The organism is Streptomyces sp. VNUA24, from assembly GCF_029167005.1.
Lineage (GTDB): Bacteria > Actinomycetota > Actinomycetes > Streptomycetales > Streptomycetaceae > Streptomyces > Streptomyces scabiei.
Genome location: NZ_CP119143.1, coordinates 1438603 through 1495993, shown reverse-complemented (window position 1 = coordinate 1495993; position 57391 = coordinate 1438603). Strand labels below are relative to the sequence as shown.

The following is a 57391-nucleotide window of genomic DNA, read 5'->3' as shown; positions in this document are numbered from 1 at the left end:
CGCCCCGGCCGTCGTACGTCAGGCGCCGAAGGCCGACCTGTCCCGCGTCCTGCTCGTCGGCCATTCGCGCGGTGGCGAGGGCGTCAACCGGGCGGCCATGGACAGCCTCTACCCGCCGCCGGCCGCCGAGGACGGGTACCACGGCCCGGTGCGCTGGAAGATACGCGGAACGGTGCTCATCGCACCGACGATCTTCGGTCAGAACCCGGTCGCCGACGTGCCGTCCGTGACGCTCCTGCCCGGCTGTGACGGCGACGTGTCCGACCTGCAGGGCGAGAACTTCGTCGACGGGACGCGCGGCACCGGCAAGGGCAAGGCCCTGCACAGCGCGGTCTACATGGTCGGCGCCAACCACAACTACTTCAACAGCGAGTGGACCCCGGGCGAGGCCGTCGCACCGGCCGACGACGACTTCCCGACCGACCCGGAGCACCCGGACCGGGTGTGCTCCCCGGGTGCCGCGACGCGGCTGAGCGCCGCCCAGCAGCACAGGGCGGGAGCCACCTACATCGCCGCCGCGGCCCGGCTCTTCGTCGCGGGGGACGACCGGGTGCGTCCGCTGCTCGACGGCTCGGGCAAGCGTGCTCCCTCCGCGGACCCGGCCCGGGTACTGACCCACGCGGTCGGCGGCCGGCGCGGCGGCGCGTTCCTGCCGGACGCCGGGGCGAAGGTCAAGGGCGCCCGGCTGTGCTCGGCGGTCCACCCCGACCCGGCCGTGGCCTGTCTGCACCCGAGGACGCACGGATCGTCACCGCACTTCGCGTCGTGGGAGACGGAACGGGAGACCGGCCGCGGCGCGGTCGCCCTGAAGTGGTCCGCGCCGGGCACCACCGCGCGGGTCACTCCGGCCGAGCCGGTCTCCCTCCGCGGCTCCCGGAAGCTCGCGCTGCGGGTCTTCGTACCACCGAACACGACCGGCACGAAGTTCGACGTGTCCGTCACCGACTCCTCCCACCGCCGTGCGACGCTGGGCCGGATCCGGGTGGACGGGCTCCCTGGCTCCGCGGACACCTCCTCCTACTGGGCGCAGGAACTGCGCGTCCCGCTGTCGGCGGCGAAGCGGGCCGGACTCGATCTCGCGCGCGTCACCTCGCTCGAACTGACGCCCCGTTCACGGTCCGGGCGGGCCTGGCTGATGGACGCCTGGGGCTGGGCGCCCGGCACGCCGGCGGTGAAGGCGACGGCGCTGCCGCGTGTCGACGTGGGCCGCACGCTGGTCGAGGAGGGCGACTCGGGCACCCGCACCTACCGGATCCCGGTCCAGATCTCCGGGCGCGGCAGCGGACAGGTCCGCGTGTACGTCCTCGACCCGGACGGCGGCCGGACCAGGACACGCCTCGTGACCGTACGGCCGGGCGGCGACGCGATCGACGTGCCGGTCAAGGTGAAGGGCGACAAGGTCTACAGCGACGACGTGGAGCACGACATCGCGGTCAAGGCCGTCCGAGGGGCCGTCGTCGGCAAGCACCGGGGCGGGCTCACCGTGCGGAACGACGACCCCGCGCCGGAGATCACCCTGTCGCCGGTCGCGGACCGGGTGACCGAGGGGAGGCCACTGACCTGGCGGCTGTCCGTGGACGTACCGGCGGCGTCGGACCTCTGGGAGGCGGTGCGGGTGCTGCCGGCCACTGAGGGCGCCGACCTGTCCACCAAGGACGTGGACCCGCGGTGGCTCATGGAGCAGTCCGGTGACGAGGCGGACCCCGAGCGGCCGCTGTCCGCCGCGGCCCTGTGGGTGTGGGTGCACATCCCGCCCGGCAGCCCCGGAGTGGACTTCGACGTCCCCACCGTCCGCGAGCAGGTGGCCGAGCCGACCGAGTCGATGCGGCTCGCGCTGACCGACCGGCACGGCGAACCCCTGTCCGGCAGGCCCGTCCTGACGGGGACGGTGCTCGACACACCGTAGGCACGCCCCTGTGAGGGGGCCTTGTGTGCGGGGTCCGGCTCTGCCGGACCCCGCACAGGCGCCCACGGCCTGAGTTCTCCCGGGCCAGGTGACGCAGGGACGGGCTCCACCGGGTGCCGTTCCCGTGCCCTGCCACGTCAGGGAGGATCGACCCATGTTCGACCACATCGCCGGGCTGCGGCCCGGACAAGCCGCTCGATGGACCGCGCTCGCCGAGGAGTGCGGGCCCGTGCTCGCCGACGACGGGATGGAGGCCGTACAGCATCTGCTGGCCGAGCGCGGCGCGGGCGTCATCGAGTCGATCGCCATCACCCGGGCACTGCTCGGCTGGGCGGAGACACCGCTGGGCACGGCCACCGAGATCGTGACCACGAGCGCCGCTCGGACGGTCGTCGGCGAGCGAACCGAGTCCTGAAGAGCACCACTGCGGACGGCCATGCGGGGAGCCCGCCGAACGGGCGGGTCCCGCGTGCTCAGCCGGCGGTGTCGACGAGGTCGAGGTCCCAGGTCTCGTCGACGAGATCCTGGCCGAAGGCGTGGTGGGGCGCTTCGTCGGTGAGGGTGAACCCGAAGTGCTCGTAGATCCTGCGGGCGGACACCTGCTGGTCGGTGGTCCACAGGGTCACGCGCCGGTAACCGGCCCCGCGGGCGAAGGCGAGGGACCGCTCGACCAGGCGGGTGCCGAGCCCCAGGCCCCGGGCGGCCGGCGTGACGAGCAGGACGCGCAGCTTCGCCACGCCCGGCTGGTCGGCGGCGACCAGGAACACGCACCCCGCGCGCTCGCCGTCGACCTCGGCGATCCAGGCCGCCTCCGTGGCCGAGGAGCCCTTGGCCGCGTAGTCGGCGACGATCTTCGCCACGATCGCCTCGAAGTCACCGGTGAAGCCGAACTGCCGGGCGTACAGCTCGCCGTGGGCCATCACCACCCAGCCCAGGTCGCCCGGCTGGTCGGCGCGGCGGATCACGACCTGCCGCCGACGATCTTCCTTCACCATCACGCACACTCCGTCACGCACGACATCTCACCGTTACTGACACGGTCGTGTCAGTGAAGGCCCTAGGCTAGGTCCATGCCTCCGAAGACCGCAATCCCGTCCGCCCGGCAGAGAGAACTGCTCGAAGCCGCTCACGAGTACGTCCTCGCTCATGGTCTGGCCGATCTGTCCTTGCGCCCGCTGGCCGAGGCGATCGGCTCCAGCACCCGGGTGCTGATGTTCCTGTTCGGCAACAAGGACGGGCTGGTGCGGGCGTTGCTGGAGCGGGCCCGTACCGAGGAACTGACCCTTCTGGCGCACCTGCGCCGGCACGACCGGCCGGTCGGCCTGGGCGCGGCGGCCGAACAGGTGTGGTCGTGGCTCGCCGCCGAAGAACACCGCCCGCTGCTGCGTCTGTGGGCCGAGGCGTACGCCCGCTCCCTCGTCGAACCGGACGGCCCCTGGGCCGGGTTCGCCAGGTCCACCGTGGAGGACTGGCTCGATGTGCTGGCCGCCTGTCAGGCGCGGCCGGACCGGGAGAGCGAGGCCGGCGCCGTCCTCCGCACGCTCACGCTGGCGGTGCTGCGAGGAGCGCTGCTCGACCTACTCGCCACCGACGACGAACGCCGGGTGACGGCCGCCGTCCACCGGCACCTGGCCCTGTTGCACCACGACGAGAGATCCGGCGTCTGATCACCGGGCTCGCGGCGCACGCCGTCCGGTGTCACTCCGCCGTCGGTCGGCGGTGGCGGTAGGAGAGCATCCCCTCGTGGTCCGGCGTGTGGTCGACGAGGGTGAAGCCCGCCGATGCGGCGCACCGGCGACTGGCGTGGTTGTCGGGCTCGATGCCGCAGAAGAACGTCCGGACGTCGTCGGCGTCGGGGTGGGAGAGAACGGCCCGGAGGACGGCGCGGCCGTAGCCGAGCCGCCACCGGTCGGGGGCGACCAGATGGGCCAGTCCCAGGGCGGGGCGGGGGTCGGTGTCGGACAGAACGGGGCCGTCGGGGCCCTCGCCGTGGTAGCGGACCCAGCGGTCGTAGAAGTCGCCGCTGAGGACGGCGACCGGTGCCCCGGCCTCGTCCAGGGCGATCCACCCGTGGGAGCGCAGCACGGTCGCGCCGCGGAACGTGGCGCCGGAGTCCTGGCCGATCAGCCGTGGTCGACCGTGGATCCAGGACCGGCCGCCGAGGCGCCGCCGGACCTCGGGGTGATCGAACCAGTGCTCGATCTGCTGCGCCCCGGCCTCGGTCAGGGGACGCGGTCTCGGAGTTCCGGCGTCCTTGAAGCCGCTCACGGGACCGACCTCGCCGCGATGGAGCGCGGGTCGACATGGATCTTGGGGCCGGGTCCCGCGTCCGCCGGGCGCCGGCCGGCGAGTACGGGGCCGACGTCGTCGAGGCCCACGGTGGCCGCGATGAGCGGTCTGGGGTCGACCGTCCCGTCGGCGTACGCGCGGATGGTGGCGCCGAGCCCGGGGGAGGCGGACAGGATGCCGACCGCGGTGACGTCCTTGAGGACCAGGGTCCGGGTGTCGATGCGACTGGGCTCGGCGGCCAGCCCGATGTACACGAGCCGCCCGCCCGGCTCGACGAGGTCCAGCGCGCGGGCGGGCAGCGGGGCGGCGTTGGTGGCGTCGACGATCGCGTCGAAGGGCAGGCCGGGGACCGATTCTGCCGTCCAGGCATGCTCGAAGCCCAGCCGCCGGGCGAAGGCGAGGGAGGTCTCGGTGGCGCCCATCAGATGGACCTCGGCGCCGGCGGCGCGCAGGAACAGGGCCACCAGCAGGCCGATCGTGCCCGGGCCCAGGACCAGGGCACGGTCGCCCGGGTGCAGCGCGGCCGCCCGCGCGGCGCGCAGCGCGTTGCCGCCGGGTTCCACGAGCGCGCCGAGGGCGTCGTCGACCGCGTCGGGCAGGGCGTGCAACGAGGAGGCCGGCACGGCGAGCCGCTCCGCCAGCGCACCGGCCCGGCCACCGCGGATGCCGACCTCCTGACGCTGTTCGCACACGTGCTGACGCCCGCGCAGGCAGCGGCGGCAGGCACCGCAGCCGAGCATGGTGTCGCCCATGACCCGGCGGCCGACCCAGCCGGGGTCGACGTGCTCGCCGACGGACACGACCCGGCCGGACCATTCGTGGCCCAGCCGCATCGGATAGGCGGCGTGCCCCTGACGCAGATAAGCCATCTCGCCGCTGAAGAACTCCAGGTCGGTGCCGCACACACCGACCCGCGCCACGTCGACCACGACCTCGCCGGGCCCGGCCACCGGTGCGGGCAGCTCCCGCACCTCGTACGTCCCGGGGCCGGTCAGGACGAAGGCGCGTACGAGGGCAGTGCTCACCGGGGGGCCAGCACGTGCTGGCGCTGGGTGCCGAGACGGTCGATGCCCAGCTCCATCACGTCGCCCGGCCGGAGGTAGACGGGCGGCGTGAGGCCCAGGCCGACGCCCGGCGGGGTGCCGGTGTTGATGAGGTCGCCGGGCTCCAGGACGAGGAACTGGCTGAGGTAGTGCACGATGACGTACGGATCGAAGATCATCGTCTTGGTGCTGCCGGTCTGCCGGCGCACGCCGTTGACGTCCAGCCACATGCCGAGGTCGAGGACGTCGTCGATCTCGTCGGCGGTGGCGAGCCAGGGGCCGGCCGGGTTGAAGGTCTCGGCGGACTTGCCCTTGGCCCACTGGCCGCCGCGCTCCAGCTGGAAGGCGCGCTCACTGACGTCGTTGACGACGACGTATCCGGCGATGGCGTCCCGCGCCGCGTCCACCGAGTCGAGGTAGGCGGTGCGACGGCCGATGACGATGCCCAGCTCGACCTCCCAGTCGGTCTTCGTGGAGCCGCGCGGGATACGCACGTCGTCGTGGGGGCCGATCAGGGTGTTGGGCGACTTGGTGAACAGGATCGGCTCGTCGGGTACGGGCATCCCGCTCTCGGCCGCGTGGTCACGGTAGTTGAGGCCGATGCACAGGATCTGGTGAGGGCGTGCGAACGGGGCGCCGACGCGCTCCCCGGCGAACCGTGCCACCTGGCCGGCGGCCGTCCGCTCGGCCACGACGGGACGGACGCGGTCGATGCCGCCCGATCCGAAGAACTGCTCGTCGAAGTCGGTGACCACGTCGGAGAGGTCGACGTAGGTCCGGTCGTCGATGCGGGCGACGGGCTTCTCTGCGCCAGGGGCGCCGATGCGCATGAGGTACACGGGGCTGTCTCCAGGGGTGGTGCGGGACGGGTGAGTGAAGGTGAGGGCGGAGGTTGTTGATGTGGCGGTGCGTCAGGTGTGGGGTGCCGCGAGCGGGCCGAGCAGGGCGCGGATCTCCTCGAACCCGTTCACCAGGTCGGACAGCGGGGTCCGGTAGGCGAGCGCGCTGACGCTCACCGCCCCGGAGGGGGTCGTGGGCGAGGTGAGGTACACGGGCACGGCGAGGCAGTTGACGCCGGTCTCGTTCTCCTGGTCGTCGCAGGCGTAGCCCTGGGCGGCCGCGGTCTCCAGTGCGCGGTGCAGTTCGGCGGCCGTGCACAGCGACCGGGGAGTGCGGCGCTCCAGCGGGAGGCCGCCGGCCCAGGTCTCGACCGCCTCCAGGGTCGTCAGCTCGCCGGACAGCAGCAGTTTGCCGACCGCCGTGGTGTGGGCCGCGTTGCGGCCGCCGATGGTCGAGGTCAGCTTCGCGGCGCCGGACGGCGGGTCGACCTTGGCCCGGTAGACGACCTCCCGGCCGTCCAGGACCGCGTAGTGCGCCGTCTCGCCGAACCGCTCCGCCAGCGCCTCCAGCGCCGGGCGGACCCGGACGTGGTCGGGGCGGGCCTCGTGGTGGGCGAACGCCATGCGCAGGAACTCGTCCCCGAGCACATAGCGGCTGCCGGCGTCCCGATCGGCGAGGCCCGCCCGGCGCAGGGCGCCGAGCGCGCGGTGCACGGTCGGCTTCGGGCTGCCGATCGCGCGGGTCAGCTCGTCCAGGCCCACCCCGTCGGGGTGGCGCGCGAGTTCCTTGAGGACGGCGAGTACCCGGTCCGAGCCGACGAGCCGGCCGCCGTCGGCGCCGACCGCGCCGTCCCCGCCGGGGTCTGCCGGCCTGCCGGGGTCCGTCGAGTCGCCGGGGTCTGTCGATCCCTCGGATGTCTGCATATGCTTCATGGCGTTCCAAAATTTAGATCGTCATACCGATTATTGGAAGCGGTGCCGGGATGCCTCTACGCAGCGCACAGTGGTACGCGGGCCAGGACCGCAACGCCTACATCCACCGGGCGTGGATGCGGCGGGGCGTGCCGGACGACGCCTTCACCGGCCGCCCCCAGATCGCCATCGCCAACACCGCTTCCGACCTGACCCCCTGCAACGCCCACCTCGACGAGGTCGCGGCCTCGGTCCGCAACGGCGTGTACGAGGCCGGCGGCATCCCCCTGGACCTGCCGGTGGTGTCGCTGGGGGAGACGAACGTGCGGCCCACGGCCATGCTGTGGCGGAACATGGCCGCGATGGCCACGGAGGAGATGCTGCGGGCGAACCCCATCGACGGCGTGGTGCTGCTGGGCGGCTGCGACAAGACCATCCCCTCGCTGCTGATGGCCGCCGCGTCGGTCGATCTGCCCGCGGTCGTCGTCCCCGGCGGACCGATGCTCAACGGCACCTTCCGCGGCGGCCTGCTGGGCTGCGGCACCGGGGTGTGGCAGCTGTCGGAGGAGGTCCGCGCGGGCACGCTCTCGCAGGAGCAGTTCGTACGCTCCGAGTCCTCGATGATCCGCAGCCGCGGCCACTGCAACACCATGGGCACCGCCTCGACGATGGCCCTGGTCGCGGAGGCGCTGGGCACGGTCGTCCCCGGCGTCGCCGGGACCCCCGCACCCGACAGTAGGCTGCTGGAGGCCGCGCACCACACCGGTCGGCTGGCCGTCGACATGGTCGCCCGTGACCGGCGGCCGGGCACCTTCCTGACCGAGGCGTCCTTCCACAACGCGATCGTCGCGCTCGCCGCCGTCGGCGGCTCCACCAACGCCGTCGTCCACCTCCTGGCCATCGCCGGCCGGCTCGGCATCCCGCTCACCCTGGACGACTTCGACCGCATCGGCTCCCGCGTGCCCGTCCTGGTGGACCTCCAGCCCGCCGGCCGCTTCCTCATGGAGGACTTCCACCGCGCCGGCGGCCTGCTCGCCGTCCTGCGCGAAGTACGCGACCTCCTCGACCCCGGCGCGCTGACCGTCACCGGCACCCCGCTGGTCGACTTCCTCGACGACGCCCCGATCTGGGACTCCGAGGTCATCCGCACCCGCGCCGAACCGCTGGTCGCCGAGGGCGGCATCGCCGTCCTGCGCGGCAACCTCGCCCCCGACGGCGCGGTGATCAAGCCGGCCGCCGCCTCCCCGCACCTGCTCCGGCACCGGGGGAGGGCCGTCGTGTTCGACTCCATCGAGGACTTCCACGCCCGCGTCGACGACCCGGACCTCGACGTGGACGCCGACTCCGTCCTGGTGCTGCGCGGCTGCGGCCCCAAGGGCTACCCGGGCATGCCCGAGGTCTCCAACATGCCCCTGCCGAAGAAACTCCTCGAACAGGGCGTCCGTGACATGGTCCGCGTCTGCGACGGCCGGATGAGCGGGACGGCGTACGGCACGGTCGTCCTGCACGTCGCCCCGGAAGCGGCCGCCGGCGGCCCGCTCGCGCTCGTCCGCACCGGCGACGTCATCACCCTCGACGTCGAGGCCCGCCGCATCGACGTCGACGTCCCCGCCGCCGAACTCGCCGCCCGCAAGCCCGACCCGGCCACCGTCGACGCCTTCGCCGCCCCCCGGCGAGGCTGGGAACGCCTCTACGTCGACCACGTCCTGCAGGCCGACACGGGGGCCGACCTGGACTTCCTGGTCGGCTCCAGCGGCTCGGAGGTGACCCGCGAGTCTCACTGACCGCACCGGTGAACTCCTCGCCGCCCGGGCCTTCTCCCTCTGGTCCGGAAAGATTCCGGCAAGGCGGAGCAGGCGGCGACGCGTCTCGTCGCCGCCGGTGACGTCCCACCCGACTCCGGCCGGCTCGGTCAGGGCGCTGAGCGAGCCGGCTTCGGGGGACGTCTCCAGCGCCCCGTCGAGCCCGTCCGGTTCACCGGTGACACGTGCGTAGGCACGGTGCGCAGCCTGGATGAAGTCCTCGTTCCCGATGAGCACGTCACCGCCGCTCCGCACCGCCGGGTGGCCGGCGAGGGAGTCCGGATCCGCGAGCGCGCGCTCGATCGCCGCGCGGGCCGGTCGCCGGAGTCCGGTTCCGGCGCGTCGACCTCGGCGCACGCCTCGCTCAACAGGGCCCGGAAATCCTCGACATCCCTCACGGCGCGAGTGTCCCAGGCGTGACCGGCCGCTTGCCTAGGGCTGCGCGTCGAGACGCACGAGCGCCCCGATCTCCACGAGTTGGTCCGGCAGGGCCAGGTCGGATACGCCCATCACCGTGCTGGCGGGCCGGTGCTCCCCGAAGTACTCGGCGTGCAGGCGTGCTGTCGTGTCGAAGTGCTTTCGCAGGTCGCGCACCAGCACCGTCGTCTCCACTATCTGGCCCCGCACGGCCCCGACCTGCTGGAGCACCAGGTCCAGATTCTCCAGTGTGGTCCGGACCTGCAGTTCGTAGTCGTCCGCACCGACGAAGTTGCCGTCTCGGTCATGGGACAGCTGACCCGACACGTACACCGTGTCACCGACCTGTGTGGCCTGGCTGTATCCGTACAACGACTCCCACGGCATTCCGAAGCCGAATACCTTCGTCCGGTGACCCATGCATCTCACTTCCCTGAAAGCGGCGCGCCGGGCCCCGCCGATCGCGGAAAGGCCCGTGCAAGCGGAAGTTACAGGTTCGTCCGCACGAGGCTTGTCCAGCAGTGAAGTCGCTGTGTTCTCCGCGTGCACGATGTGGCTGCGGCAGGCTCTTTCGGGGCGGCCGCCGCTTCGGTCGCTGGTGGCGTCGCACGCAATTGTCAAGCGGTGTCGTCGACTTCGGTCCGTCCGAGTGAACATCGACTAACTCCCCGTCGACTTCGGTGTGGTGACCATATTTTCTGAGCCGCGGAAGGCGGAGGTGAGGGCAACTCCTCCGTGTCCGTCCGGCATCGAGCGTGAGGAGTTCTCATGGACCCCGCAGTCATGGACATCACCCGGCAGGCTCTTCTGGCGTCCTGTCCCGAGGAGGCCGAGGATCTCGACGCGGCCCTGGAACGGTGGGAGCGCCAGGGCCGTTCCCGGGCGCGGCCACCGGTCGGCATGGGCGTCGACATGCTGCCGCTGGCCGACCACCTGCTTCCGGCGGTGGCGGCTCTCTTCGGTGCGGTGGGCGGCGCTCTGGCGGAGCAGACCGCCACGGTGCTGAGCGAGAAGACCAGGGCGGGCTTGGCGCGGCTGCGCGGCGAGGCGCACCACACCTTCGACCCCTTGGCCCCCGAGCAGGAGGAGGAGGTCCGCGCCGCGGTCGTCCTCATGCTCAAGGGGAAGGTCACCCCCGAGGAGGCCGACACGCTGGGGCTGGCCGTGGTCGGTGCGTTGCGCCTCCGGAACGGCGGCAACGGCGGCGACGGGGGCATCGGCGGCGACGGTGGCCGCCGTGACTGAGACGCCCTTGGCGGATGCGAGGGCGGTCGCCGTCCCGGCACGCCCGGCCCAGCTCACCTCACCGACCCGCGGGCACTACCTGCTGCTGATGGTCGTCCTCGCGGTCGCCGGAATCACCGCCGGTGCGCTGGTCTTCAACGAGGTGCACGGTGAGGCGTGGCTCCGGACGCAGCTCGCCTGCGCGGAGTCGGTCGGACCCTTGCCCGGCGATCCAAAGGAGTGGCTGCGGCTCCAGATCGAGATCCTGTCCTGTGTCGCCCCCGCGGAGCGGCAGCGGGCCGCGGCCGGGTTCGCGGGCGGCGCGGCCGTCGTCGCGCTCGGACTGACGCTGACCTGGTGGCTGCCTCGCCGGCTGATCCGCCGGATCGGACCACTGACCGCCCCTCCGCCACGCTGGCCCTCCCCAGGCCCGCCCGTGCTGCTCGGCGGACCCGACCTGGTCGAGCCGTTCACGGTGCAGCACCTCGGCACACCGCACATCGTGATGCCGCGCGGCGCGAGGCGTCTGCCCGCGGCCGAGGTCGCGGCGGCGTTGCGGCACGAGTGCGCGCACGTCGCGGCCGGTGACGTACGCCTGGCATGGCTGGTGCGCGGGCTGCGACGGGCCCTGCCGATCGTCGCCGTGCTTCCGGTTCTCGTGACCACGGTCGCGGCTCTCGCCGGACACGACCGTTCGGTCCTCGGCTCCTTGTTCAGCTGGGTCTGGCTGGACTACGGGGCCCGCGTCGGCCTGCTGGCGGTGGCCGCGTGGATCATCGGCGCCCGCATCGGCCGAGCCCGGGAACACGAGGCGGACGCCGTAGCCGCGGCCGACGGCGCGGGCCCCGGCCTGACCACCCTGCTGGAGCGGGCCGAGGCCGGCCCCCGCCGGCTGCGTGAGCGGCTGGCCGGCACGCACCCCACTCCCCGGCAACGACTGGCCCATCTGGGCAACCGGACACCACCGGCCGTACTCGGCCGGCTCGACGAGTGGGTCGCCGGAGTCCTCGCGGTGACCGTGCTCACGACCTCCTACCAGGTGACGACGCCGGCGTTCACCGCCACGCCGGTGGCCGGCTGGACCCTGGCGATCGACGCCCTCCTCGCCGGCGCGCTGCTGGCGGTGGCGTGCGGTCCTGCCTGGTGGCATCAGCCGCCCCCGGACGCGCGGGTGCCCTGGTGGCACCGTGCGGGCGCCTGTCTGACGGTCCCGTCGGCCGTTCCGGTCGGGCTGTACATCGGGGTCAATCGCACCGGCTCCACGGGCGACGGCCCGTACGGCAGCTGGTGGGTGCTGCTCACCCTGTCCCTGGCGACGGCCGGGGCGACCGTGATCTGTGTGTCCCTGGCCCGGGTGTGGCGGCGTGCCGATCGCGTGGGCGGCTGGATGGTGCCCCTTCTGGTGACCACGATCCTGTACGGCCTCGCGTTCTGGATCGGCACCACCTCGGTGGTCTCCGTGCGGGTGTTCCGACCGTCGGCCTATCCGATCCTCGCGACCGAGGCGCCCTGGGCCGGGCCTCTCGCGGTCTTCACCGCCCTGGGCTGTGCGTTCGCGTGGCGTCTCCGGAGGGCCGCGGCGACGGGCACCGCCATGTCCGTGACCGTGGTGCCGGGGCCCGTCGTACCGCGCGTCCCACCCCTGATCGTCCTGCTCTCCGCCGGCGCCGCGGCCGCGGCGGCCTGCACGGTGCGTCTGCGGACGGTGGCGCCCGTCGAGGCGGACGAGAAAGCCGCGGTCCAACTGCTCGACATGTGGTCGGCGTCCGCGGCCGGAGTGGCCGTGCTCCTGGCCCTTCTCGTCGCCGGAGCCGGATCCGTGCCCGACATCCTGCGCGCGGCGCCACCGGCCACCGCGCTCACCTTCGTGGCGATCTACCTCCGATGGGCGACCACGTGGAGCGACCCCGTCGAAACCGCCCGGCGCTTCCTGGTGACACCGCTCGCGGTGCTGGCCGTGTCCGTCCTCCTTCTCGCCGTGTTCATCCCCCTGCTGCCGTCCCGGGACCGGCCACCGCATCGAACGGTCCTGTATCTGCTTCCCCCGCTGTCGGCCGGGATCGCCGCGGCCCTGACCTCCCTGCTGATCGACCACGCGGGTCTGCTGGAGTACCGCGTCCTTCTTCCCCTCGGATGACCGGCGGCGACCGTCCCCCTTCCTCCTCGCGCGGCGATTGAGTGCGTCCGCCCCGTATCCACCCCGCACTCACGGGGCATGGGTCAACAAGTGGGTCCACAAGCGGGCACAGGAGCCCCAGGCGTGAGTGCCCGGGCACGAGAGCACCGAGGAACGGACGAGCACGCCAAGCGCCGGGCGGAGACGTCCGGCACCACGACGTCCACGGGAAGAGGGACAGAGGATGGTCCAAGCGGAACCCGAACCCCAGAGCATCGGCGTCCCGGCCGAGTCCACCCCGGGCGAGACCCGGGTGGCCGCGACGCCGGTCACCGTGCGCAGACTCGTCGCGCTCGGGTACGACGTGGTGGTCGAACCGGGGGCAGGGGCCTCGTCCCGCTTCTCCGACGCGGCCTACGAGGAGGCCGGCGCCCGGCTCGGCGACCCGTGGGCGGCGGAGATCGTGCTCAAGGTGAACGGCCCCTCCACCGAGGAGACCGGCAGGCTGCGCGACGGGGCGACCCTGATCGCGCTGATCGGTCCGGCCCACCACGCGGAGCTGGTCGACGAACTGGCCCGGCGGCCCGTCACCGTCCTCGCCATGGACGCCGTGCCCCGCATCTCGCGGGCCCAGTCGCTGGACGTCCTCAGCTCGATGGCGAACATCGCCGGGTACCGGGCCGTCGTCGAGGCCGCGCACGCCTTCGGACGCTTCTTCACCGGCCAGGTGACCGCCGCGGGCAAGGTGCCGCCCGCCAAGGTCCTGGTGGCCGGCGCCGGGGTCGCCGGACTCGCGGCGATCGGCGCGGCCCGCAGTCTCGGCGCCGTGGTCCGCGCCACCGACCCCCGGCCCGAGGTCGCCGAACAGGTCCGCTCCCTGGGCGGCGAGTTCCTCACCGTCTCCGCCGCGCGGGACGTCAGCACCGACGGCTACGCCAGGGCCACCTCGGACGACTACAACCGGCTCGCCGCACGGCTGTACGCCGAGCAGACGGCCGACGTCGACATCGTCATCACCACCGCGCTCGTCCCGGGCCGTCCGGCACCCCGGCTCATCACCGCCGAGGACGTCGCGCGCATGAAGCCCGGCAGTGTCATCGTCGACATGGCGGCCGCCCAGGGCGGCAACGTCGAGGGCACGGTCGCCGGCAGGGCCGTCGTCACCGACAACGACGTGACGATCATCGGCTACACCGACCTGCCCGGCCGGCTCCCCGCCCAGGCCTCCCAGCTCTACGGCACCAACCTCGTCCACCTGATGAAGCTGCTCACCCCCGGCAAGGACGGCCGCCTCGTCCTCGACCTCGACGACGTCGTGCAGCGCTCGATGACCGTGGTCCATGACGGCGAGAAGACCTGGCCCCCGCCCCCGGTGCAGGTGTCCGCCGCGCCCGCCCCCGACGCGCCCCCGGACCCCGCGACGCCCGACTCCTCCGGGACGGCGGCGGCGAAGCCCGCACGCCCGGCCCGGTCCGCCTACGCCCTCGTCGGCGCCGGAGCGCTCGCCCTGTTCCTGGTGACCGCCTTCTCGCCGAGCGAACTCATCGGCCACTTCACGGTGTTCGTGCTGGCCATCGTCATCGGCTTCTATGTGATCGGCCAGGTGCACCACGCGCTCCACACCCCGTTGATGTCGGTCACCAACGCCATCTCCGGGATCGTCGTGGTCGGCGCACTGCTGCAGATCGGGCACGGGAACACCGCCGTCACCGTGCTGTCGTTCGCCGCGATCCTGCTGGCGAGCATCAACGTCTTCGGCGGATTCGCCGTCACCCGCCGCATGCTCGGCATGTTCTCGAAGGGCTGATCAGCGTTGACCATTGTCACGGCCGCAGAAGCCGCCTACGTCGTCGCCGCCCTGCTGTTCATCCTCAGCCTCGCGGGGCTCTCCCAGCACCGGACGTCCCGCTCGGGAGTCGTCTGGGGCATCGCGGGCATGGTCATCGCCCTGGCCGCCACCGTCGGGCTCGCGTCCCGGAGCATCCCGGCCACCGGTCTCGTGCTGATCGCCGTCGCCATGGTCCTCGGCGCCGGCATCGGACTGTGGCGGGCCCGGGTCGTGGAGATGACCGGCATGCCCGAGCTGATCGCCATCATGCACAGCCTCGTCGGCCTCTCCGCCGCGTTCGTCGGCTGGAACGGCTACCTCGACGTGGACGCCGGCCTCACCGGGTCGCTGCTGGGCATCCACCACGCCGAGGTGTTCATCGGCGTGTTCATCGGCGCCGTCACCTTCACCGGCTCGGTCGTCGCCTACCTGAAGCTGTCGGCGCGCATCGACTCCCGGCCCCTCACCCTGCCCGGCAAACACGTCCTCAACGTGAGCGCCCTGGTCGCCTTCGTCGTGCTCACCGTCGCCTTCGTGGCCCGCCCCGGCATCGGCCTGCTCATCGCCGTCACCGTGATCGCGCTCGCCCTCGGGGCGCACCTGGTCGCCTCCATCGGCGGCGGTGACATGCCGGTGGTCGTCTCCATGCTCAACAGCTACTCCGGCTGGGCCGCCGCGGCCTCCGGTTTCCTCCTCGCCAACAACCTGCTCATCGTCACCGGCGCGCTCGTCGGCTCCTCCGGCGCCTACCTCTCGTACATCATGTGCAAGGCGATGAACCGCTCCTTCCTCTCCGTGATCGCGGGCGGCTTCGGCAGTCCGGCGGCGGTGGCCGACGGCGAGCAGGGCGAGCACCGCGAGATCGACGCCGAGGAGACCGCGCAGCTGCTGCACGACGCCTCGTCGGTGATCATCACGCCCGGCTACGGCATGGCGGTCGCCCAGGCCCAGTACCCGGTGGCCGAACTGGCGCGCCGACTGCGCGAGCGCGGTGTCGAGGTGCGCTTCGGCATCCACCCCGTCGCCGGCCGGCTGCCCGGACACATGAACGTGCTGCTCGCCGAGGCCCATGTGCCCTACGACATCGTCCTCGAGATGGACGAGATCAACGACGACTTCCCCGCCACCTCGGTCGTCCTCGTCATCGGCGCCAACGACACCGTCAACCCGGCCGCCGTCGACGACCCGGCCGGCCCCATCGCCGGGATGCCCGTGCTGCACGTCTGGGAGGCCGCGAACGTGGTGGTCTTCAAGCGGTCCATGGCCGTCGGCTACGCGGGCGTGCAGAACCCGCTGTTCTTCCGGGAGAACACCCAGATGCTCTTCGGTGACGCCAAGCAGCGGGTCGAGGACATCCTGCGCGCCCTCGACGCCCTCGACACCTCCGTCCCGGAGATGGCCGGGACATCACGCTGACTCACGAGTGCGATGCGTGTCCCGGACGGTATGCCGTCCGGGACACGCGGCTTCGCGCGGGTGAAGGGCGCGCCACCATCCGGACCTCGTCCGTGTGGCGTGCCGTCCGTCCAGGGCTGCGTGGTGTGCGCTGAGGTCCTCGGGGCGCCCATGCGAGAAGGAGACACACGGCATGTTCGGACAGGCACAGGCGTTCAGCGGCTTCGCGGTCGACGACCTCGACGCGGCCCGCAGGTTCTACGGGGAGACGCTGGGGCTGCGGGTGGAGGAGAGCGGACAGGGGGAGATGCGGATGCTGATCCTCACCCTCGGCAGCGGCGCACGCGTCTTCGTCTACCTGAAGCCGACGCACACCCCCGCGACGTTCACGATCCTCAACTTCCCCGTGGACGACATCGAGTCGGCGGTCGGCGAACTGGAGCGGCGCGGCGTGAGCCTTGAGCGCTACCCCGGGTTCGACCACGACGAGAAGGGCATCGTCCGGGCCGGCGGCGACGGCCCCGCGGGGATCGCGTGGTTCACCGACCCCGCCGGGAACGTCCTCTCGGTGCTCCAGGAGCGGTGACGCAGGAGGTGACGGCGGCACGGGGGCGGTCGGCCTACGGGCCGGCCGCGCCTGCATCGGCCGTACGGCCGAGGGAACGCGCCCGGCCGGACCGGAAGCCCGGCCGTTCGGCCGAGGCGCGGGCCCGTGCCGACGGGAGAGGTTGGGTACCGCAACCCACCCTCTGCACCAGGAGCACCTCATGGCACGCAAGCCCCTCGTCATCACCGCCGGCGCGGTGGCCGCGCTGGCCGTCGGCGGCGGAGCCCTCACCTACGCGATGAGCGGTACGGAGTCGACCACCGGGCTCGACGAGTTCACGACGGTGACCGTGGACGGCCAGAAGGCGCTCAGCGGGCGGATCGTCACCGGCCGCACCGCGTCCAAGTACAGTCCGCTGCCGTGGATCGGCGCCGGTACGGACATCGTGAAGTGCCCCGCCCTCAAAGCGGTGGCCGGCACCGAGGTGAGGTGTCTCGCGAAGGACGGCGACGGCAAGGACCTGTCCGTCCCGGTCACCGTCGTCGAGGCCGACGCCACCAGCATCACCTGGAAGTTCGAGCGGCCCTGACCACGATCGGCACATCAAGGCCGCCTCCGTATTGTTCAGTGCTGGTCAGGGCCTGCTGAACAACTCCCCGACCCTGCAGAGTCGGTGTCGGCCGATGGCACGCCCCCCGTGTCATCGGCTCCCTGACAGGCGGCCCGGGGTCCCCGTCCCTCCGTGCACGGCGCGGCGAGCGGCGAGCCTTACCCCACCTTTACCAACCCGGAGAGGCCCCGGACCGTCTCCCTGAGGACAGTCCCCGGCGCTGGTGCCCTGTGCCACCGCCTGACGCACCACCGCTCCCTCAGCTCCTCGCACATGAACGGAACCACCATGGCCGCACACGGTCGCCGGCGTCTCACCCGCCGCGATGTCCTGCTCAGAACCGCCGCCGGCGGACTCGTCCTCGGCGGTGGCGCCGCGGTCTGCGGCCCGTTGCTCTCCACCGCCGACGCGGCGGGAAACACCTTCGGACACCGCGACGACGGGCGGGCCCACGTCATCGACACCGGCGCCGGCCTCGTGTTCAAGGTCGACCACCGCACCGGCGACCTGACCTCCCTGGTGTACAGGGGCACCGAGTACCAGGGCTACGGCAATCGCGACTCGCACGTCGAAACCGGCCTGGGCGCCTCGTCGGTGAGCATCCGCGGGACCGCCGACACCGTCCTGGTCACCGTCGTCCACGGCACCATGCACCACTACTACGCCGCCCGCCGGGGCGAGAACAACGTCTACATGTGGACGAACAAGGCGGACGCCTCCATCACCGCCACCCGCTACATCGTCCGCGTGCGGCCCGGCCTGTTCCCCAACGACGACCCCGACTCCTGGGACGCCCGCACCGACACCCTGACGAGGCACAGGACATCCGCCGCCGGCCCAACGGCACCACCCGCTCCAAGCACTACTCCAACCAACGCGTCATCGACTACAGCCACGTCGGCTGGAGCGACGGCAAGGTCGGCATGTGGATGGTCCGCAGCAATCACGAGAAGGCGTCCGGCGGACCGTTCTACCGCTCGCTCATGCGTCACCACTACGAGGACGGCGCCGGCCTGTACGAGATCCTCTACTACGGCGAGAACCAGACCGAGCCGATGCGCTTCGGCCTCCAGGGCCCGTACGTCCTCGCCTTCACCGACGGCGGCGCGCCCGCCCGCGCCCTGTCCCACGACGCCATCGACACCTCGTGGGTGGATGGTCTGGGCCTGGTCGGCTGGGTCGGCCGCCGTGGCCGCGGGCGGGTCGCCGGTGTCGGCATCGGCGGCCGCGCCGAGGGCACCGCCTACACGGTCGGCTTCGCCAACCCCGACGCCCAGTACTGGGCGAAGGCCGACCCGGACACCGGCCGTTTCCAGTCGCCGTACATGCTGCCGGGCGCGTACGAGCTCACCGTCTACAAGGACGAACTCGCCGTGCACACGACGTCCGTGACCGTGACGGCCGGGCGGACGACGGCCCTGCACACCTTGAAGATCACCGCGGATCCGGGCCAGCGGCCCGCGATCTGGCGCATCGGCGACTGGTCCGGCACACCGCGCGGCTTCGCCAACGCCTCCCTGATGACGACGATGCACCCCTCCGACGCCCGGGCCCGACCATGGACGCAGGGTGTCCACACCGTGGGCTCCTCGTCCTCGGCGGACTTTCCCTGCTACCAGTGGGCGGCCGTCAACAACGGCCGGAAGATCCGTTTCCGGCTCACACGGGAGCAGCTGGCCTCCGGCCACACCCTCCACATCGGTATCACCACCGCGTTCGCCAAGGGCAGGCCCCGGATCAGGGTCAACGACTGGGTCTCGACCGTGCCCGTGCCCGCCGACGAGCCCACGACCCGCTCCCTCACCGTCGGCTCCTACCGCGGCAACAACCACACCTACAGCTACGCGATCCCCGCGAGCGCCTGGGTGAGGTCGGCGGACGCCCATCAGGAGCTGACGATCGACATCGTCAGCGGCTCCGGCGGCACCGCCTTCCTCAGCCCCGGAGTGTCGTACGACGTCGTCGAGCTGGTGCCCTGAGCCGTATGTGGCCCGGGACTCATCGGCCGGGCCGGGATTGCCGCCGGGTGGGCGAAAAACGTAGGTTGAGCGCCCGTTCTTGTGTTCGAGATTCGAAGGATGTCGGCTGGTGGGTCGTCGCGAGAAGCCGGTGGACCCCGACGCCGGTCCGGTGCAGCGGCTCGCGCACGAGCTGCGCCTGCTGAGGGAGAAGGCCGGGAAGCCGCCGTACCGGGAGATGGCCCAGCGGGCGGGCTACTCCACGACCGCGCTGTCGCAGGCCGCGGCCGGCGGTGACCAGCTGCCGACCCTGGCGGTGGTGCGCGCCTACGCGGAGGCACTCGACGCGGACCCCGACGAGTGGGAGGCACGCTGGCGGGAGGCCGACACCGAACTGCGTGCTCCCGCGGCCGACGAACGGGCGCCGTTCCGGGGCCTGGCCCGTTTCGAACCGGCCGACAGCGACCTCTTCTTCGGCCGGCAGGCTCTGATCGCAGACCTGCGGGACCTGGCCCGCGCGCACCGGTTCGCGGCGGTGTTCGGGCCTTCCGGCAGTGGCAAGTCCTCGCTGCTGCGCGCGGGGCTCGTCCCACTGCTGCGGGAGGGGGAGGGCGCGGGACGCCCGGCGGTGATCCGGGTGCTCACCCCGGGCGAACGTCCCGCCCACACGCACCGGGAGGCGCTCGTCCCGAAGGACGGCGAGCTGGACACCTGGGTGATCGTCGACCAGTTCGAGGAGCTGTTCACGCTCTGCCACGACCGGGAGGAACGGGACCGCTTCCTGGACGCGCTGCTCGTCGCGCGCCGGCCGGAGAGCCGGCTGCGGGTGGTCGTCGCGGTCCGCGGCGACTTCTACGGCCACTGCGCCGAGCACCGGGCGCTCGCCGAGGCGGTCGGACACGCGAGCCTGCTGGTGGGGCCGATGAACGCGGACGAGCTCCGCGAGGTCGTCACCGGCCCCGCCGCCACGGCCGGGCTCAATGTGGAACGGGTGCTGACGGCGCGGATCGTCGAGGAGGTCGGCGACCGGCCGGGGGCGCTGCCGATGCTCTCGCACGCGCTGCTGGAGACCTGGCGCCGTCGGCGGGGCCGCACGCTGACGCTGGCCGGTTACGAGGAGTCGGGCGGTGTCCGCGGAGCGATCGCCGCCACCGCCGAGCAGGTCCACGGCGGCCTGGACGAGGGGCAGGCCCGCAGGGCGCGGCGCATCCTGCTCCGGCTGATCGCCCCGGGAGACCGCACGGCCGACACGCGCCGCCCGGCGTCCCGCTCCGAGCTGGGTCCCGGCGCGCCGGACGTCCTGGAACGACTGGCCGCCGCCCGCCTGGTCACACTGGACGGCGACACCGTCGAACTCGCCCACGAGGCACTGATCACCGGCTGGCCCCGCCTCGCGGGCTGGATCGAGGAGAGCCGGGAGCGGCTGCGCGCCCAGCGGCTCCTCGGTGAGGCCGCCCGCGCCTGGGAGGAACTGGACCGTGACACCGGCGCGCTGTACCGGGGCGCACGGCTGGCCCGCGCCGAGGAGTTGTTCGGCGCCGGGCGGGAGACGGAGGACGACGACGACCTCACCGGGCCGGAGCGGGCCTTCCTGACCGCGTCCGCCGTGGCCCGTGACACCGAGCGGGACGCCGGCGCGCGCGCCGCCCGGCGCACCCGTGCCCTCGTCGTCGGTGTCTGCGTGTTCCTTGTCCTCGCGCTGACCGCGGGACTGGTCGCCTGGCAGCGCGACCGGCTCAGCGAGGAGGAGGCCGCCAAGGCCGCCGCCCGTCGCCTGGCCACCGTCGCCGAGAGCCTGCGCGCCACCGACCCCCGCACCGCGTCCCTGCTCGGCGCCGCCGCATGGCGGATCGCCCCGCTCACCGAGTCCCGCTCGGCCCTGCTGGGCGCGCTCGCGCAGCCGGAACGGGACGCCTTCACCGACCCGCGGACCGGACGCGACGTCCGACGCTTCCTCACCGACCGGGGCCGCACCCTGCTCACGGTCGACGGCGGCCAGGTCACCAGATGGAGCGTGGCGGAGCACCGCCGCACCGGCAGCTACCACCTGCCGGGCGGTACCGAGGCGTACGACGTCGGCCCCGACGCCCGGTTCCTGCTGCTGAACTCCGCCGACGGCGACAGCGACATGCTGTGGAACCTGTCCGGGGCGCGGTCCGCCGCCGATCTGGGAGACGCGGAGTTCGCGACCGCCGCGCCCGACGGCGACGCGTACCTCACCCGGCCGTTCGGCCGTCCCGGACGGCTGGAGGTCCGCCGGACGGACGACGGTCACGTCCTCTTCGGCACCGACGTCGCCCGTGCCCTCACCACGACCGCCCTCGGCCCCGGCGGACGCCTGGCCGCGTTCTGCCCCGCCGACGGCCCGCCGCAGGTGTGGGACGTCGTGCACGGCAGGCGACTGCCCGGCGACTGGGACAAGGCGGACGGGACCGTCTGCGGCACCGGCTCGGGAGCGGACGGCGGGGAGCGCCTGCTGCGCCTCAGCCCCGACGGCGGACGGCTGGCCGCGGTCCACGGCACCACGGTGACCGTCTGGGACGTCCGCAGCGGAAAGGGTGTCGCCGACTTCACCAGCGGCGGCGCCACCGGCTTCACCCAGGCCGACCTCTCCCCCGACGGGGAGTTCCTCGCCACGGTCGACGACCACGAGATCGCCGTATGGGGGCTCGCCTCGGGCGGCGGGCTGGCCTTCCACCGGCCGCTGGCCGGCGCGGAGGTCAGAGCCCTGTCATGGGTCCCGGACCACGGCCGGCGCACCCTGCGCTACCTGGACCGCGCCACCGTCCGCAGTCTCGACCTGACCGACCGCCTCACCACCGCCTGGCAGAACCCCCCGGCCGACGCCACGCTCCTCGGCCCGGACGGCACCACCCTCGCCACCGTCACCCGCGCCGGCCAGGGCTACCGTTTCGAACTGCGCTCCACCGGCACCCCCGCGGACCCCGTCCGGCGCACCCTCGGCCCCCTGCCGAGTGCCACCGGCGACGAGACGCCTCTGCTCGCGTTCAGCCCGGACGGCCGCGCCCTCGCCGTCGCCGACACCACGTCCTCGGGCGGCTCGCTGAGACAGCGCTTCACCCTGTGGAACGTCCTCGACCGCACGGTCCTCACGGTCCTCACCACCTCCGGAGCGGCCGACCGCCCCGTCTCCGCGATCGCTCTGGGACCCGCCGGGCGCACGCTGCTGGCCGCACGCTCCGCGGGCGACGGCGGCGGGGCGGAGGTCTGGGACACGCGGACGCACCGCACATCCGGCACCCTGCGCGGCCTGTCCGGTCCGGCGCTGGCCGTGCGACCGGACGGACGGCTGCTCGTCGACTCCGGCGACCGGTACGCCGGCCTCCCCGCCGGCAAGGTCACCGGGTGGGCACTCGCCGACGGCCGCCAGGTCACCGCCCTGGCCTTCACTCCCGACGGCACCCGACTCGCCGTCGGTGACAGCACCGGGCACGTGACCCTCTGGGACCGGGACCTGCGGCGCACCACAGGCGTCCTGACCGGCACCGCCGACACGGCCCCCAGCGGCCCGACCGAGGCCGTGGGCGCGGTGGCGTTCTCCTCCGACGGCCGCACCCTCGCCGTCGGAGGCTCGGAGGGCACCCTCCGGCTGTGGGACACCGGCGGCCAGCGGATCCTCGGCGGGGACCTGCCCACGCCGGGGGCCGAGATCCGCTCGCTCGCCTTCGGCCACGACGACGGCACGCTCTACGCCGCCGGCCCGGACATGCTGCTCCAACGCCACCGCATCGCCCCCGAGGCGGCCGTCCGCGCCATCTGCGCACGAGCGGGCGGCGGACTGACCCGGGCCCTGTGGCAGCGGTACGTCCCCGACGCGCCGTACCGGCAGATCTGCCCACCGGCGCACTGACCGACAAGGAGAGAGAGCGCCTGGGGAACCAGCCGCGGAATTGTTCACAGCGACCCCGGGTCTCGCTGAAAAACGTCCCTGACCAGCACGATCGGAGACCACAGCGGCCGTCCGCGTCCCCGTACGCGACGGCCGCCCGGCGTCCGGTCCGTGACGCGCGGGAGGTCCCCTCTCCTCAGGTTCTGGTCACATGCGCCCTCGCCCCCTCCTCCCCGTCCTCCTGCTGCTCGGCTCGCTCACCGCGGCCTGCGCGCACGGCACGTCCGACCCGCCGGCCGCGGCACCCGACGGCGCCCGGCCCGGCGCGTCGCCCGCCCCGGTCCGCACGGTCGACCCCTCGAAGATCAAGGGCCTGCGGATCGTCGGCGACAGCAGCGAGAACAGCTCCTGCCCCTTCGCGACCAGCTACCCCGACGTCCCGGGAGCGGAGGCGATGACGGCCGCGATGAAGAAGGACGTGGATCAGCGCCTGGCGAGCTTCCGCTCCGGGGCGTGCGCGTCGGGTGCCGACGGCGCGGAGAGCCGCGACCTCAACATCAGCCACCAGTTCCTGGTGGCCTCCGGGGACGTGCTCGGTGTCCGCCTCACCACCCAGGACCACAGCTCCGTCGGGGACGGACGGTCCGACACGGTCTACTGGTACGACGGCAGGGCCGGCGCCTACCGCACCCCGCTCGCACTCGTCGCCGAAGGCTCCCGGGACGCCTTGACCACCGCTCTGAAGGACCGGCTCGCAGGACGGGAGGGCGTGAACGCCACCACCCTGGACGACACGTTCTCCGACACGGCGTCCCGCGCCGCCGTCCTGAACGACATGGACTTCACGGCCGACGGCGGGCTACGGGTGACCTTCGACCGCGGCGAGGTGGGCGTCCCGGCCGCCGGCCGCCTGTCGGTGGTCCTGCCCAGCGAGACGGTCACCCCGTGGCTGTCCGGGTTCGGCGAGCGCGCCCAGCGGCAGACCGTGCGCCCCGGCCGCTCACTCGACCTTGGCGCGCCCCATGAACCCGCCCCGGCCGTCCCCACCCACACCGCCTCCGGTGACGACGACACCGACTGCAGGAAGGTCAAATGCATCGCCCTGACCTTCGACGACGGACCCGCCGCCCCCGAGACCGCGAACCTGCTGACCCACCTCGCCCGGTACCGGGCCCGCGTCACGTTCTTCACCGTCGGCCAGAACGTCGCCGCCCACCCCGACCTCGTCCGTGCCGAGGCCCGGGCCGGCCACGAGATCGGCAACCACTCCTGGAACCACCCCGACCTCACCAGGCTCAGCCCACGCCAGGTCGCCTCCCAGCTCAACCGCACCAGCGCCGCCATCAAGGCGGCCACCGGCAAGGCGCCCACCCTCTTCCGTCCGCCGTACGGCGCCGTCAACCACACGGTCAAGTCCGTGACGACCCTCTCGCCGGTCCTGTGGGACGTCGACACCGAGGACTGGAAGTACCGCGACCCCGCCCGGGTGGCCCGGACCGTCATCGACAAGGCCCAGCCCAACGACGTCGTCCTCCTGCACGACATCCATCCCACCTCGGTCGCGGCCGTCCCCGAGATCCTGCGGACGCTGAGCGCCCGCGGCTACCACTTCGTCACCGTCAGCCATCTGCGGGCCACCCTGTGATCCGTCGTGGCGTGGATCGCGGACGCCTATCGCTCCCGGACCATGCCCTGTTCCCAGGCCCAGGCGGCGATCTCGACGCGGTTGCGGGCGTCGATCTTCTGCTGGATGTTGGCCAGGTGTGTCTTGACGGTGGACAGGGACACCACCAGCCGGTCGCAGATCTCCTGGTTGGTGCGGCCCACCGCGACGAGCCGGGCGACGTCCTGTTCCCGTTCGGTGAGGACACTGCCGACGTCCGGGTCGGGGCGCGTGGGGGAGAGGTGCTTGAGGAGCCGGACGGTGACGGCGGGGGAGACCAGCGCGTCGCCCCGGGCGGCCGCGCGTACCGCTTCGATCAGCAGGCTGGGCGGGGCGTCCTTGAGGAGGAAGCCGCAGGCTCCGTTGCGCAGGGCGGTGTGGACGTAGTCGTCCTGGTCGAAGGTGGTGATCACGACGACGCGCAAGGGGGTGCGGACGCCGGGGCCCGCCAGTGCGCGGGTGACGTCCAGGCCGTCCAGCCTGGGCATGCGGATGTCGACCAGACAGACGTCGGGGCGGAGCCGGCGGGCCAGTTCCACACAGGTGGCGCCGTCGGCGGCCTCGCCGACGATCTCGATGTCGGGCTGGGCGCCGAGGATCAGGCGGAAGCCCATGCGGACCAGTTCCTGGTCGTCCGCGATCAGTACGCGGATCGCCGTGTCGCTCACGCCGGTGATCCTGCCACAGCGGCGAGTGTGGGGAAGGCGGCGGTGACCCGCCAGCCGCCGTCGTCGGTGGGGGCGGCGGTCAGCGTGCCCTCCACCGCCTCGACCCGTTCGCTCAGGCCGACGAGCCCCAGGCCGCCGCGACCGCCGACCGGGCCCGGCTGGTGCGCGTCCGGTGCGGTGTTGTGCACCTCGACCCGCAGTCGGTGCCCGTCCGTGTCGATCCGTACGGCGACCGCGGCGCCGGGGGCGTGCCGGCGCACATTGGTCAGCGCCTCCTGCACCACTCGGTGCACGGACGTCTCCACCTCGGGGGCGAGCCGCACGTCGCGCGCCGCCGCGGCGACGTGCAACCGGGTGTTCGCCTCGTCGTCGGAGTACGTGGAGACCAGCCGGCCGAGTTCCGACCACAGCCGGCCGGGCCGGATGCCCGCGCGGTCGTCCTCACGCAGGACCCGTACCAGGCGGCGCATGGAGTCCAGGGTCTCCGATCCGGAGCGGCTGATGTTCTCCAGCAGCGGTGTGATCTGTTCGGGTGCGGTGTGCTGGAGGGCCAGGGCGGCGTTGGCCTGCACGATGATGCCGGTGACGTGGTGGGCCACGAAGTCGTGCAGGTCGTGCGCGAGTTCCAGGCGCTGACGCTGGCGGACGGCGGCGACGTCGCGGGCCCGCTGCTCCTCCAGCAGTCGCGCGCGCAGTCCCCAGACGAGAGCCAGGCCGACGCCGAGCGTCATCGCCAGGGACCCGGTGACAGCGTTGTTGACGTCGTAGCGCAGGTCCGTCGGCAGCAGGCGCAGCGGGATCGCGACGGCGGCCACGGCCAGGGCCGCGGCCGCGGCCGCCGCGGTCCTCGGGCATGGCACGGTCCGCACGACGCGGGACAGCAGCACCAGCAGGGCGACACTCTCCAGCACCCCGAACGTACCGCCGCCGTTCGGGCCCGCCCACGTGACGATCACGGCCGTGATCGTCAGCGAGCCGCCCGCGGCGCACAGGGCACGTACCTGCGCGCTCGGCCGACGCGTGGGCCACAGCAGTGCCAGGCAGGCGAGCGGACCGGACACCGTCGTCAGCCAGCTCGTCCAGCGGTAGTCGGGCACCCCGTCGGCGAACACGTCCAGCAGCCACAGTGTGCCGAGGAAGATCCAGCCGACGGCGATCGTTGCCCGGCGCAACAGCGGAGTATCGGATTTCACGCCCCGCAGGATACGGAAGCGGTGCCTCCCGGCGGACTCGGCCGAACGGCCGATGTCCGGCCGTCACCACCGGCCGTCCGGCTGAGACGGTCTGACCGCTCACGCCCGAAAGGTGCACGGCACGCATCCGGTGAACATCGCCTCCGAATACCGCCTCCGAACACCGCCTCCGCTGTGCCGACGGGCTCCGGATCTGCCCGAGCCCTCCGGTCCCGGGCGCGGGGCGGTCCCGGCCGTCAGATCGGTCCGCCCTGTCGTTCTCCCGCGCGCACCAGACCGGTCTCGTACGCGATGACGACCAGCTGCGCCCGGTCGCGGGCGCCGAGTTTCGTCATGGCCCGGTTGGCATGCGTCTTGACCGTGACCGGGGTGACGAAGAGGCGTTCGGCGATCTCGTCGTTGGACAGACCGGATCCCACCAGCGTCAGCACCTCCCGCTCCCGCGGGGTCAGCGTGGCCAGCCTCCGGGGGTCGACCAGGTCGCCGGGGGACGGAGCGGCCAGGACACGGGCGATGAGACCCTTGGTGGCGGCCGGGGACAGCAACGCCTCGCCGGCCGCCACGAGCCGGACGGCGTCGAGCAGCTGCACCGGTTCGACCCCCTTGCCCAGGAAGCCGCTCGCGCCGGCCCGGAGGGCCTCGACGACGAGTTCGTCCTCCTCGAACGTGGTCAGCACGAGGACCTTGACCCCGGCCAGGTCCTCGTCCTGACCGATCAGCCGGGTGGCCTCGATACCGTCCACCTCGGGCATGCGGATGTCCATCACCACGACCTCGGCACGCTCCGAGCGGGCCAGCCGTACGGCCTCCCGCCCGTTGGCGGCCTCCCCGACGACCTCCATGTCGGGCTGTGCGTCGACGAGAAGACGGAACGTGCCCCGGAGGAGGGCCTGGTCGTCGGCGAGCAGGACGCGAACGGTCATGGACGGTCTTCTCTCACGGGTGTCAGACGGTGGTGGGGAGCGAGAGCGGCAGGTCGGCGACCACTTGGAAGCCCCCTTCCGGGCGCGGCCCGGCCGTCACGGTACCGCCGATGGCGGTGGCCCGTTCGCGCATGCCCATGAGTCCATGGCCGGTGCCCGGGCCCTTCGGCGCGCCCGGCGGTCCGTCGTCGGTGACGGTGACCCGCAGCGCGTGGACTCCGTAGTCCAGAACCACCGTGGTCCGGGTCGCGGAGGCGTGCTTGTGGGTGTTGGTGAGCGCTTCCTGGACGATCCGGTAGGCGGTCAGTTCGGTCGCGGACGCCAGAGGCGACGGATCGCCGGTACGGGTCACCCGCACGGACAGTCCACTCGCCCGGAACCCGCTCACGAGGGCGTCGAGATCGGCCAGACGGGGAATGGGGGCACGCGAGTCCGGCGCGTCGTCGTACTGCCGCAACAACCCGACGGTGGCCCGCAGTTCGTCCAGCGCGGCACGGCTGTTGTCCTTGATGTGGGCCAGTGCCTCGTACGCCTGCTGCGGGTTGGCGCGCATGAGGTGGTGGGCCACCCCCGCCTGGGCGTTGACCAGGGTGATGTGGTGGGCGACCACGTCGTGCAGGTCCCGCGCGATGCGCACCCGCTCCTCGGTCACCCGGCGCCGGGCCTCCTCCTCGCGCGTGCGCTCGGCGTGCTCCGCGCGCTCCCTGGCCGCCGCGAGGTTCTGGCGGCGGCCGAGGACGGTGCGGCCGATCGCGGTGGCCGCGATCACGGCGTCGAAGCGCAGCAGGCCCGCTCCGCCCACCAGGGACTCCATGTGCGTGGCCGCGTAGACGCCCGTGACCGCCACGGCCGCGGTGGAGCCGACGATCCACGCGGTACGCCGACTGCCGTGGAGGGCGAGCGTGTACAGGGCGACCAGGGTCGCCGCCGGGGTCGGTGAGATGTGCGAGGCCACGGCCATCAGCGTGAGGTCGCCCGCCAGGGTGAAGAGGGCCACCGCCAGGGGCCAGCGGCTGCGGAAGGCCAGCGGCACGCACGACAGCGCCGTCCACACCACCTCGTCCCAGCGCGGCTCGTGCCAGCCGGAGTCTCCGACGGCGGTCGCCGCGGCGGCGATCAGGATCAGGGGAACCGCGGGCAGCACGTCTCTGATCCGGTCGTGGCCGGCCAGCCACTGTCGCCACACCATGGGCAGTTCCATTCCCTCACTCTAGGCAGCGCGGGGCCGGCGGAAGGCGGGAGGCCCCGTGCTCCGCCGACCCGCGTGCCAGGTCCGTCGTGTCGTCGGTCAGTTGGCCAGGCCGGCGGTCTCCCGTTCACGCACCGGGTGCCGCGCAGGGGCCGGCTCGTCGGCGGGGCCTTCGACGGAGACGTTCGGCAGCGCCCTGTCCAGCCGTCGGGGCAGCCACCAGTTCGCCTTCCCGCACAGGTGCATGAGCGCGGGAACGACGATCATGCGGATCAGCAGGGCGTCCGCCGCGACCGCGACCGCGAGACTGACCCCGAACTCGGAGATCACCCGCATCCCGCCGAAGACGAAGGAACCGAAGACACAGACCATGATGGCGGCGGCCACGGCGATGACCTTGCCGGTCTCCGCCTGCCCGACCCGGACCGCGCGGGCGCTGTCCCCGGTGTGGGCCCACTCCTCACGCATGCGGCTGACCAGGAAGACCTGGTAGTCCATGGACAGACCGAACATGATGCCGACGACCAGGATCGGCACGAACGACTCGATCGGACCGGCGGACCCGAGCCCCAGGAGCCCGGCTCCGTAGCCGTACTGGAAGACGACCACGATCGCGCCGAAGGCCACGCCGATGCTGAGGATGTTCAGCAGCGCGCCGACCGCCGGGACGAGCAGGCTGCGGAAGGCGACCGCCAGCAGCAGGAAGCCGAGCGCGGCGATCACCAGGACGAAGAGGGGGAGCTTGCCCATCAGCACCGACGCGAAGTCGTCGTTGCTCGCCGTGACACCGCCGACGTAGACCTTCATCGACGTGCCCCGCTCGGCGCGCGGGATCACGTCGTCACGCAGGTGGTGGATCAGGTCGGACGTCGCCGCCGACTGCGGGGAGGTCGTCGGGACCACGGAGACCACACCGACGCTCTGCCCGTCCTTCATGGGCGCGGCACCGGCACTGGCCACGCCGTCGACCTCCCCGAGTGCGGTGACCAGCCGTGCCGCGGCCGCCTTGGCGGTGGGGGCGGGGGCCTGGACGGCCAGCACGAGCGGTCCGTTGGAACCGGGCCCGAAACCGTCCGCGATCATGTCGTACGCCTGGCGGTTCGTGGAGGTCGTGGGGAGGTTGCCGTCGTCGGACGCGCCCAGCCGCAGGGAGAGGGCCGGGAACGCCAGTGCCGTCAGTACGGCCAGGGCCACGAGACCCAGTGCCCTGGGCCGGGCCTGGACGCGCTCGGCCCACCGGCCCCACACCCCGGCCCGTCCCGCGGAACGGGACCGCGTCCGTCCGGCCGTCGTGCCGCGCTCCCCGCGGCCGAGGACCCGCGGACCGATCAGGCCGAGCATGGCCGGCAGCAGGGTGAGGGCGGCCAGGACGGTCAGGACCACGGTGACGGCGGCGCCGATCGCCATGCCGTCGATGATGCCGACGTTCAGGGTGAGCATGCCGAGCAGCGCGACGACGACGGTGAGCCCGGCGAACACCACGGCACGGCCGGAGGTGTTGAGGGACTTGGCGACCGAGTCGGCCACGCTCATGCCGGACATCAGGTTGCCCCGGTGCCGGTTGACGACGAAGAGGGCGTAGTCGATGCCCACACCCAGACCGATCAGCGAGCCCAGCGTCAGCGTCGTGTCGGAGAGGGTGATGACGTGGCTGAGCAGGATGACCGTGACCGCCGACGTGCCCACGCCGACGACGGCCGTGATGATGGGCAGCGCCGCCACCCACACCGCCCGGAAGACGAACAGCAGGACGATGAAGGCGAGGACGATGCCCATCGCGTCGGCGACGGCGTTCGGCTCCGGGTTGACGGTGAACGCCTGCCCGTTGAGGGCGATGTGCAGGCTGTCCGTGCCCGCTTCTGCGGCCAGGTCCTTCACGTGGTCGATCCGGGCGTCCGAGACGTCCTCGTCGAAGGCGACCGTCGCGTAGGCCGTCCCGCCGTCCGCGCTGATCTGCCTCTTGCCCGCGGGTGTGTACGGGCTGGTCACCGCGGCGACGCCCGGCGCGTCGGCGATGTCCTTCAGCGCCGCGGTCATCGTCCGCTCGGCCGCGGGCTCGGTGACCTTGCCGCCGTTCAGCTGCCAGACCACCCTGCCGCTCTTGCCCGCCGCGCTGTCGGACGCCTTCCGCAGCAGGGCCGTGGCCCGGGCCGAGTCGGTGTCCTGCGAGATCGGGCTGGTGCCGAAGGCGCTGCCGGCCGCACCGGCCCCGGCGCCCAGGACGAGCAACAGCCCCACCCAGACCAGGACGACGGCGAGCCGGTGCCTATGGCACCAGCGGGCGAGAGAGGACATCGACGTGCCTTTCCAGGGGACTGCGGGTGTACCGGGCCGACGATCACGGCCCACCCTCACGCTCGCAGTTCCCGGGCCTCACGTCGTTGGCCGTCCGCAGACATTCCCGTGTACTGCGGACGCAGCAGGCGCCTGTGGCCGGTGACGGTCCTCGGTGCCCGGACGCCGTGGGTCAGCCGGTCGTCCTGACGGGTGCGCTGCTGCGCCCGTGGTCGCGGGAGCCGAGCTCGGCGTCGAGCGTCTCCTGGGCTACGCGCATGGCCTCGGCGTAGACCGGATCCTGCAGCCTCCGCCACATCTCGGCCTCGGGTACGTCCTCCACGCGGCTGACCACCCACCAGATGTTGCCGAAGGGGTCCTTGATACGGCCCCCACGCTGTCCGAAGGCGTCATCGGCCAGGGCGGTGACGATCTGCCCGCCGGAGGTGAGGGCGCGGGCGAACGCACGGTCCGCGTCGGCGACGTACACACGGAGCAGGCTCGGCAGGGCGGGCCAGTCCGCGTGCCGGTCGAAGGCCAGCACGACGGTGTCGCCGACGCGGATCTCGGCGTGCCCGATCGAGCCGTCCTCGGTCGACACCCGCCTGAGTTCCTCGCCCTCGAACACCTGGGTGACGAAGTCGAGGAAGGCTCCCGTGTCGTCGGTGACGACCCAGGGGGCGACGGTGGTGTAACCCTCCGGTGTGGCACTTGTCTGCTCGGGCATCGCGGTCCCTTCACGGATGTCGGCTGTCAGGGACTGACGTTAGGCGCGGAGTAGGCCGGATCCTGTCCTACTTGCCGCGTTCGCCGCTGCCGGCCTGCCACCATGCTCATGTGGCTGAACGTGTGCGAGTCCGGGCGAGGGGCGACGACGAGGGGCAGCGGCCCCTGCGCTTCACCTCAGAGGAGGTGTCCGACGGCGTCTTCGAACAGGTCTTCCTCCTCGGCGACCTTCCCGGCGTGCTGTGGACTCCCCGAGGCGCCGACGGGACGCGCCCCCTGATCGCCCTGGGGCACGGCGGCGGCCAGCACAAGAAGGTCCCTGACCTCGTGGACCGTGCGCGCCGTTTCGTGGCCGAGTGCGGCTTCGCCGTGGTGGCGGTCGACGCGCCCAGCCACGGTGACCGCCCGGACCATGAGGAGTTCACCCGGATCGCGACGGAGTACGAGGCCCGGCTCGGCACCGGTGAGGAGCTGGGTTCGCTCATCGCCGCTTTCCAGGCGCTCGTCGTCCGCCGGATCGTGCCGGAATGGCAGACGGTCCTCGACGCGGTCCAGAAGCTCGGTCATGTCGGTTCCGGGCCCGTCGGTTACTGGGGTCTGTCGCTGGGCTGCGTGATCGGCGTCCCGCTCATCGCCGCCGAGCCGCGGGTGCGGGCGGCGGTGCTGGGGCTGGGCGGCGCCGAGGTCTCGGCCGAGGCCGCCGCGCGGGTGACCGTTCCGGTGGAGTTCCTCATGCAGTGGGACGACGAACGAGTGCCGCGGCCCCAGGGCCTGGCACTGTTCGACGCCTTCGCCTCCACCGAGAAGACACTGCACGCCAACCCCGGCAAGCACGGTGAGGTCCCGGCTTTCGAGCGGGACAGCACACTGCGGTTCTTCGCCCGGCACCTCGGCTGACACGGCCGTTCAGGGGCCGCCGTGACAGTGCCCGGGCGAACGGTGTCCGGTGCGGCACTCTCTACCGCGCGGCGGCTCCCGACCCCCACCACGGGACCCGATCGCCGACGTCGTTGACGGCGAAGAAGTCCTGGACGGCGGCGGTCTCCGCGGCATCCGGCTGGTCGTTGGCGCACTCCGAGCCCGCCCAGGCCCCGGACATCACCTTCGAGCACGGGCTGCCGGGGCCGATGTCGGGAAGCGAGAGGATGTGGCCCAGCTCGTGGACGACGATGCGCGAGGGCTTGTACAGCTGGGCGTCCCCGACCTCCAGATACACCCAACCCCGGCCCGCGCCCTTGATGTTGACGTGGGACTGGATGCCCTTGGCCGTCTTGTACTCCATGACCCGCAGCGCCGCCGGGGTGTCCTGCTCGACGAACCTGATGGTGGGGACCGCCTTGTTCCAGATCGCGATGGCCTCGCGGGACGCGTCCGTGTAGGAGCCGGCCAGCAGGAGGTCGACGGGGATGACCTCCGGCACCGGATCGGCCGCGCCGGCCGGTGTGACGCCGCCCAGCAGCGCGCCGCACGCCAGGGTCGCCGTCGACAGGAACTTCCATGTTCGGGCCACGGATGTGCCTCCATTCTGTTGTGGAACGAGGCTAGGGACGCCCCACGAGGCACTCAACGCACCTTTGCGCCTGTGCGAAGGGTGGCCGAGACCTGCGCGCGACGGGGTGCGCGAGTCTCGGCCACCCGGGCCGCTCAAGGTGCTACTGCCAGACGTACCAACGCCAGTGATACATCCCCGCGTCGTCCCAAAACCGCTCGCTCGTTGGATCACACCCCGTGCGCCACAGTGGAGCCGAACCGCACCGACGGCCCGGTGAGGCGGCTGCCGATCCCCCTCGGCCGCCGCACTCCGCCCGGGCCGACGGGCGGCCTCGCCCGCCGCGGCCCGAACCGTGTCCCGAGGCCGGCCCGACCGGCACCGCGGCAGCCACGACGCCTCCTGGCAGGACCGCCTCACACCGGCAGTCGCCACGCCCCCCACCAAGGAGATCGCTCTTGTCCCGCCGTTTCCTCTTCGTCCTCGACAGCCACCCCGGCCACGGGAACACCGAGTTGCTCGCGCGCCGGGCCGCCGCGCGGCTGCCCGCCGACTGCGAGCAGGAGTGGCTCTCGCTCGCCGAGCACCCGCTTCCCGACTACGACGACCTGCGGCACGGCGTGGGGCCCACCACGCGGCCGGAGGAGGGCAGCAACCTCGCGCGGCTCTTCGAGGCCACGTACGCCGCGACGGACATCGTCATCGCCTCACCGGTGCACTGGTTCTCGCTGTCCTCGCGCACCAAGCGCTACCTCGACCACTGGACGACCTGGCTGTACGCCCCGGGTGTCGACTTCGGCGCGGCCATGGCCGGGCGCACCCTGTGGGCCGTCACCGCCTCCGCGGGTGACCCGAGCAGGGTGGCCGAACCGCTGGTCGGCACCCTCAACAACCTGGCCGCGCACCTGCGGATGAACTTCGGCGGCGTCCTGCACGGCAACGGCACCGGCACCGGCAACGGCACCGCACCGGGTGACGTCCTGAAGGACGCCGACGCGCCGGCGCACGCCAGGACGTTCTTCGCCCGCTACGCGCCGCCCGCCCGCTTCCCCCACAGCTTCGCGCGGCCCGAGTCCGACAGGGGATCCGCCGCCTGACCGCTCGCGGCACCCCGGGATACCGGCATCCGTCCTCCGCCGACCGAGAGAGTCACCATGCCCGTCGAATCCCCCGAGCCGACAGTCGCCCCACCCGAGAGGGCTGCCGCCGGCACATCCCCCGACCCCTCCCGGCGCACGTTCGTCGCGACCACCACGGTCGTCGGCGGCGCGGTCGTCGCGGGCGGTCTGACCACCGGGCCGTCCGTGTTGGGGGCGGAGCCCGCGGCGGCCGCGAAGGCGCCGCCCACCAGCCGCGTCACGGTGACCGTCAACGGCAGGCGCCACACCCTCACGGTCGACAACCGGACCTCGCTGCTGGATCTGCTGCGCGAACGCCTCGGCCTGACCGGTTCCAAGAAGGGCTGCGACGCGGGTGCCTGCGGCGCGTGCACGGTCCTGGTCGACGGCCGCCGCGTCAACGGCTGCCTGACCCTCGCCGTCCGGCTCGACGGTGCCGAGGTCACCACCATCGAGGGCCTGGCGAAGGGCGAGCGGCTGCACCCGCTGCAGCAGGCGTTCATCTACCAGGACGCCTTCCAGTGCGGCTACTGCACCCCCGGCCAGATCATGTCCGGTGTCGGCTGCATCGAGGAGGGGCACGCCGACTCGCCGGAGGAGATCCGGGAGTTCATGAGCGGGAACATCTGCCGCTGCGGCTGCTACGTGAAGATCGTGCGGGCCATCGGGCAGACCGCCGACCGGAAGTGAGGACCGATGCATCCCTTCTCCTTCACGAAGGCGGCGACCACCCGCCAGGCGCTCGACGCGGGCCGCGCCGGCGGGCGCTACATCGCCGGCGGCACCACCCTGGTCGACCTGATGCGCGAGACCGTGGAACGCCCGAGCACGATCGTCGACATCAGTGGTCTGCCGCTGCGCGACATCATGGTCACCCGGCGCGGGGGCCTGCGCATCGGCGCGCTGGTGCGGATGTCCGAGGCCGCCGCCCACCGGGGCGTGCGTGCGCTGTACCCGGTGATCTCGCAGGCGCTGGAGCTGAGCGCGTCGGCGCAACTGCGCAACATGGCGACCATCGGCGGCAACATCATGCAACGCACCCGCTGCACCTACTTCCGTGATGTGAGCGCCGCCTGCAACAAGCGTGCGCCGGGATCGGGTTGTGCGGCCCTGCACGGCGTCAACCGCACCCACGCGATCCTCGGCACCTCCGACGACTGCGTGGCGACCCACCCCTCCGACGTCGCCGTGGCGTTCTCCGCGCTGGAGGCGACGGTGCACCTGCTCGGTCCGGAGGGGGAACGCAGCGTGCCCTTCGCCGACTTCCTGCACAGGCCCGGCAGCACCCCGAACCGCGAACAGGCACTGAGCAAGGGCGAGTTGATCACCGCGGTCGAGATCCCGGCCTTCCCGCGGCCGCTCCGGTCGGGCTATCTGAAAGTGCGCGACCGGCAGTCGTACGAGTTCGCGCTGACCTCGGCGGCCGTCGCGCTGTACCTCCGCGGCGGAGTGGTCCGCGAGGCCAAGGTCGCCGCCGGGGGAGTGGGCACCGTGCCGTGGAAGCTGCCCGCCGTCGAACAGGCGCTCATCGGGCGGCGGCCGTCCGAGGCACTGTGGAGGAGGGCCGCCGACCGGGCGACGGACGGGGCCAAACCCCTCCGGCACAACCGTTTCAAGGTCGAGCTGCTGACACGGACCGTCGAACGTCAGCTGCGCGTCGTAGGAGGTGGCAGGTGAGCCGGCAGCCGCAGGCAGCCGTCGGAGCGCCCCTGTCCCGGGTGGACGGGCGGCTGAAGGTGACCGGTCAGGCCAAGTACGCCGCCGATCACGCCCTCCACGGCGTCGTCCACGCCGTCGTCGTCGACAGCGCTGTCGCGCGGGGCCGCGTCACCGGCATCGACACCCGCGCCGCCGAGGCCCAGCCCGGAGTCCTCGGCGTCATCAGTCACCTCGACAGACCCGAGCTGGTCTACCGCGACAACCCGGGCGCCTGGCTGGACCCGCCCGTCGGCGAACGGCTGCATGTCTTCCAGGACGACACGGTCCGCTTCTTCGGGCAGCCCGTCGCCGTGGTCAAGCTGGTCCTGACCCGCCGACAGCTGTACTACGGGGTGGGCTATCGGCCCGCCTACGAGTACAGGCTGGGTCTGGGCAGCACCCGGGGCGGGCGGCTGACCGCCGCGGTCCACCACATACGGGCCGAGACGTCCTCGTACGAGAACTACGGCGAGGGCGTGATGATCCCGGGGCAGATGTTCTACGCCACGCCGCACGTCCGCCAGACCTACCGGACCGTGCCGTTGGACGTGAACACGCCGACGTTCATGCGGGGCCCCGGCTACTCCACCGCTGCCTTCGCCCTGGAGTCCGGTCTCGACGAACTCGCGCACGAACTCGGCATCGACCCGATCGAGTTGCGGCTGCGCAACGAACCACAGGAGGACCCGTCCAACGGGCTGCCGTTCTCCACCCGGCGGCTGCGCGAGTGCCTGCGGGCCGGAGCCCGCGCGTTCCGCTGGAGCGGCCGCGACCCCAGGCCCCGCTCCCGGCAGGAGGGCGACTGGCTGATCGGCACGGGCATGGCCGGGGGCGTCTACGACACCCTGCGCATGCAGTCCGCCGCCCGCGTCAGGCTGGACGCCGACGGCACGGCCCTCGTCCAGGCGTCGACCAGCGACATGGGTCCCGGCACGTACACCTCGATCACCCAGGTCGCCGCCGATGCCCTCGGCCTGACGATGCGCACGGTCCGCTTCGAACTCGGCGACTCCACCTTCCCCGTATCACCGCCGCACGGCGGCTCGCAGACCATGGCCGGCGTCGGCTCGGCCGTCCAGGACGGCTGCGACAGACTGCGCCGGCAGGCGATCGGGCTGGCCGTCGGCGACGAGCGCTCACCGCTGCACGGCGTGGACGCCGGCGACGTCGTGGTCCGCGCGGGCCGGATGCACGTGAAGGGCGACCCCGCACGCGGCGAGACCTACCGACAGCTGCTGGCCCGCAACGGCCGTACCCACCTGGAGGTGACCGGGACCTTCACTCCGACCGGGGACGACCGGTTCTCCATGTACGCCTACAGCGCGGTCTTCGCCGAAGTGGCCGTCGACCGGCGGCTCGGCCTGGTGCGGATGCGCAGGATGCTCGGCGTCTACGACGTCGGACGGATCATCAGCCCCAAGCTGGCCGACAGTCAGGCCCTCGGCGCCATGGTGGGCGGCATCGGGCAGGCGCTGCTGGAACACACGGCCGTCGACCACCGCGACGGCCGTGTCGTCAACGCCGACCTCGCCGCCTACCTCGTCCCCGTCAACGCCGACGTTCCCGACCTCAAGGCGATGTTCCTGGACGGGGAGGACCTCCACGCCGACCCCCTCGGCGTCAAGGGCCTGGGCGAGATCGTCAAGGTCGGGGTCGCCCCCGCCATCGCCAACGCGGTCTTCCACGCCACCGGAAAGCGTGTCCGCGAACTGCCCCTCACCGCCGAAGCCCTGATGTGACCCCGGCGGCAACGGGACCTTCCGGCCACGCGTACGGGGTCCTGGCCGGTCGCCCTCCGAACGGCCCGCCGCCGTGCCCGTACTCCCCCCATGGGCGCGGCGGCGGGCACCCACTGTCCACCTGACCGTATGAGGTGCACGTGCTCATCGACACCAAGGACGAGACCAAGGACGAGACCGAGGACGAGACCGAGGCGGCCCGTGCGTCACCCGCCCTCAGCCTTGCGGCTCCCTCTCCCGACCGGCCAGCGTCCGCAGTGCTTCCTCCGAGGGGGAGCCGGGCACGGCGTGGTAGGTGACCAGCCGCATGGGGGCGCCCCCGGGCAGGGCCATGGGCTCGTGGACGAGGTCGAACTCTCCCACCAGCGGGTGCCGCATCCGCACGATCTCGCCGACCGTTCCGCAGCTCACCTCGTGCCGTGCCCACAGCCGCCGGAACTCCTCGCTCTTCTGCGACAACTCCGCTATCAGCGCGGAGAGTTGCGGATCCCCGGGGCTCTTGCCCGCGTTCATGCGCAGCACGCGCGCGATCCTCGGAGCGGTGCCCTCGGGATCGGCGAACCTCTTGCGCGCCTCGGACGAGAGGAAGGCCAGGCGGGCCGTGTTGCGTTCCTCCGGCGGCAGCAGGCCCCAGTCGCCGAAGACGGTGGTGGCGAGGCGGTTCCACGCCAGGATGTTCAGGCCCCTGTCGACGACGTAGGCGGGCAACCCGAGCGCGTCGAGCAGGTGCTGCACGCTGGGCCGCACTCCCCGGGGCGAGGGCATGGCCTGCGGCTCGCTCTGCCGCTCGGGCTGGGCCAGCCGGACCAGATGGTCCCGCTCCTCCTCGTCCAGGCGAAGGGCGCGGGCGATCGCGTCCAGTACCTCGGCCGACATGGTCTCGCCGTACCCCTGCTCCAGGCGCGCGTAGTAGGCGTACGACACCCCCGCCAACTGCGCCAACTCCTCGCGGTGCAGCCCCGGGACCCGCCGCCGGCCGTACGAGGGGAGGCTGACGTCCTCGGGCTTGATCCGGGCTCTGCGTGAGCGGAGGAAGTCCCTCAGTTCGGTACGCCGGTCGAGTCCGGACGCCCCGTGGTCACCGGGCGCCACATCTGAAGACATCTCTGCCCTCCGGTTCGTCACACGTGCCTCGCTGGTGCGCAGCAGCGTACAACATCGACTCCGCGAATCTTCTTGATACTCAGTATCAGTACGACGTAGAGTCTCTCCATAAGACTTCATCTCGAACGGGAGTGTTTCTCGTGAGCAAGATCTGGTTCATCACCGGTTCCTCGCGCGGCTTCGGCCGCGAGTTCGTCACCGCGGCACTGGAGCGCGGAGACAAGGTCGCGGCCACCGCCCGCGATACCGACTCCCTGGCGGACCTGGTGGCCGCGCACGGCGAGGCGATCCTTCCCCTGTCGCTGGACGTCACCGACAGGGCGGCCGTCACCGCGGCCGTGGAGCGGGCGCACGCGCACTTCGGCCGCCTGGACGTCGTCGTCAACAACGCCGGGTACGGACTGTTCGGCACGGTCGAGGAATCCACGGAGCGGCAGGTCCGCGACCAGATGGAGACCAACTTCTTCGGCGCCCTGTGGGTCACCCAGGCCGTCCTGCCCCTCCTGCGGGCCCAGGGCGGTGGGCACATCGTGCAGATCTCCAGCGTCGGCGGCGTCACGGCCTTCCCGAACCTCGGCATCTACAACGCCTCCAAGTGGGCCCTGGAGGCCATGAGTGAGGGCCTCGCCCAGGAGGTCGCCGGATTCGGCATCAAGGTCACCCTCGTGGAGCCCGGCGGCTTCGCCACCGACTGGGGCGGCTCCTCGGGCACCTTCGCCGACCACCTGCCCGCCTACGACGACCTGCGCACGGCCCTCGCCGCCTACTGGAGCACCTTCCGGCCCGGCGACCCGGCTGCCACCGGCGCGGCCCTGCTGAAGGTCGTGGACGCCGACAACCCGCCCCTGCGGGTCTTCTTCGGCACCTCCCCGCTCCAGCTCGTCCCGCAGGTCTACGCCGAGCGGCTCAAGACCTGGGAGGAGTGGGCCGACGTCGCCACCGAGGCCCAGGGCGGCGCCGCGTAACACCCCGTCGTCCTCGGCGTCGGCCCGGGCTGCTTGCGGGGCGCAGTCCCGGGCCGGAGTGCCTGATACTCGGTATCAAACTGAGCCCTTGCAGTACCCTTCGGGCATGTCTGAAACCGCTCGTGGCACCACCCCGTCCGCACGCAAGCCGCCCGGCCTGCGTGAACGCATGCGCGCGACGGTTCAGGCGGAAGTGGTCGAGGTGGCGCACCGGCTCTTCACCGAGCAGGGGTTCGACCGGACCACCGTCGACCAGATCGCCGCCGAGGTGGGCCTCTCGCGCGCCAGCCTGTTCCGGTACTTCGGCACCAAGGAGGACATCGTCCTGGGGCGCCTGGAGGATTCCGGCCGCCAGATCGCGGCGGAGCTCGCCGCCCGGCCCGACGACGAACACCCCTGGCAGTCGCTGCGCCGCGCCTTCGACGTGCTGATGCGGATCAACGAGGCGGCGCCGCGCGAGCAGGTGCTCAGCTATCTGCGCATGCTGCAGGAGACCCCGTCCCTGCGTGCCCGGCACCACGAGAAGCAACTGGGCTGGCAGAGCGGCCTAGTGCCGGAGGTCGCCCGGCGGCTGGGCGCCGACCCCGACCGGCCCGAGGACCCGAGGCCGGGAGCGCTGGCCGCCGCCGCGCTCGCCTGCCTGGACGTGGCGTCCACGGCGTGGGTGGCGTGTGACGGCACCGTCCCCCTGGCCGACCTCCTCGACCGGGCGATGGGCGCGTTCACGGAGTGACCGTGCCGGCTCTCGGGCGGGACGGCAGAACGACTGGAGATGCCTGTGCGGGACGGTTTTTCCGAGGGATTCCTCACGCGGCTGGCCCACGAGTCGCATCCGGTGGACCTGATGTGTCTGTATCTGTTGCACGGCTCGCTCGAACGGATCCCCGGCCTGCCGGCCGAACGCGAGACGCTGTCGTTCGCGCATCTGAGCCGGTACGTCCGCGCGGCGCATCGCTCCGTTTCGGGCGACGCCCACACCTTCTCCCTCACCATCAGGAAGAAGGTGCGCGGACGGCTGTACGGGCTGGAGTTCAGACTTCATTTCGTCGCCGGTGAGCCCTATGCCGACGCGGTGATCCCGTTCGGTGCGCCGGTCGACCTGGGTCGTTTCATGCATCACCTTCGTGGACACCACGCCCCGCCAGGGGCGCCGGGCGACTGGGACTTCGACGTGTTCACCGACGTGCGGGACCTGCGGGAGAGCGTCGTGCGGTTCGGCAACGGCCGTGAGGTCTGGTTCCAGGTCGGCAACCACCGCGCGGAATGGCTCCGCGGGGGTACCGGAGGGCGCCTGACGAACGGCCGGGCCCGGTCGGCCTGGAACCGGGGCCGGCTGGTCACCGGCCGCCTGCAGGGCAACCGGTTCGGGACGCGGGTCCCATCGCACGCGGGAGGGGTGATGTTCCCCGACCCACTCGCCGCGGTCGCGGACGACACGCCCGAGGCGCGGGCGTATCGGCGGTGGGTGGCCAGGCTGCGCGATCCGCTTCCGCCGCGCGTGGGGCGGACGGTCCGCCCCGAGTTCGGCACCGGACGGCGCCCTCGGTGAGCTGATCGGCGCACTCCGGCGGACGACCTCGCTAGGCTGTATACACGGATGTGTGCCGCAGGAGCGACGAGGAGTCCCATGGCCCGGGCGACCGGTAAGAGCGAGGCGGTCTACGAGCGCCTGAAGAGCGACATCGAGTCGCTGCGGCTGCGGCCGGGAGCCAAGCTGAGCGAGGTCCAGCTGGGCGAGGAGTTCGGCGCCTCGCGGACGCCGGTGCGGGAGGCGATCCGGCGGCTGGCCCGCGAAGGGCTGGTCGACTTCGTGCCGGGGGAGGTGGCCCGGGTGGCCGCCATCTCGCTGGGCGGCGTGCGGGCCCTGTTCGAGTTCCGGATGCTGCTGGAGCCCCGTGCGGCCGCGTCGGTCGCGACGGCGGGGGCGGCCGACGAGCGCGCACGGGCGCCGTTCCGTGAACTGCTGGAGCGGCTGGAGGAGTTCGACGCGTCCTTCCGCGCGCAGGACTCCGCCGCGCAGGCGCGTTCCTACCAGGAGTTCTACGAGGTGACCGAAGCCTTCGACCAGGCCGTCATCGTCGCCTGCCGCAACCCCTACCTCGCCCGCACGATCCGCGACCTGCGCAGCGAGACCGTACGGCTGCGGCATCTGTCGCACAGCGGGCCGCGCCGCATGCTCACCTCTCTGGAGGAGCATCGCGCGATGCTGAAGGCGATCGTGCAGGGGGACGCGCAGGCGGCGGAGGCGGCCGGCCGGCACCATCTCGCGCAGACCCTCCAGGCGCTCATCGAGAGCCTGACCGGCCAGGACCTCATGGTCGGCACCGACGTCCACCTGGATGTCGCCCGCCGTTAGCGCCCGCCCGTCCTCACCGGTCCCAAGGAGCCGCGATTGCGGTGGCTTCTCCGGAGACAGTGCTGTATACAGGAATGAATACAGCACGACTCGATACGAGGGGCCGTCCCATGCCGCATACCGTCGGCTCCGCCGACCTGCTGGATTTCGCCGCCGCCACCGCCGAAGCCCACGGGGTTCCGGCCGAGGACGCGCGTCTGCTCGCGGACACCCTGGTGACCGCGGAGCTGTGGGGCCATCCGTCCCACGGGATGCTGCGCCTGCCCTGGTACCTCGACCGGCTGGCGAGCGGCGCGACCACCGCCGTCTCCGCTCCCGAGACCGTGACCGACAGCGGCGCCGTCCTGGTCGTGGACGGGCGCGACGGTCTCGGCCAGGTACTCGCCGGCCGTGCGGTGACATGGGGGGTGGAGCGCGCCCGCCGGCACGGGATCAGCGCCGTCGCGGTCCGGAACTCCGGTCACTTCGGTACGGCCGCGTACTTCACCCGCAAGGCCGCCGAACAGGGCTGCGTGGCACTGCTGGCCACCAACGCCAGCCCGGCGATGGCCCCTTGGGGAGGCCGGGAGAAGCGGGTCGGCACCAACCCGTGGTCGATCGCCGCACCGGGCGGCCGCCACGGCACGGTCGTGATGGACATCGCCAACACCGCCGTGGCGCGCGGCAAGATCTACCACGCCAGGGAACGCGGCGAGGCCATCCCGGACGGCTGGGCGGCGGACGCGGGCGGCGTGCCCACCACCGACCCGCGCCGCGCGATCGAGGGCCTGATCCTGCCGATGGCCGGCCACAAGGGCTACGCCATCTCCTTCATGTTCGACGTGCTGGCGGGCGTGCTGACCGGCAGTGCCTTCGGTACGGCTGTCGTCGGCCCGTACCAGCCCACCGGCCGCAGCGGTGTCGGCCACCTGCTGATCTGCGTCGACATCGCGGCGATGGCCGACCCGGCCGAGTTCGGCACCCGCATGGAGGCTCTGATCGAGGAGACCAAAGCCGTCCCCGCTGCCCCGGGCACGGCCGAGATCTTCGTCCCCGGCGAGCCGGAGGCCCGCACCGCCGAGCGCCTGCGCGGCGAGGGAATCACCCTCGCCGACGACACCTGGACCTCCCTCGGCCGTATCGCCGACGCCACCGCCGTCCCCCTGCCCACCCCCGTCCCTTCTCAGGAGCTGTCCGCATGATCGCGCTGACTGTGTCCCTCCAGGTCGTCCCCGGCTGCCGTGACGCCTTCCTCGCGGCCATCGAGGAGAACGCCGAACGTTCCTTCACCGACGAGCCGGGCTGCCGCTCCTTCGACGTCGTCTGCGACCTGCGGGACGACCACCACTTCGTCTTCCACGAGATCTACGACGACGAGGCCGCCGTCGAGGCCCACCGCGCCGCACCCCACTTCCGGGTCTGGCGGGAGGCCGCCGCGCAGTACGTCGTCCCCGGCAGCCAGGTGAACACGCTCTCGCGCCGCCTGTTCCACCACTCCTGACCTCCTGACCCCCTACCCCCCCGACCTCTCGATCGGAGCCGCCGCATGTGCACGGAGCCCACCCCGCCGAACCTGCTCATCCACCCCGACCGGGTCGAACGCTTCGACCGGGGCGGCGGAGTGACCACCCTTCCCTACGTCGGCAGGTGGAACTCCGAGACCGCGACCGTCACCACCGGCCAGACCGTGTTCCAGCCCGGCACCGGACTGCCCCTGCACAGTCACAACGTCGAGGAGTCGGTCCTGGTCCTCGACGGTGAGGCGACCGCCGAGATCGACGGCGCGTTCTTCGACCTGGAGGCCGGCCAGGCGACCTGGGTACCGGCGGGCGTCCCGCACCGGTTCCTCAACCGGGGAGAGGGCGTCATGCGGATCTACTGGGTCTACGGCGGCCGGGACGTCACCCGCACCATCACCGCCACCGGCGAGACCTTCGAGCACCTCTCCGCGCACGACAAGGGAGGGGCGCCCACCGTATGAGCGCCACCCTGCGCACGACGAACCCCGCCACGGGCCGGCCGATCGCCGAGTACGCCACCTGGGACGCGGCACGCATCGACGCGGCCGTGGAGCGCGGCCGGGCCGCCGCCCGCGCCTGGGCCCTCGTCCCCGTGTCCGAACGCGCCACACGCGTCGCGCACTTGGCGACCGTTCTACGCGAACACCGGGAGAAGCTGGCCCAGCTGGCCGTCACCGAGATGGGCAAGCCGGTCGTCGAGGCGGAGGCCGAGGTGAGCAAGTCCGCGCTGACCGCCGAGTACTACGCCGAGCACGGCCCCCGCATTCTCGCCGACGAACGCGTGGACATCGACGGAGCCGAAGCCTGGATCGCCCACGAACCGGCCGGTCTGATCCTGGCGGTCATGCCGTGGAACTTCCCCGTCTGGCAGGTCATGCGCTTCGCCGTCCCCTCCCTGATGGCGGGCAACGGGATCCTGCTCAAGCACGCCCCCAACGTCACCGGCAGCGCGCTCGCCCTGCAGCATCTCTTCGCCGACGCCGGCATTCCCGAGCATCTGGTGACCACACTGCTGATCGCCGAGGCGGACGTACCGGAGGCCACCGCCCGGCTCATCGAGGACGACCGGGTCGCCGCCGTCACCCTGACCGGGAGCAACCGGGCGGGCGCGGCCGTCGGATCGGCGGCAGGGCGCGCGGCGAAGAAGTCCGTACTGGAACTGGGTGGTTCGGACGCCTTCGTGGTCCTGGACGACGCCGATGCCGAAGCGGCGGCGGCGAGTGCGGTGAGGGCGCGTTTCACCAACTGCGGGCAGAGTTGCGTGTGCGCGAAGCGGTTCATCGTCGCCGCGCCGGTCGCGGACGCCTTCACCACCGCGTTCGTGGCGGCCGTGGAAGCCCTGCGGGTCGGCGACCCGCGCGAACGGGCCACCCAGGTCGGCCCGCTCGCCCGCGACGACCTCCGAGCGGCGATCCAGCGGCAGGTCGAGGAGTCCGTCGCCGCCGGTGCCCGCCTGCTGACGGGAGGCGAACCGCTCCCGGGCGACGGTTACTTCTACCGGCCGACCGTCCTGGCGGACACCGGCCCGGGCATGCCCGCCTTCGACGAGGAGACCTTCGGCCCCCTCGCCGCACTCACCGTCGCCCGGGACGAGGAGGACGCCGTACGGCTCGCGAACGCCACCGCCTACGGACTCGGGGTGAGCGTCTGGACGGCCGACCCCGGCCGCGGCGTCGCCCTCGCGCGCCGGATCACCAGCGGCGCGGCCTTCGTCAACGCGATCGTCGCCTCCGATCCACGCCTGCCCTTCGGCGGCACCAAGCGCAGCGGCTACGGCCGCGAACTGGCGGCGGCAGGCATCCGGGAGTTCACCACCACACGCACGTACTGGGTCGCCCGCGGCTGACCGCAGCACGGCGGACGGCCACGGGCGCGGCGATGATGTCTGCCATGACTGATGAGCAGTACTCCCGGCTCGCCGCCGAGCACCTTCCCGACGATCTCGCCGAGCGCTGGACAGCACTTCTGCGCCCGTGCGCCCGCCTGCGCCGAGCCGACACCGGCGAGCGGGTCGTGGCCGTCCTCGGCGGGACCCCGGAGCTTCCGGCCGGGGCCGGCTGGCCCGAGTGGCCCGGACGCGGGCCCCTGTCCTTCGTCGCGTCGGTGCGGTGCGCCGCACTGCCCCGAGAGGGACTGGCCGAGGAGTTCCCGAACGACGGAACCCTGCTCTTCTTCTGCTTCGACGGTCAGGTGGACGAGGAGGTCGTCGTGTCCGTCGACGACCCCGAGACCCTGGCTGGAGCCCAGGTGCGGTACATCCCGCAGAACACCCCGGTCGCACCCGCCGAGACGCCTTCGGCGCTGGAGGCGTACCCGCGCGTGGAACTCGCGGCGGACACCGAGCGCAGCGCTCCGGACATCTGGTTGCCGCAGGCCCGGCGAGCCCTGCTCGGCGACACCCGGCCCTGGCCGCACCCCCGCGACACCCCCGCCGAACTCAGAGCGTTCACCCGCGCCTTCGGGCGGCTGCGCACCCGGATCGACCACCGGATCGGCGGTCATGCCATGCCCGTGCAGGGCCCGGTGGAGTACGAGATCGCGCACGCCACGAGCGGAGGCGGGTACGCGTGGGGCGACGAACCGCTGGACCGGGAAGCCGAACGCTGGGTCCTGCTCGCACAGTTCGCCGGCGACAGTGAGGCGGGGATGACCTGGGGCGATGACGGCGCCCTCTACTGGCTCATCCGTCCAGAAGACCTGGCCGCCCGCCGCTTCGACCGGGCTCGGCTCACGGTGCAGGGCTAGGGAGCGCCGACGGGCTTCACCCGGTGTGCGGGGGGAGCTTGGCGGCCACGGCGTTGAGGACCCAGTCCAGGCCCGTCGCGAAGGACGTTCTGGCGTCCACGTCCGTGCCGTCGTGCACGGCCTTGGCCAGTGCCGGGAAACGGCCGGTGGCCAGCATCCTCGTCACGTGCGGGCCGTTGGCGCGCTGCCAGTCGTGCTTGGACAGGCCCGAGGCGCGTTCGGCCCGCAGGTTCGCGATCTCGCGCCTGATCGCGCCGATGACGTACGCGCTGACGGTCTCCACGGCACGCATCACGGTGTCGATGTCGGTGTGGCCGTCGAGGGCGGCCAGCGTGGTCTCCGTCACGGCGAGACCGTTCGGGCCGAGGGCCGGACGGCCACCCAACAGGTCGGCCAGCCACTCATGGCGCAGTGCGGCTTCGCGGGTGCGGTGGGCGAGCATGCTCAGCGCCTCCCGCCAGTCACCGGGACGCACCTCGGGGAGGATCTCGGCCTGGACCTCGTCCACCATGAGGTCGAACAGCTCCTCCTTGGTGGAGATGAACCCGTACAGCCGCATGGGGCCGGCGTCGAGGCGGGCGGCGACCTTGCGCAGCGACACCGCCTCCAGCCCGCCCTCGTCCGCCAGCGCGACGGCCGCGTCGACGATCCGCTGCCGGTCGAGCGGCACGGGGCGGGCGGGTCGCTCCGGTCGGTCCCACACAGTCATGGCCACATCGTACTGTTGCAAGACGATGTACCGAGTCAATACAGTGTATCGACATGAGACATCGCATCGCCGTGGTCGGCAGCGGCCCGGCCGGTCTGACCTTCGCCCGCGTCCTGCACCGCCACGGCCGTTCCGTCGCCCTCTTCGAACGCGACGCCGGACCGGACGCCCGACCGCCCGGCGGCACCCTGGACCTGCACGAAGGGCTGGGCCAACTCGCACTGGACAAGGCAGGATTGCTGCCGGAGTTCCAGACGCTGTCCCGTTCCGAGGGGCAGGCCATGCGCATCCTGGACCCGGCCGGGGCGACCCTGCGCGACTGGCGACCCCGTCCGGAGGACCGGGCCAATCCCGAGATCGACCGCGGACAGCTCCGCGACCTGCTGCTCGGCCCCCTCGACGTCCGCTGGGGCCGGGGCGTGACCGGCGTGGTGCCCGGGACCGGCGACGGCACGGTGGTCCACTTCGCGGACGGGCGCCACGAGACCTTCGACCTCGTGGTCGGCGCGGACGGCGCCCGGTCCCGGGTCCGCCCGGCCCTCTCGCCGGTGACGCCGCACTACACCGGTGTCACCTCGGTCGAGACCTCCCTGGACGACGTCGACACCCGCCACCCGGACCTCGCCCGGCTGATCGGGGACGGTTCCCTGGCGGTGTTCGGGGTGAACCGCGCTCTCGTCGCCCAGCGCAACAGCGGCGGACACGTCAAGGTGTACGCCCAGTTCCGTACGCCGCTGGACCGGTGCGCGGAACGGGACCAGGCCGACGCCGAAGCCACACGATCGAGCCTGCTGGCCCTGTTCGACGGCTGGGCCCCTCCCGTACTCGACCTCCTGCGGCACGGCACCGCATTCAGCAGCCGCCCCCTCCACGCCCTGCCCGTCTCCCACACCTGGACCCATGTCGCCGGGGTGACGCTCCTGGGCGACGCCGCCCATCTGATGCCCCCGCTGGGGGCGGGCGCGAACCTCGCCATGCTGGACGGCGCCGAACTCGCCGAGGCCATCGCGACCGCGTCCGGCCCCGGAGAACTGGACGAGGCCGTCCGCGACTTCGAGCAGCGGATGGGGGCCCGGGCCGCCCGATGGGCGGAGATCACGACGGCCGGTCTGGAACGCCTCGTGAGCCCGCACCCCGAGCAGGCCCTCGCCCTCTTCGACCAGCTTCAGCCAACCTGACCGCCGGCCCGACAGATCCTGCGTCGACGGCCGGACGACGCATTGACCCCCTGGCCCCCTCGCGGTTGCATGCTGGTGGTCCTCCGGTGGGGAGCCGGGGAGAAAAGTCGCGTCCAGCGATCAGGGGGAAGACATGAGAGAAACCGCGAAACGGGGCGCCACCCGGCGTGTGCGCGCCCTCTTAGGAGCCACGGCAGTGGTCTGCACGGTCATGACGGTGCTGCCCGGAGCCGCTTCGGCCGAGCCCAGGACCGTGCCGGGCGTCGCGAACGACGGCGGAGCCGGAGTCGAGCGGGTCAGTGTCGCGGCCGACGGCACCCAGGGCGACGGCGATTCCGCCGGTGCCACGATCACCGCGGACGGCCGGCGCATCGCCTTCTCGTCGTTCGCGAAGAACCTCACCTCCGACCCGTCCTCGGCGGAGCGGGTGTTCGTCCGTGACCGACGGACCGGCCTGAACAAGCAGATGACCACCATCACCTCTCCGATGCAGCGGCCGGTGATCAGCGGTGACGGGCAGTACGTCGCCCTGTGGGGCATGCTGTTCAGGGACACGAAGACCTTCCTGTCCCAGGTGAGTTCGGGAAGCACCATCGGCATCAACTGCCCCGGCCTCAGCTGCAGTCAGCCGTCGCTGAGCACGGACGGCCGCTCCATGGCCCACGTGGCCACCTTCAGCCGGCCGCCGACCCGGCAGCGCATCGAGGTACGGGACTGGCAGACCGACACCGCGCGGACCGTTGCCGAACTCGGCCACACCGTCTCGGCCCGGCCGTCCGTCAGCGGCGACGGCCGCTTCGTCGCCTACCAGGACGGCCGGGCGGAGGACGTCTTCGTGTGGGACCGGACCGACGACACCTCCTCCGGTCCGATCGAGGGCCCCGCCGAGGCGGCCACCCTGGTCCAGCTCAGCAAGGACGGGCGGAAGGTCGTCTACCTCTCGGGCTCCGACACCCACGTCCACGACGCAAGCTCCGGCACCGAGCAACTGGTGCCGAACGCGCGCGGCGTGGCCATCGATCCCACCGGCCGCTATCTGCTGTACGCGCCCCACGACACGAGCGGACCGTCGCTGGTGCTCCGTGACCTGGAGACGGGTTCCGACGAGGTCGTCTCGGCGCAGCCCGCCACGGCCGGGACCGACGCGGTCAGTTCCGGTGGGCGCGAGGTGGTCTTCCATTCCACGGCCGACGACATCGTGCCGGGAGACACCAACGGCAAGTCGGACGTCTTCCTGCGCCGCTTCTCCTAGGTCTTGAGTGAGTGTCAGGTCCATCATGCCTGTTCGCAGGCGCTTTTCGGTAGGACGCAGAGCACGCCCGCATTTTCTTGTGGCCGTGGGTACCGCGCGTCAGACTCGTCGTCATCCACTCTCCGGCCCCCGTGCCGGCAGCCGTTCCCGGCTGTCGGCGCGGTCGCCGTGCTGTCTCACCGTGTGACATGCACGGGCCGGGAGTGGCCGACGAGGGGGGATCCATGGATCAGGACATGGTCGTGCTGGCGAGGGTCAGGCTGCTGGGCGCCAACCGGCGGGTGGTGCGGGGCGCCGAAGGGTTGTGGATCTACCGTCTGCTGACCCAGGTCGAACCGGAGACGTACGGGTCGAAGCTCGCGTACGTCCTGGTGGAGGTCAGCGGTTCGCCTCTGCTGCGGGAGATGCCCGAGCGGCGGCTGGCCCTGTTGGAGGAAGCGGTGCGAGTGGCGAGCGCCCTCGACGGGGCGAACCCCTACCGGGCGAAGATGCTGGCGAGGGCCCTGGCGGCCAGACAGTGGGAACTGCAGGGCTCCCCGGCGGGGCATGGTGAACGGGTGTCATGACCCAAGGGGTCCGGGCGCCGTTCACCCGTCGTTGACCGGCGCGGGCGCAGGGGCGCGGACCGGGGCGTGGCGCGAGGACGGCGCCTGTCCGGCGGGTCGGGTTCGCCACTGAGCCTGGCCGGTCAGCAGCGCCGCCCCGGCCGAAGTCCTGTTCCGCTTCGCCGAGTCGGCCCGCCGCCGGGCGGAAAATGAGGTGCCGGAACCCGGAGCGCTTCCCTAACCTCGGCCCATGCGCCGGCAATCCTCCCTGCTCAACGTCATCGATCTGGAAGCCACGTGCTGGGACGGACAGCCGCCGCCCGGCTCCGTGAACGAGATCATCGAGATCGGTCTCACGGTCGTGGACGTGTCCGCCGGGCGCCGCGTCTCCCGGCATCGCCTCCTGGTCCGCCCCGTCCGGTCGACCGTGAGCGACTTCTGCACGGAACTGACCGGACTCACGCAGGCCGAGGTGGAACAGGGCGTCACCTTCGCCGAGGCCTGCCGGATCCTCGTCGAGGAGTACGAGGCCGGGGAGCGCCCCTGGGCGAGCTGGGGCGAGTACGACCGCCGGCAGTTCGCCCGGCAGAGTCAGGCCGACGCGGTGGCGTACCCGTTCGGCCATCCCACGGAGCGCACCCACACCAATGCCAAGGCCGTCTTCACCGAGGCGTACGGACTGCGCAGGAAACCCGGCATGGCCCACGCTCTCCAGATCGCCGGACTGCCGCTGGAGGGACGCCACCACCGCGGCGAGGACGACGCGTGGAACATCGCCGCACTCGTCCTCGACCTGGTGGGCCGTGGGGCATGGCCGGCCGGGACCACGGCCTTCTAGCGCGTAGCGGACTCTCCGCCCTCGTACCCGTCCTTCCGCCGAGCGGGCGACCATGATCGGCCCTGGACGGGTGGGCCCACCGTTCGGTGGGGGTCGGGCCCCCCGGGTGGCGGGGGTGCGCCGGACCTTCGCCGGATACTCCGGGCGCCCGATGCCCGACAGTCTGGACGCATGACCCAGAACGCAGACCGCGCGGTCACCGTGCCGCCGGGCACCACGGTGACCGCGCCCCCGGTAGGTGCCGTGCGTCAGCGATGACGGTGTACCTCGGCGAGGCCGAGGGAGCCCCGACCCCGGGCCGACTGGGCACCCACCCCGGCACTACGAAGCCGTAGGACGAGGTGGGACACGCGCCGCCGTGCTTCCCCCGGCACGTGCGCGCGCCGTCGTACCGGCTCCGAGGACGTCCTCGGAGCCGGTACGACGTTCTCTGTGCCCGAAGTGAGCCCCCTCCTCCACCATTCGGCCGGTGCGCCGGCGGTTCCGGGGCCCCGCTCCTGGCCGTTCGGCCGAGGCGACGCCGTTCCCCGGGGCGGCAGATTGGACCGCGCCGGGCCCCGCGACAGTGCGCGGGGCCGACACGGGCGCGGCGAGGGAGTCGGAGATGGCGAAGGCAGGATCGCGGGGCACGCGGACGAACCGGCACCTGGCGCGGGTCACCACGCTGGCCGTCGCCGTGCTGATCGGCACGCAGTGGCTCGCCTCGGTGACGGGCCACGGCGCCCTCTGACCACGACGGACCGGCGCGTACTCGGGAAAGCAGGGGTGGCATGACAGGCGGTACGGCAATTCGGGTGGTCGTCGTCGACGACCAGGACATGGTGCGATCGGGGTTCGCCGCGCTGCTGTCCGCGCAGAGCGACATCGACGTCGTGGGCGAGGCACCGAACGGCCGGGTCGGCGTCGACGTCAGCCGGCGCACGCACCCCGACGTCGTACTGATGGACATCCGGATGCCCGAGATGGACGGGCTGGAGGCCACCCGCCGGCTGCTGGACCCACCGCGCGGCGTGGTGCACCGGCCCCGGGTGCTCATGCTGACCACCTTCGACATCGACGACTACGTCTACGAGGCACTGCACGCGGGTGCCAGTGGCTTCCTGCTCAAGGACGCACCGGTCGCCGAACTCGTTCAGGCGGTACGCGTCATCGCCGCGGGGGACGCGCTGCTCGCACCCTCCGTCACCCGTCGCCTCATCGAGGACATGGCCCGGCGCCGCCCCGCCGCGCCCCGGGCCGCCCGGCTCCGTCTGAACGGTCTCACGCCCCGGGAGGCGGAGGTCCTGTCGCTGGTGGCCCAAGGGCTGTCGAACACCGAGATCGCGGCGCGCCTGGTGGTGGCCGAGCAGACCGTCAAGACGCACATGACCCGCCTCCTCGCCAAGCTCGGCGCGCGTGACCGGGCCCAACTCGTCGTGTTCGCCTACGAGTCGGGGCTCGTCGTGCCCGGGGAGCCCACCGCCTGACCGGTCGCGCGTCATACCCGGGGGTGACATGAGGTTTGGCACCTGGGTGTGATGTGCGACCCCCGGCCCTCGTTCCAGCATCACCGGGTCCCGATCAAGGAAACGGCTTCGCAGGAGCGTGCGGCATGAACCAGCCCATCGGCCACCCCACGAACGACGGCGGGCCCGTCGACGGGTCCGCGGAAGGACGGCCCCTCGCCGGGCGGACCATCGACCTCGACCACATCGGCCGCCTCTACCGCACGTTCGCCGAGGACCTCGACCGGGCCCGTGAACGTCAGCGCACCCTGCTCGCGCCGCCCCACTCGATGAAGGCCCAACTCGACGACATCGAGGCGGAGATCACGTATCTCCTGCTGCGCGAGGCACGGCCCGAGACGGTGGTGGAGATCGGCACCTTCCACGGCTGGTCCACCACCTGGATCCTGCGTGCCCTGCGCGACAACGGCACCGGACACCTGTACTCGTACGACATCGTCGACCACGTCGTACGGGAGGTCCCCGACAGCCTCTCCGCCGGCCGCTGGACCTTCACGCAGGGCGACGCGCGGGAGAACCTGGCGAAGATCCCCGCCGCCGGCGCCGACTTCCTGTTCATCGACGCCGCGCACTCCGCGAGCTTCGCCCGCTGGTACCTCGCCGAGCTGTTCCCGCTGCTGCGGGCCGGCATACCGGTCTGCGTCCACGACGTGTTCCACGGCCGCCGCGCGCTGCCGTTCACCGAGGGGGCGGTGGTCCTGCGCTGGCTCGCGGAACGGGACAACGTGCCCTTCACCGCGTCCCGGGCGCGCGCCCCCGAGATCCACGACCGCCTGAAGGACATCAAGCGCTCCCTCGCGCTGGCTCACCCCGTCCGGGAGAGCACCGACAATCCGATGATCTTCTTCACTCTGCGCTGAGGTCCCGCCAACCACCCCCTACCAGGGTGCTACGCGCAGGTTGGCTCCCCGGTGTGACGCCCACCGGCCACCCCGCTCCCTACCTTCCGCCCACCACCAGGACGTACGACGGGGAAGCGGGGAGACACACCATGAGGCGTTTCGGACGAGGGCTCGTCGCCTGCGCACTGGCGCTCGCGTCGGTCGCGGGGACGGCGGGCTGGGCGGCGGGCGACATCCAGACCGCCGTCACCGGCCCGCCCGCCGGCACGAAGGCGTGGACGGCCGACCGGATCCTCGGCAGACCACTGCCGGACCCCGCATCGGCCACACCCGACCAGGTCGCACGGTTCTTCGCCGGCCTGACGGCGGCCCGACGGACGGCGCTGGCCGAGCGACACCCCCTCGTCGTCGGCGGCCTCGACGGCGCCCCGCCCGACCTCCGGTACGCCGCCGACGTCCGCGCACTCACCACCGGACGCGACCGGGAACTGGCCCGCGCCGCGGACCCCGAGCAGCCCGACGGCGCCCGCCGCGAGGCCCGGGCGCGGGCGGCGACGTACGGCGAACTCCTGGCACCCGGGCGTCACATCCTCGCCCTCGACCTTCGGGGCCGTGGGCAGGTCGCCGAGGTGTACGGGGATCTGCGGACCGCGCGCCGCGTGGCGGTCGTCGTGCCCGGCTCCGACACGGACCTGACCTCGTACGACGCCGCGGCCAGCATGGCCCGCGACCTGCGCGCCGAGATGACCCGGCTCTCCCCGGCGGACCACCCCGCCGTGATTGTGTGGGTCGGCTACACCACCCCGGTCGGCGTCGGCTGGGACGCCGCCACCGGACACCTGGCCGAAGAGGGCGCTCCCCGGCTGCTCCGCTTCCTCGACGGACTGGCCGCGACCACCCACCCGGCCGCCCCGCCCGCGGTGTTCTGCCACAGCTACGGCTCCGTGCTGTGCGGCGCCGCCGCCCACCGGATGACCGGGCGGCAGGGGTCGGACCTCGTCGTCGTGGCATCGCCCGGCATGCGACTCGACCACGCGGGCCAGGTCCCGGTCGGGACACGGGCCCACCTGTGGGCGACGGCCCGGAACGCGACCGACTGGATCCACCGGGTTCCCCCTGTCGAACTGCTCGGCCTCGGCCACGGCGCGGATCCCGCCGACCCGGCCTTCGGGGCCCGAGTCGTCTCCTCCGACAGGGCCGAGGGCCACGCCGGCTACTTCGCCCCCGGCACCGCCTCCCTGACCAACTACGCCGCCATCGCCCTCGGCGACTACGGGGCCGTCACCTGCGCCCACCCGACCGCCGGCACCCCCACGAAGGACTGCCGCCATGGCCTTCGCTGACCTCTCCGTGCCCACCGTGCTCTCCGCGGCCGCCGCGCGTATCGAAGCGCGCACACCCGCCCACCGCGACCGAGCGCTCGACGGACTGCGCGCCCTCGCCCTGCTCGCCGTCCCCATGGGCCACTGGATGCTCGCGGGCCTCACCCTCGGCCCCGAGGGCGCGCTGCACAACGCGAGCCCGCTGACCGCGTTCGGCTTTCTCGCCCCGGTCAGCTGGGTGCTGCAGATGCTCGGCATCTTCTTCCTGGTCGGCGGTCGCGCCTCCACGCTGTCCCTGCGCCGCTCCGCCGAACGCGGAGTGCCGACGGGCGTCTGGCTGCGCGGGCGGCTGGCCCGTCTCGGCCGCCCCGTCCTGGGCGTCGCCGCGGTGTGGGCCGTCCTCCTGCCGGTGCTGTACACCGCCGGGGTGCCGGCCGCGACCCTGCGCACCGGGGCGGTGCTGGTCGTCCAGCCGCTCTGGTTCGTCGGCATCTACGTACTGGTGACAGCCCTGACACCGTGGTGCGTGCGCGCCGCGCGGACCTGGGGCGCGTGGACCGCCGTACCCCTGCTCGGCTCGGTCGCCGTCGTGGACCTGCTGCGCTACGGCCCCTGGGCGGACACCATGCCCTCCTGGCTGGGCCTGCTCAACCTCGGACCCGGCTGGCTGTTCGCGTACCAGCTGGGCGTCTGCTGGGGCGAGGGGAGGCTGGGGCGGCGCGGTGCCCGGCTGCTGCTGCTCGGCGGCGGCGCGCTGTTCGCCGTGCTGCTCCTCGCCTTCCACTACCCGGCGAGCATGGTGGGCGTGCCGGGCACGCAGCGCACCAACTCCCATCCGCCGTCCCTGCTCGTGCTCGCGCTGGCCTCCGTCCAGTGCGGTGCGGCGATCCTGCTGCGGAACCGGCTCGACGGCCTCCTGCGGCGCCGGCGCTCGCTGTGGGCGGCGGTCGTGACCGTCAACCTCTGCGCGATGACCATCTTCTGCTGGCACCAGACGGCCCTGCTCACCCTGGCGATCCCCGGCTCACTCCTCGGCAGCCCGATACCCGGACTCACCACACCCCCGGACAGCATCGCCTGGATCCTCGCCCGGCTCGCCTGGCTGCCCCTCATCGCCGCGGCGCTCATCGCCCTGGGCCGCCTCACCCACCGCTTCGAAGCACCCTGGACCGGCATCCGAGGGCCCCGCCGAGCGGCGGTCGCGGTACTGGCGGGAGCCTTCGCCTGCTATGCCCTGACGGTCGTCTGATCCGTCACGGCGATCACCGACGGCCGTGCGGAGCACGCGCGACGTCTCGGGGGGTGCCTACGATCGGGTGATCTCCTGCCGGAGCTGCTGGGTGAAGCGGCGCAGGAGGTCCAACGTCTCCCGGAACTCGGCGCGGCGGTCGTCCCGGCCCTCGGTGGGCCTGGTGCTACACACCCGGCGCGCGAGAGCATCGGCGAGAGCGACGGTGTCGTCGGCGCAGAGCAGGTAGAGGGCAGAGCGTGCTTCCTGCAGCTGGTTCGCCAACTCGTTGGCGCCCGGACCGTCGTCACCCAGGCGTGTTTCCTTCAGATGGTCCAGCAGTTGGACCACGGCCGTGTTGAAGCCGATCCCGGCTTTGAGTTTCTGCTCGCGGAGCCACATGCGGTCCTGCCGGCGCGCGGTGAACCACACACCGAACACCGCCCCCATGAGGCCGATGGCGGCCCCGATGGCCACGGACAGGATGTTCAGCACGGTCAGCTCCCCCCGACGTCCAGCGCCGCCAGGCTACAGAAGCCGCCGAGGGCGCCGGGCGCGCGGACGGACGCGCCCAGCCCCGAGGCGCCGGGCGCGTCGTCGTGTTCCGCCGGCGGTCGCGTCGGCGGTCGCGTCGGCTACGCCCGACCGTGGGCGGAGCCGCACTGCGCCTTCGCGCCCTTCACGGCGCAGACCGTGACGGTGATGGGGGTTCCTTTCGCGATGTTGCCGGTCTTGTGACCGGACAGGTACACCGCCGCGTGGCCGCGTGCGGTCGCCATGCGGTAGCCCTCTCCGCCGGACTGCGTCGCGGCCAGGCCCGCCACCGCGAACGCCGTACCCACGAACCGCTTGAAGCTCCGCCGTCGAGCCGGCGCCGGGGCTCCTGCGTCACACCGGAGCCGGATCCGCCCCGGCCTTCCTGACGTACAGCACATGGCCGTCCAGGGGCAGCGGTGTCCGGCCCACCAGAGTGAGGCCGGCGTCGGCGAACAGGTCGCCGTAGTGGCCGATCCGCCGCTCGCGCCCACCGACGTTGCACATCATGTGCAGGTCCCAGGCGATCGCCAGCGAGGCGGAGCCGTCGGACGGCAGTACGCGTTCGACGACGAGAAGATCGGCGTGATCGGGCATCGCACGGGCACAGTGGCGCAGGATCTCGCGGCAGCGCTCGTCGTCCCAGTCGTGCAGGACGCGGGACAGGAGATAGACGTCACCGCCCGCGGGCACGTCCGCGAAGTCGCCCGCCAGGAAGGCACATCGACCGCCCAGACCCGCCTGCTCCAGCCGGAGGCGAGCGGCCTCGACCGCGTGCGGACGCTCCAGCAGCACCCCGCTCAGCCGGGGGTGCGCGGCGAGGACACGGCCGAGCAACTCCCCGTTGCCTCCCGCCACATCGACCACCGTCGCCCCGGCGGGAGCCTCGGCGGCGACGGTGAGCGCCGGATGCGTGGGCACCGGGTCGAACATCGCCGCTCCGGCGGCCATGGACCCGTCGAAGAGTTCGGCGAGGTGGGGGTCGCGGGCGAAGTGGTCGAAGTGGTTCTCGCCGAAGAGATGCTCGAAGCCGACCTGGCCCGTGCGCACGGTGTGGCCGAGTGCGGCGAACGACTCGTAGAACGGGCCGCCGTACATCAGCGCCAGTGCTCGCATCGACCCCGGCGCGCCGGCCCGCAGCAGTGCGCCCACCTCAGTGAGACGGAAGCCGTCGCGGCCTTCCGTCACCGCGCCCAGCATCGCCAGATAGCGCAGCAGCGTCGCCAGGTTCCGCGGCCTCGCACCGACCTCCCGTGCCAGTTCCTCGACGCCGGTCCCGCGCTCGGTCCCCATCGCGTTGGGCACCCCGAGCTGGGCGAAGACGGCCAGCGCCTGGGTCGTCCACGCCCCGGT

53 protein-coding genes and 1 pseudogene (2 of these 54 running past the window's edge) are annotated in these 57391 nt (G+C 72.5%); 36 read left to right on the top strand and 18 right to left on the bottom strand.

Features of this window, described 5'->3' with window-relative positions; translation table 11 throughout:
* Positions 1 to 1906: the 3' portion of a hypothetical protein gene (locus PYR72_RS06060; RefSeq protein ID WP_275454278.1), read on the top strand. The gene continues 860 nt to the left of window position 1, outside the view; 1906 of the gene's 2766 nt are visible here — the last part of the coding sequence; its start codon lies off the left edge, out of view; it ends in the stop codon at positions 1904 to 1906.
* A 154-nt stretch (positions 1907 to 2060) separates the two neighbouring features.
* A complete protein-coding gene (locus PYR72_RS06055) occupies positions 2061 to 2321 on the top strand; it encodes a hypothetical protein (RefSeq protein WP_275454277.1) in 261 nt (86 codons plus the stop codon).
* Positions 2322 to 2379: 58 nt separating this feature from the next.
* Here the strand turns inward: PYR72_RS06055 and PYR72_RS06050 are convergent, their stop codons facing one another.
* The gene (locus PYR72_RS06050; RefSeq protein ID WP_275454276.1) at positions 2380 to 2901 is read right to left on the bottom strand and encodes a GNAT family N-acetyltransferase; all 522 of its coding nucleotides are present in this window, start codon (positions 2899 to 2901) and stop codon (positions 2380 to 2382) included.
* Between the two features lie 75 nt (positions 2902 to 2976).
* Here PYR72_RS06050 and PYR72_RS06045 point away from each other — a divergent pair, with 75 nt between their 5' ends.
* A complete protein-coding gene (locus PYR72_RS06045; RefSeq protein WP_275454275.1) occupies positions 2977 to 3573 on the top strand; it encodes a TetR family transcriptional regulator in 597 nt (198 codons plus the stop codon).
* Positions 3574 to 3604: 31 nt separating this feature from the next.
* Here the strand turns inward: PYR72_RS06045 and PYR72_RS06040 are convergent, their stop codons facing one another.
* From PYR72_RS06040 to PYR72_RS06025, 4 genes are all read right to left on the bottom strand, one after another.
* On the bottom strand, positions 3605 to 4174 hold the full coding sequence (locus PYR72_RS06040) for a GNAT family N-acetyltransferase (RefSeq protein ID WP_275454274.1): 570 nt from the start codon (positions 4172 to 4174) through the stop codon (positions 3605 to 3607).
* Positions 4171 to 5220, bottom strand: a complete 1050-nt coding sequence (locus PYR72_RS06035; RefSeq protein WP_275454273.1) for an alcohol dehydrogenase catalytic domain-containing protein — start codon at positions 5218 to 5220, stop codon at positions 4171 to 4173. Before PYR72_RS06035 ends, PYR72_RS06040 begins: the two co-directional genes overlap by 4 nt.
* Positions 5217 to 6077 (bottom strand): fumarylacetoacetate hydrolase family protein, encoded by an 861-nt coding sequence (locus PYR72_RS06030; protein ID WP_275454272.1) that lies wholly within the window; start codon positions 6075 to 6077, stop codon positions 5217 to 5219. The genes PYR72_RS06035 and PYR72_RS06030 overlap by 4 nt, the downstream gene beginning before the upstream one ends.
* Before the next feature lie 72 nt (positions 6078 to 6149).
* Positions 6150 to 7010, bottom strand: a complete 861-nt coding sequence (locus PYR72_RS06025) for an IclR family transcriptional regulator (RefSeq protein WP_275454271.1) — start codon at positions 7008 to 7010, stop codon at positions 6150 to 6152.
* Positions 7011 to 7060: 50 nt separating this feature from the next.
* Here PYR72_RS06025 and PYR72_RS06020 point away from each other — a divergent pair, with 50 nt between their 5' ends.
* A complete protein-coding gene (locus tag PYR72_RS06020; protein WP_275454270.1) occupies positions 7061 to 8773 on the top strand; it encodes an IlvD/Edd family dehydratase in 1713 nt (570 codons plus the stop codon).
* 450 nt (positions 8774 to 9223) lie between these two features.
* Here PYR72_RS06020 and PYR72_RS06015 read toward each other — a convergent pair whose 3' ends face one another.
* Entirely contained in the window at positions 9224 to 9628 is a 405-nt protein-coding gene (locus PYR72_RS06015; RefSeq protein WP_275454269.1) for a Rid family hydrolase, read from the bottom strand.
* 348 nt (positions 9629 to 9976) lie between these two features.
* Here PYR72_RS06015 and PYR72_RS06010 point away from each other — a divergent pair, with 348 nt between their 5' ends.
* The 9 genes and pseudogenes from PYR72_RS06010 (at position 9977) to PYR72_RS05970 (ending at position 24381) form a co-directional block, all read left to right on the top strand.
* On the top strand, positions 9977 to 10453 hold the full coding sequence (locus PYR72_RS06010) for a hypothetical protein (RefSeq protein ID WP_275454268.1): 477 nt from the start codon (positions 9977 to 9979) through the stop codon (positions 10451 to 10453).
* Positions 10446 to 12569: a M48 family metalloprotease gene (locus tag PYR72_RS06005; protein WP_275454267.1), complete on the top strand. Its 2124-nt coding sequence runs from the start codon at positions 10446 to 10448 to the stop codon at positions 12567 to 12569. The genes PYR72_RS06010 and PYR72_RS06005 overlap by 8 nt, the downstream gene beginning before the upstream one ends.
* Positions 12570 to 12792: 223 nt before the next feature.
* A complete protein-coding gene (locus PYR72_RS06000; RefSeq protein ID WP_275454266.1) occupies positions 12793 to 14355 on the top strand; it encodes a Re/Si-specific NAD(P)(+) transhydrogenase subunit alpha in 1563 nt (520 codons plus the stop codon).
* A gap of 6 nt (positions 14356 to 14361) precedes the next feature.
* Positions 14362 to 15792, top strand: coding sequence for a Re/Si-specific NAD(P)(+) transhydrogenase subunit beta (pntB, locus tag PYR72_RS05995; RefSeq protein WP_275454265.1), 1431 nt, complete (start codon positions 14362 to 14364; stop codon positions 15790 to 15792).
* Positions 15793 to 15964: 172 nt separating this feature from the next.
* Entirely contained in the window at positions 15965 to 16357 is a 393-nt protein-coding gene (locus tag PYR72_RS05990; protein ID WP_275454264.1) for a VOC family protein, read from the top strand.
* Between the two features lie 181 nt (positions 16358 to 16538).
* Positions 16539 to 16907: a hypothetical protein gene (locus PYR72_RS05985; RefSeq protein ID WP_275454263.1), complete on the top strand. Its 369-nt coding sequence runs from the start codon at positions 16539 to 16541 to the stop codon at positions 16905 to 16907.
* 309 nt (positions 16908 to 17216) lie between these two features.
* A pseudogene (locus tag PYR72_RS05980) lies at positions 17217 to 18907 on the top strand (rhamnogalacturonan lyase B N-terminal domain-containing protein).
* A 109-nt stretch (positions 18908 to 19016) separates the two neighbouring features.
* Complete coding sequence (locus PYR72_RS05975; protein ID WP_275454262.1) at positions 19017 to 22757, top strand: helix-turn-helix domain-containing protein; 3741 nt, start codon at positions 19017 to 19019, stop codon at positions 22755 to 22757.
* Positions 22758 to 22947: 190 nt separating this feature from the next.
* On the top strand, positions 22948 to 24381 hold the full coding sequence (locus tag PYR72_RS05970; protein ID WP_275454261.1) for a polysaccharide deacetylase family protein: 1434 nt from the start codon (positions 22948 to 22950) through the stop codon (positions 24379 to 24381).
* Between the two features lie 26 nt (positions 24382 to 24407).
* Here the strand turns inward: PYR72_RS05970 and PYR72_RS05965 are convergent, their stop codons facing one another.
* The 6 genes from PYR72_RS05965 to PYR72_RS05940 all read right to left on the bottom strand — a co-directional run bounded on the left by PYR72_RS05965 (position 24408) and on the right by PYR72_RS05940 (position 31373).
* Positions 24408 to 25067, bottom strand: coding sequence for a response regulator transcription factor (locus PYR72_RS05965; RefSeq protein WP_275454260.1), 660 nt, complete (start codon positions 25065 to 25067; stop codon positions 24408 to 24410).
* Positions 25064 to 26260 carry a histidine kinase gene (locus tag PYR72_RS05960; protein ID WP_275454259.1) on the bottom strand — a complete coding sequence of 399 codons (1197 nt, stop codon included), beginning with the start codon at positions 26258 to 26260 and terminating at the stop codon, positions 25064 to 25066. Before PYR72_RS05960 ends, PYR72_RS05965 begins: the two co-directional genes overlap by 4 nt.
* A gap of 236 nt (positions 26261 to 26496) precedes the next feature.
* The gene (locus PYR72_RS05955) at positions 26497 to 27183 is read right to left on the bottom strand and encodes a response regulator transcription factor (RefSeq protein WP_275454258.1); all 687 of its coding nucleotides are present in this window, start codon (positions 27181 to 27183) and stop codon (positions 26497 to 26499) included.
* A 22-nt stretch (positions 27184 to 27205) separates the two neighbouring features.
* Positions 27206 to 28384, bottom strand: a complete 1179-nt coding sequence (locus PYR72_RS05950) for a histidine kinase (protein WP_275454257.1) — start codon at positions 28382 to 28384, stop codon at positions 27206 to 27208.
* Between the two features lie 87 nt (positions 28385 to 28471).
* Positions 28472 to 30667 carry an MMPL family transporter gene (locus PYR72_RS05945; protein WP_275454256.1) on the bottom strand — a complete coding sequence of 732 codons (2196 nt, stop codon included), beginning with the start codon at positions 30665 to 30667 and terminating at the stop codon, positions 28472 to 28474.
* Positions 30668 to 30839: 172 nt separating this feature from the next.
* A complete protein-coding gene (locus PYR72_RS05940; RefSeq protein WP_275454255.1) occupies positions 30840 to 31373 on the bottom strand; it encodes a VOC family protein in 534 nt (177 codons plus the stop codon).
* A 164-nt stretch (positions 31374 to 31537) separates the two neighbouring features.
* On the opposite strand from PYR72_RS05940, the gene PYR72_RS05935 reads away from it, so the two are divergent.
* Positions 31538 to 32269 carry an alpha/beta hydrolase gene (locus tag PYR72_RS05935; protein WP_275460339.1) on the top strand — a complete coding sequence of 244 codons (732 nt, stop codon included), beginning with the start codon at positions 31538 to 31540 and terminating at the stop codon, positions 32267 to 32269.
* A gap of 61 nt (positions 32270 to 32330) precedes the next feature.
* Here PYR72_RS05935 and PYR72_RS05930 read toward each other — a convergent pair whose 3' ends face one another.
* Positions 32331 to 32882: a snapalysin family zinc-dependent metalloprotease gene (locus PYR72_RS05930; RefSeq protein WP_275454254.1), complete on the bottom strand. Its 552-nt coding sequence runs from the start codon at positions 32880 to 32882 to the stop codon at positions 32331 to 32333.
* A gap of 437 nt (positions 32883 to 33319) precedes the next feature.
* Here PYR72_RS05930 and PYR72_RS05925 point away from each other — a divergent pair, with 437 nt between their 5' ends.
* Genes PYR72_RS05925 through PYR72_RS05910 form a run of 4 tightly spaced genes read left to right on the top strand, consistent with a single transcriptional unit; the run spans position 33320 to position 37416 of the window.
* Positions 33320 to 33958, top strand: a complete 639-nt coding sequence (locus tag PYR72_RS05925) for an NAD(P)H-dependent oxidoreductase (protein ID WP_275454253.1) — start codon at positions 33320 to 33322, stop codon at positions 33956 to 33958.
* Between the two features lie 57 nt (positions 33959 to 34015).
* Positions 34016 to 34669, top strand: coding sequence for a (2Fe-2S)-binding protein (locus PYR72_RS05920; protein ID WP_275454252.1), 654 nt, complete (start codon positions 34016 to 34018; stop codon positions 34667 to 34669).
* A gap of 6 nt (positions 34670 to 34675) precedes the next feature.
* On the top strand, positions 34676 to 35656 hold the full coding sequence (locus PYR72_RS05915) for a xanthine dehydrogenase family protein subunit M (RefSeq protein WP_275454251.1): 981 nt from the start codon (positions 34676 to 34678) through the stop codon (positions 35654 to 35656).
* Positions 35653 to 37416 carry a xanthine dehydrogenase family protein molybdopterin-binding subunit gene (locus PYR72_RS05910; protein WP_275454250.1) on the top strand — a complete coding sequence of 588 codons (1764 nt, stop codon included), beginning with the start codon at positions 35653 to 35655 and terminating at the stop codon, positions 37414 to 37416. The genes PYR72_RS05915 and PYR72_RS05910 overlap by 4 nt, the downstream gene beginning before the upstream one ends.
* Before the next feature lie 216 nt (positions 37417 to 37632).
* Here PYR72_RS05910 and PYR72_RS05905 read toward each other — a convergent pair whose 3' ends face one another.
* A complete protein-coding gene (locus PYR72_RS05905) occupies positions 37633 to 38520 on the bottom strand; it encodes a helix-turn-helix transcriptional regulator (RefSeq protein ID WP_275454249.1) in 888 nt (295 codons plus the stop codon).
* Positions 38521 to 38660: 140 nt separating this feature from the next.
* Here PYR72_RS05905 and PYR72_RS05900 point away from each other — a divergent pair, with 140 nt between their 5' ends.
* From PYR72_RS05900 to PYR72_RS05860, 9 genes are all read left to right on the top strand, one after another.
* Entirely contained in the window at positions 38661 to 39485 is an 825-nt protein-coding gene (locus tag PYR72_RS05900; RefSeq protein ID WP_275454248.1) for an SDR family oxidoreductase, read from the top strand.
* A gap of 106 nt (positions 39486 to 39591) precedes the next feature.
* Positions 39592 to 40218, top strand: a complete 627-nt coding sequence (locus PYR72_RS05895) for a TetR family transcriptional regulator (RefSeq protein ID WP_275454247.1) — start codon at positions 39592 to 39594, stop codon at positions 40216 to 40218.
* 45 nt (positions 40219 to 40263) lie between these two features.
* Entirely contained in the window at positions 40264 to 41034 is a 771-nt protein-coding gene (locus PYR72_RS05890; RefSeq protein ID WP_275454246.1) for a hypothetical protein, read from the top strand.
* Positions 41035 to 41112: 78 nt separating this feature from the next.
* Entirely contained in the window at positions 41113 to 41841 is a 729-nt protein-coding gene (locus PYR72_RS05885; RefSeq protein WP_275454245.1) for a GntR family transcriptional regulator, read from the top strand.
* A gap of 110 nt (positions 41842 to 41951) precedes the next feature.
* Positions 41952 to 43022 carry an Ldh family oxidoreductase gene (locus PYR72_RS05880; protein WP_275454244.1) on the top strand — a complete coding sequence of 357 codons (1071 nt, stop codon included), beginning with the start codon at positions 41952 to 41954 and terminating at the stop codon, positions 43020 to 43022.
* Entirely contained in the window at positions 43019 to 43321 is a 303-nt protein-coding gene (locus PYR72_RS05875; protein WP_275454243.1) for a putative quinol monooxygenase, read from the top strand. Before PYR72_RS05880 ends, PYR72_RS05875 begins: the two co-directional genes overlap by 4 nt.
* A gap of 45 nt (positions 43322 to 43366) precedes the next feature.
* Positions 43367 to 43801, top strand: coding sequence for a cupin domain-containing protein (locus PYR72_RS05870; RefSeq protein WP_275454242.1), 435 nt, complete (start codon positions 43367 to 43369; stop codon positions 43799 to 43801).
* Positions 43798 to 45186, top strand: coding sequence for an aldehyde dehydrogenase family protein (locus PYR72_RS05865; protein ID WP_275454241.1), 1389 nt, complete (start codon positions 43798 to 43800; stop codon positions 45184 to 45186). The genes PYR72_RS05870 and PYR72_RS05865 overlap by 4 nt, the downstream gene beginning before the upstream one ends.
* A gap of 44 nt (positions 45187 to 45230) precedes the next feature.
* Complete coding sequence (locus PYR72_RS05860) at positions 45231 to 46085, top strand: YwqG family protein (protein WP_275454240.1); 855 nt, start codon at positions 45231 to 45233, stop codon at positions 46083 to 46085.
* A 16-nt stretch (positions 46086 to 46101) separates the two neighbouring features.
* Here PYR72_RS05860 and PYR72_RS05855 read toward each other — a convergent pair whose 3' ends face one another.
* Entirely contained in the window at positions 46102 to 46794 is a 693-nt protein-coding gene (locus PYR72_RS05855) for a TetR/AcrR family transcriptional regulator (RefSeq protein WP_275454239.1), read from the bottom strand.
* Positions 46795 to 46847: 53 nt separating this feature from the next.
* Here PYR72_RS05855 and PYR72_RS05850 point away from each other — a divergent pair, with 53 nt between their 5' ends.
* The 9 genes from PYR72_RS05850 to PYR72_RS05810 all read left to right on the top strand — a co-directional run bounded on the left by PYR72_RS05850 (position 46848) and on the right by PYR72_RS05810 (position 55525).
* Positions 46848 to 47972: an NAD(P)/FAD-dependent oxidoreductase gene (locus PYR72_RS05850; protein WP_275454238.1), complete on the top strand. Its 1125-nt coding sequence runs from the start codon at positions 46848 to 46850 to the stop codon at positions 47970 to 47972.
* 133 nt (positions 47973 to 48105) lie between these two features.
* A complete protein-coding gene (locus PYR72_RS05845; RefSeq protein ID WP_275454237.1) occupies positions 48106 to 49224 on the top strand; it encodes a hypothetical protein in 1119 nt (372 codons plus the stop codon).
* 224 nt (positions 49225 to 49448) lie between these two features.
* Positions 49449 to 49790: a hypothetical protein gene (locus tag PYR72_RS05840; protein WP_275454236.1), complete on the top strand. Its 342-nt coding sequence runs from the start codon at positions 49449 to 49451 to the stop codon at positions 49788 to 49790.
* A gap of 229 nt (positions 49791 to 50019) precedes the next feature.
* Positions 50020 to 50607 (top strand): 3'-5' exonuclease, encoded by a 588-nt coding sequence (locus PYR72_RS05835; RefSeq protein WP_275454235.1) that lies wholly within the window; start codon positions 50020 to 50022, stop codon positions 50605 to 50607.
* 604 nt (positions 50608 to 51211) lie between these two features.
* Entirely contained in the window at positions 51212 to 51337 is a 126-nt protein-coding gene (locus tag PYR72_RS05830) for a hypothetical protein (RefSeq protein ID WP_275454234.1), read from the top strand.
* Positions 51338 to 51377: 40 nt separating this feature from the next.
* Positions 51378 to 52073, top strand: a complete 696-nt coding sequence (locus PYR72_RS05825) for a response regulator transcription factor (protein ID WP_275454233.1) — start codon at positions 51378 to 51380, stop codon at positions 52071 to 52073.
* A gap of 125 nt (positions 52074 to 52198) precedes the next feature.
* Positions 52199 to 52972 carry a class I SAM-dependent methyltransferase gene (locus PYR72_RS05820; RefSeq protein WP_275454232.1) on the top strand — a complete coding sequence of 258 codons (774 nt, stop codon included), beginning with the start codon at positions 52199 to 52201 and terminating at the stop codon, positions 52970 to 52972.
* Between the two features lie 131 nt (positions 52973 to 53103).
* Positions 53104 to 54297 carry an alpha/beta hydrolase gene (locus PYR72_RS05815; RefSeq protein WP_275454231.1) on the top strand — a complete coding sequence of 398 codons (1194 nt, stop codon included), beginning with the start codon at positions 53104 to 53106 and terminating at the stop codon, positions 54295 to 54297.
* Positions 54284 to 55525, top strand: coding sequence for an acyltransferase (locus PYR72_RS05810; protein WP_275454230.1), 1242 nt, complete (start codon positions 54284 to 54286; stop codon positions 55523 to 55525). Before PYR72_RS05815 ends, PYR72_RS05810 begins: the two co-directional genes overlap by 14 nt.
* Before the next feature lie 57 nt (positions 55526 to 55582).
* On the opposite strand, the gene PYR72_RS05805 is transcribed toward PYR72_RS05810, so the two are convergent.
* The 3 genes from PYR72_RS05805 to PYR72_RS05795 all read right to left on the bottom strand — a co-directional run.
* A complete protein-coding gene (locus tag PYR72_RS05805; protein ID WP_275454229.1) occupies positions 55583 to 55999 on the bottom strand; it encodes a hypothetical protein in 417 nt (138 codons plus the stop codon).
* Between the two features lie 140 nt (positions 56000 to 56139).
* Positions 56140 to 56346 carry a hypothetical protein gene (locus PYR72_RS05800; RefSeq protein WP_275454228.1) on the bottom strand — a complete coding sequence of 69 codons (207 nt, stop codon included), beginning with the start codon at positions 56344 to 56346 and terminating at the stop codon, positions 56140 to 56142.
* 46 nt (positions 56347 to 56392) lie between these two features.
* A protein-coding gene (locus PYR72_RS05795; protein WP_275454227.1) for a methyltransferase crosses the window boundary here: on the bottom strand, positions 56393 to 57391 show its 3' portion. The gene runs 705 nt beyond the window's last position; the window shows 999 of its 1704 coding nt (coding positions 706-1704); the start codon falls outside the window, past its right edge; the stop codon is at positions 56393 to 56395.

Bases quoted from the DNA above. Each gene is read 5' to 3' on its own strand.
- PYR72_RS06055 (WP_275454277.1), top strand. From the start codon at position 2,061: ATGTTCGACCACATCGCCGGGCTGCGGCCCGGACAAGCCGCTCGATGG.
- PYR72_RS06050 (WP_275454276.1), bottom strand. From the start codon at position 2,901: ATGGTGAAGGAAGATCGTCGGCGGCAGGTCGTGATCCGCCGCGCCGAC.
- PYR72_RS06045 (WP_275454275.1), top strand. From the start codon at position 2,977: ATGCCTCCGAAGACCGCAATCCCGTCCGCCCGGCAGAGAGAACTGCTC.
- PYR72_RS06025 (WP_275454271.1), bottom strand. From the start codon at position 7,010: ATGAAGCATATGCAGACATCCGAGGGATCGACAGACCCCGGCGACTCG.
- PYR72_RS06020 (WP_275454270.1), top strand. From the start codon at position 7,061: ATGCCTCTACGCAGCGCACAGTGGTACGCGGGCCAGGACCGCAACGCC.
- PYR72_RS06015 (WP_275454269.1), bottom strand. From the start codon at position 9,628: ATGGGTCACCGGACGAAGGTATTCGGCTTCGGAATGCCGTGGGAGTCG.
- PYR72_RS06010 (WP_275454268.1), top strand. From the start codon at position 9,977: ATGGACCCCGCAGTCATGGACATCACCCGGCAGGCTCTTCTGGCGTCC.
- PYR72_RS06000 (WP_275454266.1), top strand. From the start codon at position 12,793: ATGGTCCAAGCGGAACCCGAACCCCAGAGCATCGGCGTCCCGGCCGAG.
- PYR72_RS05990 (WP_275454264.1), top strand. From the start codon at position 15,965: ATGTTCGGACAGGCACAGGCGTTCAGCGGCTTCGCGGTCGACGACCTC.
- PYR72_RS05985 (WP_275454263.1), top strand. From the start codon at position 16,539: ATGGCACGCAAGCCCCTCGTCATCACCGCCGGCGCGGTGGCCGCGCTG.
- PYR72_RS05970 (WP_275454261.1), top strand. From the start codon at position 22,948: ATGCGCCCTCGCCCCCTCCTCCCCGTCCTCCTGCTGCTCGGCTCGCTC.
- PYR72_RS05955 (WP_275454258.1), bottom strand. From the start codon at position 27,183: ATGACCGTTCGCGTCCTGCTCGCCGACGACCAGGCCCTCCTCCGGGGC.
- PYR72_RS05950 (WP_275454257.1), bottom strand. From the start codon at position 28,384: ATGGAACTGCCCATGGTGTGGCGACAGTGGCTGGCCGGCCACGACCGG.
- PYR72_RS05945 (WP_275454256.1), bottom strand. From the start codon at position 30,667: ATGTCCTCTCTCGCCCGCTGGTGCCATAGGCACCGGCTCGCCGTCGTC.
- PYR72_RS05940 (WP_275454255.1), bottom strand. From the start codon at position 31,373: ATGCCCGAGCAGACAAGTGCCACACCGGAGGGTTACACCACCGTCGCC.
- PYR72_RS05920 (WP_275454252.1), top strand. From the start codon at position 34,016: ATGCCCGTCGAATCCCCCGAGCCGACAGTCGCCCCACCCGAGAGGGCT.
- PYR72_RS05915 (WP_275454251.1), top strand. From the start codon at position 34,676: ATGCATCCCTTCTCCTTCACGAAGGCGGCGACCACCCGCCAGGCGCTC.
- PYR72_RS05905 (WP_275454249.1), bottom strand. From the start codon at position 38,520: ATGTCTTCAGATGTGGCGCCCGGTGACCACGGGGCGTCCGGACTCGAC.
- PYR72_RS05895 (WP_275454247.1), top strand. From the start codon at position 39,592: ATGTCTGAAACCGCTCGTGGCACCACCCCGTCCGCACGCAAGCCGCCC.
- PYR72_RS05885 (WP_275454245.1), top strand. From the start codon at position 41,113: ATGGCCCGGGCGACCGGTAAGAGCGAGGCGGTCTACGAGCGCCTGAAG.
- PYR72_RS05880 (WP_275454244.1), top strand. From the start codon at position 41,952: ATGCCGCATACCGTCGGCTCCGCCGACCTGCTGGATTTCGCCGCCGCC.
- PYR72_RS05875 (WP_275454243.1), top strand. From the start codon at position 43,019: ATGATCGCGCTGACTGTGTCCCTCCAGGTCGTCCCCGGCTGCCGTGAC.
- PYR72_RS05870 (WP_275454242.1), top strand. From the start codon at position 43,367: ATGTGCACGGAGCCCACCCCGCCGAACCTGCTCATCCACCCCGACCGG.
- PYR72_RS05865 (WP_275454241.1), top strand. From the start codon at position 43,798: ATGAGCGCCACCCTGCGCACGACGAACCCCGCCACGGGCCGGCCGATC.
- PYR72_RS05860 (WP_275454240.1), top strand. From the start codon at position 45,231: ATGACTGATGAGCAGTACTCCCGGCTCGCCGCCGAGCACCTTCCCGAC.
- PYR72_RS05855 (WP_275454239.1), bottom strand. From the start codon at position 46,794: ATGACTGTGTGGGACCGACCGGAGCGACCCGCCCGCCCCGTGCCGCTC.
- PYR72_RS05850 (WP_275454238.1), top strand. From the start codon at position 46,848: ATGAGACATCGCATCGCCGTGGTCGGCAGCGGCCCGGCCGGTCTGACC.
- PYR72_RS05845 (WP_275454237.1), top strand. From the start codon at position 48,106: ATGAGAGAAACCGCGAAACGGGGCGCCACCCGGCGTGTGCGCGCCCTC.
- PYR72_RS05840 (WP_275454236.1), top strand. From the start codon at position 49,449: ATGGATCAGGACATGGTCGTGCTGGCGAGGGTCAGGCTGCTGGGCGCC.
- PYR72_RS05835 (WP_275454235.1), top strand. From the start codon at position 50,020: ATGCGCCGGCAATCCTCCCTGCTCAACGTCATCGATCTGGAAGCCACG.
- PYR72_RS05830 (WP_275454234.1), top strand. From the start codon at position 51,212: ATGGCGAAGGCAGGATCGCGGGGCACGCGGACGAACCGGCACCTGGCG.
- PYR72_RS05825 (WP_275454233.1), top strand. From the start codon at position 51,378: ATGACAGGCGGTACGGCAATTCGGGTGGTCGTCGTCGACGACCAGGAC.
- PYR72_RS05820 (WP_275454232.1), top strand. From the start codon at position 52,199: ATGAACCAGCCCATCGGCCACCCCACGAACGACGGCGGGCCCGTCGAC.
- PYR72_RS05815 (WP_275454231.1), top strand. From the start codon at position 53,104: ATGAGGCGTTTCGGACGAGGGCTCGTCGCCTGCGCACTGGCGCTCGCG.
- PYR72_RS05810 (WP_275454230.1), top strand. From the start codon at position 54,284: ATGGCCTTCGCTGACCTCTCCGTGCCCACCGTGCTCTCCGCGGCCGCC.